The organism is Halobacillus sp. K22 (assembly GCF_052246795.1).
Lineage (GTDB): Bacteria > Bacillota > Bacilli > Bacillales > Halobacillaceae > Halobacillus.
Genome location: NZ_JBQQCN010000031.1, coordinates 1 through 52,740 on the forward strand (window position 1 = coordinate 1; position 52,740 = coordinate 52,740).

Annotated in this window: 48 protein-coding genes and 5 pseudogenes; 28 read left to right on the forward strand and 25 right to left on the reverse strand. The window is 41.6% G+C overall.

The features are described 5' to 3' along the window. Window positions 1–229: 229 nt before the first annotated feature. The gene (gene mqo / locus ACTWPM_RS17835) at window positions 230–1,753 is read right to left on the reverse strand and encodes a malate dehydrogenase (quinone) (RefSeq protein WP_443134385.1); all 1,524 of its coding nucleotides are present in this window, start codon (window positions 1,751–1,753) and stop codon (window positions 230–232) included. 520 nt (window positions 1,754–2,273) lie between these two features. Between mqo and ACTWPM_RS17840 the strand changes: the two genes are divergently transcribed. Next, on the forward strand, window positions 2,274–3,860 hold the full coding sequence (locus tag ACTWPM_RS17840; protein WP_443134343.1) for an L-lactate permease: 1,587 nt from the start codon (window positions 2,274–2,276) through the stop codon (window positions 3,858–3,860). A 200-nt stretch (window positions 3,861–4,060) separates the two neighbouring features. On the opposite strand, the gene ACTWPM_RS17845 is transcribed toward ACTWPM_RS17840, so the two are convergent. Then, window positions 4,061–4,546, reverse strand: coding sequence for a YjzC family protein (locus ACTWPM_RS17845; protein WP_443134344.1), 486 nt, complete (start codon window positions 4,544–4,546; stop codon window positions 4,061–4,063). Between the two features lie 353 nt (window positions 4,547–4,899). Here ACTWPM_RS17845 and ACTWPM_RS17850 point away from each other — a divergent pair, with 353 nt between their 5' ends. Together ACTWPM_RS17850 and ACTWPM_RS17855 are read left to right on the forward strand one after the other, a co-directional pair. Continuing rightward, entirely contained in the window at window positions 4,900–6,351 is a 1,452-nt protein-coding gene (locus ACTWPM_RS17850; protein ID WP_443134345.1) for a circularly permuted type 2 ATP-grasp protein, read from the forward strand. Beyond that, complete coding sequence (locus ACTWPM_RS17855) at window positions 6,344–7,324, forward strand: alpha-E domain-containing protein (RefSeq protein ID WP_443134346.1); 981 nt, start codon at window positions 6,344–6,346, stop codon at window positions 7,322–7,324. The genes ACTWPM_RS17850 and ACTWPM_RS17855 overlap by 8 nt, the downstream gene beginning before the upstream one ends. A 720-nt stretch (window positions 7,325–8,044) precedes the next feature. Here ACTWPM_RS17855 and ACTWPM_RS17860 read toward each other — a convergent pair. From ACTWPM_RS17860 to ACTWPM_RS17885, 6 genes are all read right to left on the reverse strand, one after another. Further along, the gene (locus tag ACTWPM_RS17860) at window positions 8,045–8,620 is read right to left on the reverse strand and encodes a cytochrome c oxidase subunit 3 (RefSeq protein ID WP_443134347.1); all 576 of its coding nucleotides are present in this window, start codon (window positions 8,618–8,620) and stop codon (window positions 8,045–8,047) included. Next, entirely contained in the window at window positions 8,610–10,535 is a 1,926-nt protein-coding gene (locus ACTWPM_RS17865; protein ID WP_443134348.1) for a cytochrome c oxidase subunit I, read from the reverse strand. The genes ACTWPM_RS17860 and ACTWPM_RS17865 overlap by 11 nt, the downstream gene beginning before the upstream one ends. A gap of 25 nt (window positions 10,536–10,560) precedes the next feature. Continuing rightward, on the reverse strand, window positions 10,561–11,244 hold the full coding sequence (coxB, locus tag ACTWPM_RS17870; RefSeq protein WP_443134349.1) for a cytochrome c oxidase subunit II: 684 nt from the start codon (window positions 11,242–11,244) through the stop codon (window positions 10,561–10,563). A 287-nt stretch (window positions 11,245–11,531) separates the two neighbouring features. Continuing rightward, complete coding sequence (locus ACTWPM_RS17875; RefSeq protein WP_443131362.1) at window positions 11,532–11,714, reverse strand: YjzC family protein; 183 nt, start codon at window positions 11,712–11,714, stop codon at window positions 11,532–11,534. Between the two features lie 268 nt (window positions 11,715–11,982). Beyond that, window positions 11,983–12,405, reverse strand: coding sequence for a CBS domain-containing protein (locus ACTWPM_RS17880; RefSeq protein WP_443134350.1), 423 nt, complete (start codon window positions 12,403–12,405; stop codon window positions 11,983–11,985). A gap of 527 nt (window positions 12,406–12,932) precedes the next feature. After that, window positions 12,933–13,175: a hypothetical protein gene (locus tag ACTWPM_RS17885; RefSeq protein WP_443134351.1), complete on the reverse strand. Its 243-nt coding sequence runs from the start codon at window positions 13,173–13,175 to the stop codon at window positions 12,933–12,935. A gap of 444 nt (window positions 13,176–13,619) precedes the next feature. Here ACTWPM_RS17885 and ACTWPM_RS17890 point away from each other — a divergent pair, with 444 nt between their 5' ends. Continuing rightward, complete coding sequence (locus ACTWPM_RS17890; RefSeq protein WP_443134352.1) at window positions 13,620–14,357, forward strand: YqjF family protein; 738 nt, start codon at window positions 13,620–13,622, stop codon at window positions 14,355–14,357. 93 nt (window positions 14,358–14,450) lie between these two features. Here ACTWPM_RS17890 and ACTWPM_RS17895 read toward each other — a convergent pair whose 3' ends face one another. Next, window positions 14,451–14,828 carry a DUF2512 family protein gene (locus ACTWPM_RS17895; protein WP_443134353.1) on the reverse strand — a complete coding sequence of 126 codons (378 nt, stop codon included), beginning with the start codon at window positions 14,826–14,828 and terminating at the stop codon, window positions 14,451–14,453. A 358-nt stretch (window positions 14,829–15,186) separates the two neighbouring features. Between ACTWPM_RS17895 and ACTWPM_RS17900 the strand changes: the two genes are divergently transcribed. The 8 genes from ACTWPM_RS17900 (at window position 15,187) to ACTWPM_RS17935 (ending at window position 21,193) form a co-directional block, all read left to right on the forward strand. Beyond that, window positions 15,187–15,369, forward strand: coding sequence for a YjzC family protein (locus ACTWPM_RS17900; protein ID WP_443134354.1), 183 nt, complete (start codon window positions 15,187–15,189; stop codon window positions 15,367–15,369). Window positions 15,370–15,429: 60 nt separating this feature from the next. Then, window positions 15,430–16,275, forward strand: a complete 846-nt coding sequence (locus ACTWPM_RS17905) for a manganese catalase family protein (RefSeq protein ID WP_443134386.1) — start codon at window positions 15,430–15,432, stop codon at window positions 16,273–16,275. 15 nt (window positions 16,276–16,290) lie between these two features. After that, a complete protein-coding gene (locus ACTWPM_RS17910; protein WP_443134355.1) occupies window positions 16,291–16,494 on the forward strand; it encodes a hypothetical protein in 204 nt (67 codons plus the stop codon). 14 nt (window positions 16,495–16,508) lie between these two features. Next, window positions 16,509–16,814 (forward strand): spore coat protein, encoded by a 306-nt coding sequence (locus tag ACTWPM_RS17915; protein WP_443134356.1) that lies wholly within the window; start codon window positions 16,509–16,511, stop codon window positions 16,812–16,814. 21 nt (window positions 16,815–16,835) lie between these two features. Then, on the forward strand, window positions 16,836–16,970 hold the full coding sequence (locus ACTWPM_RS17920) for a hypothetical protein (protein ID WP_443134357.1): 135 nt from the start codon (window positions 16,836–16,838) through the stop codon (window positions 16,968–16,970). A 162-nt stretch (window positions 16,971–17,132) separates the two neighbouring features. Then, the gene (locus ACTWPM_RS17925; RefSeq protein WP_443134358.1) at window positions 17,133–17,354 is read left to right on the forward strand and encodes a hypothetical protein; all 222 of its coding nucleotides are present in this window, start codon (window positions 17,133–17,135) and stop codon (window positions 17,352–17,354) included. Between the two features lie 301 nt (window positions 17,355–17,655). After that, complete coding sequence (locus tag ACTWPM_RS17930; protein WP_443134359.1) at window positions 17,656–18,840, forward strand: alanyl-tRNA editing protein; 1,185 nt, start codon at window positions 17,656–17,658, stop codon at window positions 18,838–18,840. A gap of 217 nt (window positions 18,841–19,057) precedes the next feature. Next, window positions 19,058–21,193, forward strand: a complete 2,136-nt coding sequence (locus ACTWPM_RS17935; protein WP_443134360.1) for a DNA topoisomerase 3 — start codon at window positions 19,058–19,060, stop codon at window positions 21,191–21,193. Window positions 21,194–21,253: 60 nt separating this feature from the next. Here ACTWPM_RS17935 and ACTWPM_RS17940 read toward each other — a convergent pair whose 3' ends face one another. The 3 genes from ACTWPM_RS17940 to ACTWPM_RS17950 form a co-directional block, all read right to left on the reverse strand. Continuing rightward, window positions 21,254–21,712 (reverse strand): hypothetical protein, encoded by a 459-nt coding sequence (locus ACTWPM_RS17940; RefSeq protein WP_443134361.1) that lies wholly within the window; start codon window positions 21,710–21,712, stop codon window positions 21,254–21,256. A 260-nt stretch (window positions 21,713–21,972) separates the two neighbouring features. Then, window positions 21,973–23,100 (reverse strand): toxic anion resistance protein, encoded by a 1,128-nt coding sequence (locus ACTWPM_RS17945; RefSeq protein WP_443134362.1) that lies wholly within the window; start codon window positions 23,098–23,100, stop codon window positions 21,973–21,975. Window positions 23,101–23,149: 49 nt separating this feature from the next. Next, a complete protein-coding gene (locus ACTWPM_RS17950; RefSeq protein WP_443134363.1) occupies window positions 23,150–24,007 on the reverse strand; it encodes a hypothetical protein in 858 nt (285 codons plus the stop codon). Between the two features lie 378 nt (window positions 24,008–24,385). Between ACTWPM_RS17950 and ACTWPM_RS17955 the strand changes: the two genes are divergently transcribed. From ACTWPM_RS17955 to ACTWPM_RS17965, 3 genes are all read left to right on the forward strand, one after another. Continuing rightward, window positions 24,386–24,592, forward strand: coding sequence for a cupin domain-containing protein (locus tag ACTWPM_RS17955; RefSeq protein ID WP_443134364.1), 207 nt, complete (start codon window positions 24,386–24,388; stop codon window positions 24,590–24,592). A 21-nt stretch (window positions 24,593–24,613) separates the two neighbouring features. After that, complete coding sequence (locus ACTWPM_RS17960; protein ID WP_443134365.1) at window positions 24,614–25,840, forward strand: DUF819 family protein; 1,227 nt, start codon at window positions 24,614–24,616, stop codon at window positions 25,838–25,840. 233 nt (window positions 25,841–26,073) lie between these two features. Further along, window positions 26,074–26,385 (forward strand): hypothetical protein, encoded by a 312-nt coding sequence (locus ACTWPM_RS17965; protein WP_443134366.1) that lies wholly within the window; start codon window positions 26,074–26,076, stop codon window positions 26,383–26,385. Between the two features lie 163 nt (window positions 26,386–26,548). On the opposite strand, the gene ACTWPM_RS17970 is transcribed toward ACTWPM_RS17965, so the two are convergent. The 4 genes and pseudogenes from ACTWPM_RS17970 to ACTWPM_RS17985 form a co-directional block, all read right to left on the reverse strand. After that, window positions 26,549–28,030, reverse strand: a complete 1,482-nt coding sequence (locus ACTWPM_RS17970) for an alpha-amylase (RefSeq protein ID WP_443134367.1) — start codon at window positions 28,028–28,030, stop codon at window positions 26,549–26,551. A gap of 34 nt (window positions 28,031–28,064) precedes the next feature. Continuing rightward, window positions 28,065–28,187, reverse strand: a pseudogene (locus ACTWPM_RS17975) (homoserine O-succinyltransferase); the annotation flags it as partial. 149 nt (window positions 28,188–28,336) lie between these two features. Further along, window positions 28,337–28,504 (reverse strand): annotated as a pseudogene (locus ACTWPM_RS17980) (homoserine O-succinyltransferase); the annotation flags it as partial. Window positions 28,505–28,839: 335 nt separating this feature from the next. Then, window positions 28,840–30,078 carry an MFS transporter gene (locus tag ACTWPM_RS17985; protein WP_443134368.1) on the reverse strand — a complete coding sequence of 413 codons (1,239 nt, stop codon included), beginning with the start codon at window positions 30,076–30,078 and terminating at the stop codon, window positions 28,840–28,842. 336 nt (window positions 30,079–30,414) lie between these two features. On the opposite strand from ACTWPM_RS17985, the gene ACTWPM_RS17990 reads away from it, so the two are divergent. Then, complete coding sequence (locus ACTWPM_RS17990; protein ID WP_443134369.1) at window positions 30,415–31,239, forward strand: STAS domain-containing protein; 825 nt, start codon at window positions 30,415–30,417, stop codon at window positions 31,237–31,239. 477 nt (window positions 31,240–31,716) lie between these two features. Here the strand turns inward: ACTWPM_RS17990 and ACTWPM_RS17995 are convergent, their stop codons facing one another. Further along, a complete protein-coding gene (locus tag ACTWPM_RS17995) occupies window positions 31,717–31,857 on the reverse strand; it encodes a Spo0E family sporulation regulatory protein-aspartic acid phosphatase (protein WP_443134387.1) in 141 nt (46 codons plus the stop codon). Window positions 31,858–32,306: 449 nt separating this feature from the next. Then, a pseudogene (locus tag ACTWPM_RS18000) lies at window positions 32,307–34,055 on the reverse strand (cation-translocating P-type ATPase); the annotation flags it as partial. 3 nt (window positions 34,056–34,058) lie between these two features. On the opposite strand from ACTWPM_RS18000, the pseudogene ACTWPM_RS18005 reads away from it, so the two are divergent. The 3 genes and pseudogenes from ACTWPM_RS18005 to ACTWPM_RS18015 form a co-directional block, all read left to right on the forward strand. Continuing rightward, window positions 34,059–34,379: pseudogene (locus tag ACTWPM_RS18005) on the forward strand (glycosyl transferase); the annotation flags it as partial. Between the two features lie 89 nt (window positions 34,380–34,468). Then, window positions 34,469–36,070: an FkbM family methyltransferase gene (locus ACTWPM_RS18010; protein WP_443134370.1), complete on the forward strand. Its 1,602-nt coding sequence runs from the start codon at window positions 34,469–34,471 to the stop codon at window positions 36,068–36,070. Window positions 36,071–36,472: 402 nt separating this feature from the next. Further along, window positions 36,473–36,637 (forward strand): hypothetical protein, encoded by a 165-nt coding sequence (locus ACTWPM_RS18015; RefSeq protein ID WP_443134371.1) that lies wholly within the window; start codon window positions 36,473–36,475, stop codon window positions 36,635–36,637. A gap of 356 nt (window positions 36,638–36,993) precedes the next feature. Here the strand turns inward: ACTWPM_RS18015 and ACTWPM_RS18020 are convergent, their stop codons facing one another. Further along, window positions 36,994–38,655, reverse strand: a complete 1,662-nt coding sequence (locus ACTWPM_RS18020) for a sodium:solute symporter family protein (RefSeq protein ID WP_443134372.1) — start codon at window positions 38,653–38,655, stop codon at window positions 36,994–36,996. A 573-nt stretch (window positions 38,656–39,228) separates the two neighbouring features. Between ACTWPM_RS18020 and betB the strand changes: the two genes are divergently transcribed. From betB to ACTWPM_RS18040, 4 genes are all read left to right on the forward strand, one after another. Continuing rightward, window positions 39,229–40,695 (forward strand): betaine-aldehyde dehydrogenase, encoded by a 1,467-nt coding sequence (betB, locus tag ACTWPM_RS18025; protein ID WP_443134373.1) that lies wholly within the window; start codon window positions 39,229–39,231, stop codon window positions 40,693–40,695. Window positions 40,696–40,739: 44 nt separating this feature from the next. Further along, entirely contained in the window at window positions 40,740–42,425 is a 1,686-nt protein-coding gene (gene betA, locus ACTWPM_RS18030; protein ID WP_443134388.1) for a choline dehydrogenase, read from the forward strand. A 152-nt stretch (window positions 42,426–42,577) separates the two neighbouring features. After that, the gene (gene cudC, locus ACTWPM_RS18035; protein WP_443134374.1) at window positions 42,578–43,144 is read left to right on the forward strand and encodes a choline uptake/conversion transcriptional regulator CudC; all 567 of its coding nucleotides are present in this window, start codon (window positions 42,578–42,580) and stop codon (window positions 43,142–43,144) included. A gap of 191 nt (window positions 43,145–43,335) precedes the next feature. Further along, window positions 43,336–43,545 carry a glutaredoxin family protein gene (locus tag ACTWPM_RS18040; RefSeq protein WP_443134375.1) on the forward strand — a complete coding sequence of 70 codons (210 nt, stop codon included), beginning with the start codon at window positions 43,336–43,338 and terminating at the stop codon, window positions 43,543–43,545. 80 nt (window positions 43,546–43,625) lie between these two features. Here ACTWPM_RS18040 and ACTWPM_RS18045 read toward each other — a convergent pair whose 3' ends face one another. Then, window positions 43,626–44,132, reverse strand: coding sequence for a peroxiredoxin family protein (locus ACTWPM_RS18045; RefSeq protein WP_443134376.1), 507 nt, complete (start codon window positions 44,130–44,132; stop codon window positions 43,626–43,628). A 178-nt stretch (window positions 44,133–44,310) separates the two neighbouring features. Here ACTWPM_RS18045 and ACTWPM_RS18050 point away from each other — a divergent pair, with 178 nt between their 5' ends. Continuing rightward, window positions 44,311–44,967 (forward strand): haloacid dehalogenase type II, encoded by a 657-nt coding sequence (locus tag ACTWPM_RS18050; RefSeq protein WP_443134377.1) that lies wholly within the window; start codon window positions 44,311–44,313, stop codon window positions 44,965–44,967. 96 nt (window positions 44,968–45,063) lie between these two features. On the opposite strand, the gene ACTWPM_RS18055 is transcribed toward ACTWPM_RS18050, so the two are convergent. Next, entirely contained in the window at window positions 45,064–45,744 is a 681-nt protein-coding gene (locus ACTWPM_RS18055) for a Crp/Fnr family transcriptional regulator (protein ID WP_443134378.1), read from the reverse strand. A gap of 535 nt (window positions 45,745–46,279) precedes the next feature. Between ACTWPM_RS18055 and ACTWPM_RS18060 the strand changes: the two genes are divergently transcribed. The 3 genes and pseudogenes from ACTWPM_RS18060 to ACTWPM_RS18070 all read left to right on the forward strand — a co-directional run bounded on the left by ACTWPM_RS18060 (window position 46,280) and on the right by ACTWPM_RS18070 (window position 49,039). Further along, entirely contained in the window at window positions 46,280–48,166 is a 1,887-nt protein-coding gene (locus tag ACTWPM_RS18060; RefSeq protein ID WP_443134379.1) for an LTA synthase family protein, read from the forward strand. Between the two features lie 149 nt (window positions 48,167–48,315). Further along, window positions 48,316–48,774 (forward strand): annotated as a pseudogene (locus ACTWPM_RS18065) (IS1595 family transposase); the annotation flags it as partial. An 88-nt stretch (window positions 48,775–48,862) separates the two neighbouring features. After that, on the forward strand, window positions 48,863–49,039 hold the full coding sequence (locus ACTWPM_RS18070) for a hypothetical protein (protein ID WP_443134380.1): 177 nt from the start codon (window positions 48,863–48,865) through the stop codon (window positions 49,037–49,039). Window positions 49,040–49,441: 402 nt separating this feature from the next. Here ACTWPM_RS18070 and ACTWPM_RS18075 read toward each other — a convergent pair whose 3' ends face one another. From ACTWPM_RS18075 to ACTWPM_RS18085, 3 genes are all read right to left on the reverse strand, one after another. Further along, window positions 49,442–49,639 carry a hypothetical protein gene (locus ACTWPM_RS18075; protein ID WP_443134381.1) on the reverse strand — a complete coding sequence of 66 codons (198 nt, stop codon included), beginning with the start codon at window positions 49,637–49,639 and terminating at the stop codon, window positions 49,442–49,444. A gap of 233 nt (window positions 49,640–49,872) precedes the next feature. Continuing rightward, entirely contained in the window at window positions 49,873–50,295 is a 423-nt protein-coding gene (locus ACTWPM_RS18080; protein ID WP_443134382.1) for a universal stress protein, read from the reverse strand. A 22-nt stretch (window positions 50,296–50,317) separates the two neighbouring features. After that, window positions 50,318–51,778 carry a SulP family inorganic anion transporter gene (locus ACTWPM_RS18085; RefSeq protein WP_443134383.1) on the reverse strand — a complete coding sequence of 487 codons (1,461 nt, stop codon included), beginning with the start codon at window positions 51,776–51,778 and terminating at the stop codon, window positions 50,318–50,320. Between the two features lie 230 nt (window positions 51,779–52,008). Between ACTWPM_RS18085 and ACTWPM_RS18090 the strand changes: the two genes are divergently transcribed. Then, entirely contained in the window at window positions 52,009–52,425 is a 417-nt protein-coding gene (locus tag ACTWPM_RS18090) for a universal stress protein (protein WP_443134384.1), read from the forward strand. A 218-nt stretch (window positions 52,426–52,643) separates the two neighbouring features. Here the strand turns inward: ACTWPM_RS18090 and ACTWPM_RS18095 are convergent. Continuing rightward, window positions 52,644–52,740, reverse strand: a 97-nt coding sequence (locus tag ACTWPM_RS18095; RefSeq protein WP_443134389.1) for an IS3 family transposase, incomplete at its 5' end; no start/stop codon positions are given.

Here is a 52,740-nt window from a genome sequence, read left to right on the forward strand (position 1 = left end):
TTCAACGACTCCTTTCAACCGTCGGTGCGACGGGGCTAGCCTAATCATTTGAACGAACCGTTAGGTTCGTGCTCTTAGGAATCCTCCAACTTCAAGGAGCGTCAGCGAGTAAGTGGGGGTAGTTCAAAAATGTGGCTCTTATATGATCAATCTAAGTCATCCAAAAAAAGAAGCATCGATGCGCCAAATGGCGAACGATGCTTCGTTGTTTAGACTGTCGCTATTTTTTTTATTTTACAGGCTCCATTAAATTAAGAGCTCGAGAGGTAGAATCATGAACCCGATCAAGCAGCTCAGGATTATCCTCCAGCGACTCGCCGTAGGAAGGGATGATTTCCTTGAGCTTCGGCTCCCACGAATTAAGATATTCTGGGAAGCACTTGTGTAAGACCTCGAGCATAATCGAAACGGAAACGGATGCTCCTGGTGATTCGCCAAGAAGGGCAGCCATGGTACGGTCCTCAGCGTGAATCAGTTTGGTACCGAACTGGAGAGCACCGCGGCCGCCTTCTTCAGTATCCTCAATCAATTGTACACGCTGTCCGGCTACGAGAAGGTCCCAGTCTTCATTGGAGGCATTGGGAACAAAATTCCGCAGCTCTTCCATCCGGTCTTTTTTGGACATCTTCAGCTGCATGGCCAAATATTTGATCAGGGAGGTATTTTTGGCTCCGGCTGCGAGCATCGTCAGCACATTTGTCGGCTTCACGGAACCTAACAGGTCCATCATCGAGCCGGTTTTCAGGAACTTAGGGGTAAATCCGGCGAACGGGCCGTATAACAGCGTGTCTTTTCCTTCAATATGGCGGCGGTCCAGATGCGGAACTGTCATCGGCGGCGTGCCTGCCGGTTCTTTTCCATAGACTTTGGAATGGTGCTTCTTCACGACTTCCGGGTTATCGCAAACGAGGAATTCGCCGCTGATCGGAAATCCTCCGATGTGCTTGCTTTCCGGAATGCCTGTTTTTTGCAGCAATGGCAGTGCGCCGCCCCCGGCACCGATAAAGGCGAAGGAAGACGTATGCTCTTCGATGGTTTCTTCTTTAAGGTTTCGTACCTTCACTTCCCACGCTCCGTCTTCCCTTTGTTGAATGTTATCGACGGAATGATTGTAACGGATTTCTATGTTGTCCTGTTTCTCTAAATGTTTCAGCATTTGGCGGGTCAGTTCTCCAAAATTAACATCTGTGCCATGGTCGAATTTCGTTGCCGCAATCGGTTCTTCAGTGGAACGGCCTTCCATCATTAAAGGAATCCATTCCTTGATGCGTTCGGGGTCTATGGAAAACTCCATCCCCTGAAACTGAGGGTGATCTTTCAGGGCTTCCACCCGCTTCGTCAAAAATTCCACATGATCTTTTCCGTAAACAAAGCTTATGTGAGGCAAGGGGCGGATAAATTCTTCGGGACTCTGTAGATCGCCTTGCTCGACCAGGTGGGCCCAGAGCTGTCTGGAAATCTGGAATTGTTCATTAATTTTCACGGCCTTGCTAATGTCCAGTGAACCGTCCGGCTGTTCAGGGGTATAGTTCAGTTCACAGAGAGCGGCGTGCCCGGTTCCGGCGTTATTCCATTCATTGGAACTCTCTTGTCCGGCGGAGTCGAGCTTTTCGAACAGGGTGATACGCCATTCCGGCTGTAATTTGTGCAGTAGTGTTGCCAGTGTCGCGCTTACGACGCCAGCTCCGATCAGGATCACGTCGGTCGTTGTGTGATTATGATTCATGTTATTCCTCCTTTTATAGTTAAACAGGCAGCAGCTGTATCGGGAGTTATCGTCAATCTGATGGGCAGGTCCCGATCGTCATCCGCTTTCACCTTACCGTTCCTGTTCGTCACGCGAGGGTGATGCCTTTTTATTTTTATAAAAAATGCCGGGGATCACTTTTCCTTTATGTACCTTGATACTAGCAGCGTACTCGTGGAGGCAAGTGATCCTGCATAAAGGAAGCGGGAATTCTTACGTTACGAACATAGATAAGGTCATCAGATGACTTTGTTTCTTTTATTCTAGCACGAGCAGAAATCGCTTTCAATAAAAAGCTGAGTCTCTAAATCATTTAAGATTTTACAAGTTTTGCTCATATGAACCAGGGCGGGGGACGAGAAGCCATTGTTTTGTAAAAATTGTGAAATCGATCATAAATTCTATTGAAAATATGTTTGTAAGCGGTTACTATGGTTAATATGGTCATCTGATGACCGTATCAACTACTGACAAGTAAAGGTTTTTTAGGAATAAGTAAAAATGAAAACTAAGAGGAGGAGATTAAATGTTGATGGTGGTGGCACTAAGTGCTGTGATTGTTCCCTTTCTTCTGCTGGTTTTATTGCGTATGCCAGCGATCAAAGGGATGTCCATAAGTGCTGTAGTGGTAATTATTTTAGCGATGACCGTGTGGGGAATGGAGGGGCAGGTGATTGCTTCTTCCATTTTGCAGGGAGTACATAAAACCCTGACGATATTATTGATTTTATTCGGAGCGCTCGTGTTATTGAACACCCTTCGTAACACCGGAGCGGTGACCCGTATCAACCAGGGATTTCAGAGTATTTCCCAGGACATGAGGGTCCAGCTTATTTTTGTCGCTTTTTTATTCGGCTCGTTAATTGAAGGAGCAGCAGGGTTCGGTGCACCGGCGATGGTGACGGCTCCGTTGATGCTTGCTCTTGGCTTCAAGCCGCTCGCAGCGGTAGCGACAGCCCTTATTGCGGATAGTACGGCGGTAGCCTTCGGGGCCGTTGGAACGCCGGTGTTGGTCGGACTCAGCACCTTGCCCGATGCGGGCACCGCGTTTTTCAAGGAGGTCGGCGTAACTGTCACTCTTATTGATTTATTCGCGGGAACGTTTATTCCATTTATCTTAGTCCTCGTGCTGACCCTATTTTTCGGTAAAGGGAAGGGAATAAAAGACGCCCTCGTGATGATACCGTGGACGCTGCTCATTGGGATCACTTATAATGTTTCAGCTCTTGTATACGCGACTTTGTTTGGTCCGGAATTTGTAGCGATTCTAGGATCCTTGACCGGGCTGGTTGTCGCAGCCATAACCGCGAGAAAGGGATGGCTTCTCCCATCCACTGTATGGACGGATGCCAGACAGGAAAATTTTGAGGATACCGAAGAAAAATCCGAGATGGGACTAATCCGAGCGTGGTTTCCTTACATTATTGTCGTGGCCTTGCTGTTACTTACACGCATTGTTCCATGGTTTAAGGAATTTACACAGTCGGCTATTGATTTATCGTGGTCAAACATTTTAGGTGTGGAAGGGATTGCATCCAGCTGGGCAGTTTTATATTCGCCCGGAACCGTGCTGACAGTTGCAGCCCTTTTAGCTCTGCTCGTCCAGCGAAAATCGTTTAACCATTTTGGACGGGCGGCAAAGCAATCGCTATCCACAATCAAAATTACCGCTGTTACATTGGCGGCCACGCTTGCTATGGTGCATGTGTTCAGTAATTCCGGGATGAATATGAATGATTTAATGAGCATGCCAAGTTATATTGCCGAAGGAATGGCGGCTGCGTTTGGGCCGATGTGGATTTTTGCCGCGCCGTTTCTTGGAGAGCTAGGATCCTTTATAACAGGAAGTGCAACCGTTTCAACCCTTACCTTCGCACCCATTCAGTACAATATAGCGGAGGCTACAGATGCGAACCTCAAGGTAGTGCTCGCAGCCCAGCTGGTAGGAGCTGGAGCAGGGAACATGATCTGTGTGCATAATGTGGTCGCTGCAAGCGCTGTCGCAGGAATGGAAGGGGAAGAAGGAAACGTGATCCGGAAAACCCTGGGACCGGCTTTACTTTACGGCGTCCTTGTCGGTATAGGTGGATTTATATTAATGGGGATCTTGTAAGTAAGAAAAAGCATCAGCTAAAATACTAGCACCATGGCATAGGGTGAAGAAATAGGATAATAAAACATATAAGCATAGACTAGATTCTACTGAATTCTATTGATAGTTAATTGAAAGTTTCATAGAACCTAATATTACACCGCAATAAAAAATACCCGGCCTTTTGGATTTAAATACAAGAGGCCGGGTATTATTGAGCTCTAGGAAGATTTCACCCAGTAAGCTGCTTCATTTTCTGAAGGGGAAGGTGGGAATTGATCGCCTTCATTCAGGCTGATTTCCGTATTATTATTGCTCTTATTTCCATTTGCAAGTTTATCTACTTTATACTTACCGGATTCTGGAGCTTTTTGACCAGTTTTAAACTGGTTGTTTGAGGTATTATTGGATGACGAATTGTTTGAAGAAGTAGTATTAGAACCGTTTCCTGAGTTTTGTCCGCCTTTTTGACCGATTTCCTCAAAATGTTCCTTGCTGTATTCCTTGCTGGTTGTTTCTCCGCCTTTTTGGCCAATGTTTTCATAAAATTCTTGATCATGGTTTTGAGACGTTTTTTCGCCACCTTTTTGACCAATATTCTCGAAGTGTTCTTGATCGTATTTACGACTTGTTTTCTCTCCGCCTTTACGACCTGCTTCTTCCGTAGTCATGGATTGATTTTGGTTTTGATTATTGTTCTTAGCCATTTTCATCGACCTCCTTAAATAGTATATAAAATAATTACCACTATATGGGTGTTTATTAAACCTGATTTTCATTTGTAATATTTTTTTAATATAATTTGTTTGTTTTTAGTCTTCTATTTTTAAGAAACTTATAGTAAGTTCCGGTGGACCGAATTGCTTGAAGTAGCATGCTTATCTTAGTGTAGATTCCAATAATGAAGGGACGATATTCATAAAAGTTACCTAGTATCCATAGGAAATATAAGCCTATATCCTCTTTCAAGATGAGAATATATAGGCATTTTTTACATTTATTGTGTGTGAACTTTGTTATATGGGTAAAGTTTCATAGAAGACGAAAAGGAGGGAGTCACATGTTAATCAATTATCAAGCAGATACATTTTTCGATGAAATGATGGATCAATCAGGAAATCCCAGGGACCATTATAAAGCTTTTAACAATGTAATTTCAAAAGCCTCTGCAGAAGATTTGCGGAAAAGACATGAACGAGCGCAGTTACATTTTTTAAAGCAGGGCATTACGTTTACCCCTGATGAGTATGGTACCGAGCGGACGCCTCCTTTTGATTTTGTTCCGATTATCATTCCGGAAAAGAAGTGGAAGGAGATCGAAAAAGGATTAAAACAAAGAGTTGAGGCGTTAAGTTACTTTCTAAATGATATTTATGGTGATAAAAAGATCATTAAGGAAGAAGTCGTGCCGAAAGAACTGCTCGAAAACAGTTCCTACTATAATGAAGAGCAGGTTTCAGGTATGAATCTGCCGCTTAGCCATCCCTTATTTTTAGCGGGAATTGATCTTATTCGTGATGAAAATGGCGAATACCGGGTATTAGAGGATAATCTGCGTAACCCTTCAGGGATTTCGTATGTTTATCAAAATCGGCAGGTAACCAGAAAAGTATATCCAGAACTGTTTGATCAATATAGTGTGCTCCCACTTGAAAACCAGTTTAAAGAGCTGCAAAAGGCTCTGTTCAGCTATGCACCACGCAATGCTTCATCTTCGCCTCAGGCGGTGTTATTAACGACAGGCGTTTATAACTCGGCTTATTACGAGCACTTATTTCTTGCAAAGCAGCTGGGGATTGAATTAGTGGAAGGACGTGACCTGATCGTCGAGAATGACATCGTTTATAAGGAAACAACGAGCGGACTGGAGCGTGTAGATATTATTTATCGAAGAGTTGATGATGAATACTTGGATCCGGAATCCTTTCGCTCAGATTCTGAAGTTGGTGTCTCTGGTCTTATGAGAGCCTACAACCAGGGCAATGTGACCATTTTGAATGGAGTAGGTGTCGGAGCAGTAGATGATAAGGCGATCTATGCTTATGTACCGGAGATGATTCGCTATTACTTGAATGAAGAGCCGGTTCTTAAGAATGTAACCACCTATTTTTTAAGAGATTCAGAGCAAAGAGATTATGTGTTAGAGAATCTTGAGAAACTCGTCATCAAGAATATTGGAGCTTCCGGCGGAGACGATATGCTGATTGGCCCAAATGCCTCGGAAAAAGAGTTAACGGCATTTCGACAAAAAATCCAGGATAATCCAAAGGAATATATTGCCCAGCCTACAGTTCAATTGTCACGGGCTCCGGCTTTTCAAGAAGGGGAATTCCGTCCCCGTCATGTAGATTTAAGAATTTTTGCGATGAAAGGTGAGGAAACCAATGTTCTGCCTGGAGGACTTTCCAGAGTGGCTTTGAAGGAAGATAACCTTGTGGTGAACTCTTCTCAGGGTGGCGGACTTAAGGATATTTGGGTAATAACGGCAGAAGGAGGAGAGGGCTATGCTTAGCAGATTGGCAGATTCATTGTATTGGTTGTCCAGATTTATTGAAAGGTCTGAAACTAACGCTCGAACCCTGAGCAGCCGGCTGATTCATATGCTAGAAGAATCAGATCAGAATACACTAAATAACGACTGGGAAGAGCTTCTTGAAATCTGTGCTTCTAAAAACGAATATTATGCACTCTATTCTCGTTTAAATAGTGAAGATGTGCTTGATTATCTTGTACGGAGCCCGGAGAATGAAAATTCTCTTCTTCAATTGCTGGAAAGGTCCAGAGAGAAAGCAAAGGAGTCCCGAACACTTATACCCGCTTCTATTTGGGAGATGATCAATCATTTATATTTAGAGAAGAAGGAACAGCTGGACGGGTCTTTACGTTCCAATACAATTCAAGAGGACTTAGGCGATATTCTTGATATGTCTTCAAATTTTCAAGGGATTATCGAATCTTCCATGTTAAGAGGGGAAGCTTATAACTTTATAAAAATAGGAAAGTGGATCGAACGGGCGGAAACCACTGCGCGAATCCTAAAGGTTATTTGTGAGAAGACGTTAGTGGAAAAGAATAATAAAGATTTTCAGGAGTTCGATTACTGGCTTCATGCCCTCCAGTTAGCCAATGGTTATGATTCTTTTATTATGGAGCACCCGTTAACGCTGAACCCTGAGGAAGTATTTACGTTTCTAATAGAGGAAGAACGGTTTCCGCGGTCCATAACGTATTGCATGAATCATACTTTACTTGCGGTAGAGCAGTTAAACCCTGGAAGGAGTCCTCAAAATACTGAAGAGTTATTTCAGTTGTTAGAGTACACACAAAGAGGAATTGAACGGACTGATATTGCCGGGATGTCGGTGGAGGAACTCTTACGTTTTCTGAAAGGGTTCCAGGACCACTGCGATAGAATCCATGAAGTTTTCTCAGCCGCTTATAATCTGGACGGATATAAAAGTAGATCTGTGGGAAACAGCCAATAACTTGGAGAATCAGCATAAAAAAACAGGTGCTCTAAAAAAGGAGCATCTGTTTTTTATGCTGTTATGCAGGGGGAGGTCACTTCTTAAACAAGCTTTGGTAAAGTTTATGGTTGTTTTTTATAATAGCCCTATTAAACAATAGGGCCGGATACTTGAAGACTCGAATGCAAGATATATTTGGTCCGTTACTAATATGGAGAGGGGCTGGCTACGGAAATAACTCGCTTTCCTACGGGGGAACTGGCAAGCCTCCTCGGTCGCTTCACTCCCTGTGGGGTCTCGCCTAGCTCCTTCTCCCGTGGGAGTCTCGTCATTTCCTTCGCCAGCCCAGTCACGTGAGAATAACGGACCTTTTTCAATAGAGGATGTTCTCCTCCAAAATAAGGCCTAAAATACTTCTATAATAAGCTTTTTTACCCTGAAAATAACCCCATCCTGCAAACAGTTTGTTAGGTGGTTTCGAGTTTATGATTCGTCCCCTGGAGGACCTCCCTCATAACCAATATCTCGAAATCAAGTCTTCAAGTAATGGGAGCTTTACTGGGAAATCAACACGGGGGTTTTACGGAGTCTTTATAAAAATAACTTCCGCAGAAAAGACGAGGATGGTCCTTTTATGCGGAAGTTTATTTATCTTTTCTAGCTTCTGAACTCTAAACACCATGATTGCGGATGTCCAGGTTAGTTTAGATCGCTTATAACCAATCCTTTTACATACACCTATAGAAGGTAAGGAGCGTAAACGACCAGCAGGATAATAACCCAGATCACATCCACGAAGTGCCAGTAGTAATTAAATATCTTATGTTTTTCTTTAAACAGATTGAAAGGTAAAATTCTTCCCTGGATAAATAGGACAATCATCCATCCCAGCCCAAACGTTACGTGGGAAGCATGCAATCCGACCAATACATAATAGGAGGACAGGAAATTATTCGTAGATATAACATGTCCCTCCATGATGAATTTACGGAATTCTTCTATTTCAAAGTACATAAACGCAGCGCCTAGTAAAAATGTAAGCCCAATCTCTGTCATAATTAATTTCATATTTCGATCGTTCAGCCCTTTTTCCGATAAAAGCAGGGTACCGCTGCTTGAAAGCAGAAAGATGGAAGCAAGGATGATTGTCTTCCATTCGAATAATTCACCAGGATGCGGGCCGGTCTGAGGAGGAGTGTATATGATATAAGTAGCAAATAATGTACTGAACATTACTGCTTCAACAAAAAGATAGATGAAAAAGCCGATCCTTTTATCACCGAATAAATCCTGCGAGATGGTTTTACTGCTCACTCTCTTTCTCCTCCTTCTTATACACAGGCTTCCGTTCATCATAGAAAGCTCTTATGATAAAGGTGCTTAAAGACATGACTCCACCTAATAGCTGCATCCAGATCCACCCATAAATAAATCCAAAACTTAGAATAAATAAACCGGCCGACAAAAACATAGGCTGAATGGTAGGTTTTGAGATTGGTGATGCCCGGTGATTCTCTGTAGTAGGGATGGGATCATTATTAATTTTGGACCACCAGAACATATCTCTTCGATTAATGATCGGCATTTTTTCAAAGGGGTGTTCCGGCGGCGGAGATGGAATGCTCCATTCCAAAGTGCGCCCATCCCATGGGTCATTCTCTGCTTTTGTATGATTTCGATGGGTTTTAATGACATTCCATAAGAAAATTAACATGGAGAATCCCATGAGATATGCCCCGATACTGCTGATAAAGTTGTAAGTCCAAATGCCATCTTCATACGTATAATCATAGACTCGTCTTGGCATGCCATTCAGCCCGGCTAAGTGCTGAAGGAAGAACGTCAAATGGAAGCCGATGAGAAACAGCCAAAAATGCCATTTTCCGAGTTTGTCATCTAACTTCTTGCCCATCATGATGGGATACCAGTAGTATATGGCAGCAAAGGAAGCAAGTATTGTTGAGCCGATGATGACGTAATGGAGGTGGGCTACCACAAAGTAAGAATCATGGAACTGCATATCCGCTGCTGCAGAACTAAGCATAACGCCAGTTACCCCGCCCATTACGAAGGTGGGAATAAACCCTAAAGCAAACAACATGGGGGCTTTCATGCTAATGACTCCGCGTCTCATCGTAAATAGCCAGTTAAACACTTTAATTCCTGTAGGAACCGCAATCAGCATGGAAGCGACCGCAAAAAATGTATCAGAAAATGGGCCAAGGCCAACGGTAAACATATGGTGAGCCCAGACCATTAAACCCAGCAGCCCGATTAAGGCAAGAGAAGCCACCATAGCGGTGTACCCGAAAACATTCTTCCTTGAGAAGTTAGAAATAATGTCTGAGAAAATACCGAAGGCCGGTAAAGCAATGATATAAACTTCAGGGTGTCCGAAGATCCAAAACAGGTGCTGCCAATAAACGGGATGGCCTAATTCTCCGAGAAAGAAAGTGGCTCCGTAAAGCCTGTCGAATTGCAGTAATAATAACGCGATAGCAAGAACTGGAAAAGCAATCAGGATTAAGAAAGATGTAACCAAAGTTGCCCACGGAAAAAGCGGCATTCTCGTAAGCTTCATTCCTGGAGCTCTTAAGCGAATGATCGTGGTCATCATATTTATAGCTGCAAATATAGTCCCAAGCCCGGAGACCTGGAGTCCGAATATGTAAAAATTATTGTTTGGACCAACCGTAAATGAATCGGTGGATAGGGGAGCGTAAGCGGTCCAGCCCATGTTTGGTGCAGCGTTGAAAAAAAAGGCGAGGAAAAATATCGTTCCTCCTGTTAAAAATAAGTAGAAACCCACCAGATTTAAATAAGGGAAAGCTAAGTCATTGGCCCCGATCTGGAGAGGTACGGCCACATTCATTAACCCGATTAAGATAGGTGTAGCTACAAAAAATATCATCATCGTGCCATGCGTGGTAAACAGCTCATTATACTTCTCTCCCTGAAAAACCCAGAATTGGTTTTCAGGTGTGATTAGCTGGGTTCTCATTAATAAAGCATCGACTCCCGCTCTAAAAAAGAAGAGCATAGAAAAAAGGATATATAGTGTCCCTACTTTTCTATGATTGGTACTAGTCGCGTAATCCCAAACCACAGGCCAGTAGTGTTTCTTTGTAATCCAGTATAGAACGATAGGTAATCCTATTATGGCTGATACCCAGCCAGCAATAACATCGGTAGGTATAATAATAAGGTTTCCGTTAAAAGTAAACTCCATCGTTTCACCCCTTTATTTCTATATTTTATTTTTCTTCAGCCAGCCACTCCTCGAACTCTTTCGCTGGTACTACTTCGGTAACAAATCTCATGTCCGCATGCAGAATCCCGCAAAACTCTGCGCATTTTCCCTGGTAGGTGCCCACTTCATTTGGAGCTACTTTTAATTTGTTTTCCTTATCAGGAATAGCATCTCTTTTTCCAACTAATCTTGGAATCCAAAAGGAATGAATGACGTCAGTGGACTTTAGATGAAATACCACTTCCTGATCCACGGGGAGCACGAGCGTATCATGTGTTTCTTTTCCATTTTCATATTGAAACGTCCATCTCCATTGTTCACCGATTACATTGACATGCATGGCCTCTTCTGAACTGGCATCTGTATTCGATACTTGGAACGTATAGATAATGGTGGGAATAGCTAAACCGATAAGTAGAATAATAGGTAAAGTCGTCCAAATAATTTCCAGCGTACGGTTCCCTTCTTCGTGCTTGGGGATGTCCTTCCTGTTTTTTTCGGTTTCTCGATATTTGACCGTAAAAAGAATGAAAAGGACACACACCACGGCAACGACAAACATCATAAGGCCAAAACTCAAATTGATCAGAAAAGCTTGATCTGCTCCTGTCTCACTTACCGGGTTAAGCGTGCGAAGGCTGCAGCCGGACAAAAAGGGAGCGAGCAGGAAAATGAACCATTTCTTCATATGTAACTCAACCTTTTCCTTAGAGATTTTTGAAAGCTATATTAATCTATGTAGCCTGTAATATAAATGCCGAAACCCTTTTGTAAAGCAGTTTAGTTCAATAATAAAATCGTTTATACGTGTCTATAAATTCTATAAATAGATGGGGCCCAGCTATTATGCTTTTTACATGAACCGGCAATAGATATGGAATAAAAATGACAGTTTATATAGGCGGGTGCATTTGCATAAAAAACACTCTACCTTTAGTAATGGGATACTAAAGGTAGAGTAACTGCAGGTATCTATTATGAGGATTTTACCCAGTAAGCTGCTTCATTCTCTGATGGGGAAGGCGGAAACTGATCTCCTTCATTCAAGCTGATCTCAGTATTGTCACTGGATTTATTGTTTCCACTTACAAGTTTGTCTACTTTATAATTACCGGATTCTGGAGCTTTTTCACCTGTTTTAAACTGTTTGTTTGCCATTATTAAGGCACCTCCGTTATAATTTTAGTTATTCATTTAATAAAGTTACCAGCTTTATTTGGTGATCGGCTGCAACTCTTAGTTATTGCTAGAACCATTACCTGAGTTGCAGCCAACTTTTTAATCAATCTTCTCTAAGTGTTCTTCTCCGTACTTACACATTAGTAATTTCTCCGCCTTTACGCCCTGCTTTGAGGTGCGGCTATTTAAACCTGCTTTTCACTTAAAATACTTATTCAATATACTTAAGTGTACGTAGCTTACGTTATTAATTGTTACCTGATCCTTTAGCTGTTTCACTTACCACATTGCCAGCAATCTCATCGGATCCCTGTACACCAATATCGCCTATGCTGACCACACCGCTGATTTTTTCATTATCGACTACAAGCAGGCGGCGAATTTGATGATCCTGCATGAGGCGAGCGGCTTCAGCTACATCCATATCAGAAGAACCAGTAATGATTTTCTCTGTCATTATATCTGAAGCTTTTACATTATCAGGGGAACCTTTTGCTAAGCCCTTCACTACGATATCACGGTCTGTTACCACTCCTGCGTAATTTCCTTGCTCCACGACAGGTACAAACCCAATATCTTCTTCTCTCATGCATTTAGCAAGCTCGGACAAATTGTCAGATGCATCACATGTGACGGTGTTCGTTTTCATATACTCTTTTAATGCAGCCATTATTCCACATCCTTTCTAAGATTATTATTATTGGCTTATAATATCTAATTTTACTTTTAATAGGAGATTTAAACCCAAAATATGGATTTGGATCAAAGTTCCTACAAACGTCATGTTTAACTAAATCCAATATTATAACTTTAGCACCTATTTTTACTGAACAAAGAAAATTGGGTTTAATTCATACTTTAAAGTGGTTAAACTAATTTCTATATTAAGATAGTTATAGCTCGCCTTTTCCAAACTATAAAGTTATATATCATTCCTCTAATTTACTTATGCTTGATTGCTAGCATTTGTGTGGTAATTTTAAAAAAGGAGTTGTGGTGAAAATGTTTTCCATATTAGGGTATAGTTTTCTAGTTAGCTTTGTAGCCGTAACTAGGTTTATCCTCAAGTAAAAGAAATTTAAGAATCCATATATATAAACAAAATGAATGCACCGCTCCTTAATTAAGGAACGGTGCATTTTTAGGGGGATTTAAAATGGGGAGAGGGCAGAAGAAACCAGGTCTCATCTTTAACCATTAACAACAAGTATTTAAGAAATCTAACCAGCAGGAATAGTCTGTAGTATCTGAAATGAATTGATCCAGTTCCTTGGTTGGTACATTTTTAAGTAAAGTATCATTAGACAAAGGCAGGAATGTGATAAACTCCTCAAAGTTCTCAAATTGAGTGGTATCCTTGATCAGATCATCCGTGATCTGACTCTTAAGTACCTGGTAGAATTTAAATAGATCCATATTGTCCTGGTTTACTGATTGCATAAGAACACCTCTTTCATCCTACAGGTAGTATAAGATTGGAAGTCCGCCCAGTAAGTGGGGGATGTTGATTAGTTGAAATGCTAGTAGCAACCTTTCTATTCGCCGTATTCCACGGAAGAAAATGAATAAAACGGTAAAATTATAAAAAAGTTATAAATGTTAACATTAAAGTAATTATTTTACATTTATTCAGGTTATTTATTCTTAATAAATTTTTATTTACCCAGAGTGGAAAAATTGAAACTTTGGAAAAGTTTAGTTTATAAAAAGACCGTGAAGTACTACAGAGGAAGTGAGCTTGAAGCTGATGGTCACGGTGGCTGCATTATTTTGAACAATACGCATTCTCGCTTACAACGGATTCTTGATAGAACCCTTCTAATCCTAAACGTTAAAACAAGTTCAAGATTTCTTATCACAATTTCTGAAAAAGGAGAAAAAACTATGTATGAAAAGATCATTATGCATACCGGTCATCGGAATTCTCCTTTGCCCAATGGAAAATGGATGCTGAGTCAGAAGTGGCAAAACCTCCTTTTTATGCATGTTCCCGTTGCGAAAGAAGCGCTGCAGGAATTGCTTCCAGAGGGATTGGAACTAGATTGTTATCAAGGAGAGGCGTGGGTTTCCATTCTGCCGTTTGAAGTGACAGATATGCATTTCCGCAACACTCCGGCCATCCCTTACTTACATTCATATTTAGAGTTAAACGTAAGAACGTATGTAAAAAGGAAAGGCATACCTGGTTTATATTTTTTCAGCCTGGACGCGAATAAGCTGCTGGCGGTGGTCGGGGCAAGTTTCACAACGCTTCCCTACCGGTATGCTCAGATGGATATGTGTGAGTACGGGGATACCATCCATTTTCAGAGTAAACGTTTGGGGAAGAATAAAGCCAGTTTGCAAGCAGCGTTTCGGCCTCATTCGTCTTTGTGGATTCCGGATGAAGACTCTCTCGATGCCTGGCTGCTTGAACGGTATTATGCGTGGAGGTCTATTGGGAATACCATGGTGGAGCTCGGCATTCATCATTTACCGTGGCAGGTACAAAAGGTGGAAGCTGATCTTCAGTCCTATCAGATAACTCCATTTCATTTCGAACATATAAAGAAAGGTAGATTAATATTTCATTTTTCCCCGGCTAAACGTGTGTTGTTCTGGCCGCTGAGAATAATAAAGTAAAGGATCTATGGTATTCAATAAAAAAGAAGCTTCCACTTTAGGAAGCTTCTTTTTTATTGAGCGAAAATCATAGTTCCTGATTTTCTCATCGTTTTAATGAACAAAGGTACGTAAGTGATTATTTTTCGGTAATACATGTGAAATTAAAAATATATGGAACCCATATTCCGCAACAGCTATGACCAAAGCTGAGAATAAGGCTGCAAGAGCTGCTGGTCCACTAAGTGATAAGAACCAGCTGCCGGCCGCCCATACGACCAGGAAGGTTAATCCAAGATCCGCTGCCGTAGCGGTTAAGTTATTTGTTTTTGGAAGGATAAACATATCTCCTGATAGATAGGAAAGAGCACCGAGGACTACAGTGACCAGTAATACTCCACCAAAAGAAGCTCCGTATGCGACTCCCAGTACGAGATAAAGACCGACCAATGTGAGAACGCCCTTAATTAATAAAGCTTTACCATACTCCATTTCAATGGACCTCCTTTTAAGTTTTAATGTGATGTATTTCTATAGCCGATATATTATTCTGGTAAACATTTATGTAATAGTAAAAAAGTGTAAAATTTATCGTTTGCGCTTATTTGTAGGGTGTAAAAATATATTAAGAATAGATACAAAGAAGCTCACATCGTAATGTTTACTATATTAAAAGAATAATTTATGGGAATAATTGGTTTATTTTCAATTCATAACGAGAATACAACCGATATAGCACTCTTAAGTGCCAGCATCTTATTATCAGAAAGAAGCAGACTCCTGATAAAAGTGAATCTGGAGTGTCCTCAGGATTGGTAATTAATAAACTCTTAAACGGAGGTGAATGATCATGGCAAAGAGGAAACAATTTAAAACAGGAGAAAAAGCTCCCGAAAAAGGAACGTACAAAGTTGACAGTCTAGTAAATGGAACTGCTAGTAAAAGCCAACAATTGATTGAGCTTAATGAAGGCGATCAATTCCCGCCGTCTCCGTCAGATAGTGATGCAGCGTACTGGGTTAAGACATCCTAAAGTCTCTACGATGGTAGTGGCGCACTTTAAATAAGAAATTCTAAAAAGGAGTGATGATTTATTTTTACACATAAGAAAGAATTACAGTTTCATGCAAAACCAGATAGACCAGATCCGATGTATGCGAAGAAACTGCAGGAAATTCTAGGTGGACAGTTTGGTGAAATTTCTGTCGCGATGCAGTATCTCTTCCAGGGCTGGAATGCCAGAGGCGATGAGAAATACAAAGATTTAATCATGGATACAGGTACGGAAGAGCTGGGTCATGTGGAGATGATATCTACCATGATCGCTCGCCTTCTGGATGATGCCCCTGTAAATGAACAGGAAAAAGCAGCGGAAGATCCAGTAATCGGCGCGATAATGGGAGGAATGAATCCACACCATGCCATTGTATCAGGACTTGGCGCTATGCCGGAAAATAGTACAGGGGTACCATGGAGCGGTGGTTATATTGTGGCAAGCGGAAATTTAATTACAGATTTACGCGCCAACTTAAATGCTGAGTCTCAAGGAAGATTGCAAGTGGCTCGTCTATATGAAATGACCGATGACCGCGGCGTTAAGGAAATGTTATCTTTCCTTCTTGCGAGAGATACGATGCACCAGAATCAATGGATTGCAGCTCTCAAGGAACTGGAAGAAGAACATGGTACGACGGTTCCGTCCAGTGTACCAAAAGAGTGGGAAGCAACGGATTTCTCTTATGATTTAATCAACTTTTCACAGGGGGAAGAAAGTAAAGAGGGAAGCTGGACTTCTGGTAAGACGCCAGATGGCCAAGGTGAATTCGGCTATGTGAAAGAACCGAAAGCGCATGGTGGAAAGCAAGAGCTGAAACCAGCTCCATCCTATATGCACGGAACACCACCAACGAAGAATAACAAGAGCGGAATTTTTAAATAAAGAGGAGGAGATTACATGGCTAAGAACAAGAATTATGCTCAACATGAGGTTTTGGAAGTACATGAAATGCTAACTGTAAAATCAGCGGCTGCGGCGAAATCATCGCTTATGCAAGGGTTAGCAACGGATAAGGAATTAAAGGAATTACTTGAAGAAGATGCTAAAGTTTCTCAGGAAGCGATTGAAGAATTAAAAGGAATTCTTGAAGAAGCTAAATAAAAGGAGGAATAATAATGTCTGGGATCTTAGATAAAATCAATAATAGAGAATTAATCAATGATGAAGTTATTGCAACAGACTTACTCGTTACGGCTAAAGCAGCGGTTCGAAGTTATTCTGTAGCAATTACTGAAACGGCAAGCCCGGAAATTCATAAAGTATTGAAAAAACAGCTAAATGATGCGATTGATCTGCATCATAAAGTTGCCACTTATATGATTGAGAATGAGCTGTATCACGCTTATGATGTGAACGAGCAAATTAATCATGACCTAGAAAAGGCGGACCTGGCACTCGAGATGCCTTCCAATAGTAAGTAAATTACGAAAAGGAGGATAAACGTGGCAGACAACAATAAAAAGCAAGATTCCCCTGAACAGAAGATGAAGCAGAAAGATCCTAATCGCGATATTGATCCACAGCGTGAAGTTGAGGATGAGAGTACCAAAGAAAGTGAAAAGAATCCTGACGATTAATAAGAAACAATGCGTAAATTAATTTAATAGTGGTTTATGAATGAAACTAGAATGCAGCTGCATTCTAGTTTCGTCCTTTAGACCACTTTACGTAAGCCATGCAAGTACGTTAGCTTGTCCGTGTCATTAATTCTTTATCCTTTATGAGGAAGGTGGGGAGCAATGTTAGTGCAAGTGGAGTGGATTAATTATCATAAAAAAACGGAATTGGACCGCCCGCAGTTATTTAGAATAACGGATAACATTCACTTAGAGCAAGACACCTTAGGAGAAGATCAATTAAGGGAAGCGGCAAAGGAAAAGATTGCCTCCCAGGAAAAATTACCAAAAGAAAATATAGAAATTGTCCAATGTTTGATAGTTAGTGAGAAGAAGAGCGGATAAAAAGATCGGTTTATAGTGTGAATATCATTGGATCTCGTGTATATCCATAACAAAAATTTCAAGTCATAAATCTCTGTTTAAACGTCAATTTTGATGCTCCTGTATAACTTTTCTTGTGGTCCCTTATCGTGGTGGCGGTTGATCGCCATCATTTTTTTGTTAAGGTGTAGTTCCTGTCAAGATGCGGCGGATTATGGTAAACTCTAAGACTAATAATAGGAAGCAGTATATCGTAATGGTCCGGCCAAATGAATAAGGAACGATTACGATGCAACTACGAATAACCCAGGGGGAATAGACGATGACGAGAAAGCTTTACTACGAGGATCCTTACCAGTTGGAATTTGACTCTACCCTAGTAAAAATAGATAAGGACGAACGGGGACCGTACGTGGTGCTTGATGCAACGGCATTTTATCCGACAGGCGGCGGGCAGCCTTACGATACAGGTACATTGAATGGGGTCGAAGTGATTGATGTGGAAGAAGTGGACGGTGAAGTCCGGCATTACATAAAAGAAGAGTTCCTGCAAAATGGGGAAGAAGTACACGGAAGCGTCGATCGAAAGCGCCGTATCGATCATATGCAGCAGCATAGCGGACAGCATATCATATCGGCTGTTTTTGATGATCAGTACAGCATTCCGACCACGAGCTTTCATTTAGGAAGCGATACGGTGACGATTGATTTAGATACGAATCATCTATCGGAAGACCTTTTACAAAACGCAGAGGAGCAGGTGAATCAGATTATTCTCAAGAATCTTCCTATTGAAGCCAGGTGGATGACGGCCGAGGAAGCGAACGACTATCCGCTGCGAAAGTCGCTGGCTGTTGAGGGGGATGTGCGTCTCGTAATCATTCCAGAGGTGGATTACAATGGATGCGGCGGGACTCACCCGGCTTCAACCGGGGAAGTGATGGGGGTGAAATTTCTGGGCTGGACGAAAAACAAGAAACAGGTTCGTCTCGAGTTTGTCTGCGGATCGCGAGTGCTTGAGAAGCTCGGTCAGAAGCACGGCATTTTGAAAGACATGAAGCAGCTGATTCCAAGACCCGACTCAAGGCTCGTCGAGGAAGTAAGCGAGATGATTCAGGCAAGCAAGGAGAAGGATAAGCGGATTTCTGAGCTTGAGGAACAGCTCCTTCATTATGAAGCGCGTCATATTATTTCTGAGACGAAAGGGGAGCCGGTGATCCAGCGCGTCTTCAAAGACCGCCCGATTAAATCACTTCAGTCGCTTGGAAAAGCTATTATTGAAAAAGCTTCCGGTACGTATCTCATCCTTGTCAGTGAACAGGAAGATCAGCTGCAATTCGTTCTGGCACACGGGGCTGAGATCGACCGGAATATGAATGATATCGCGAAACAGGCGATGCCTCTGGTTGATGGAAAAGGAGGCGGGAAACCGCATTTTGTCCAGGGCGGCGGCAAAAAGCTGCTGGACGGGACTGCTTTTTCAAATCACGTGAAAGAATTAATCTAGGGGATAGATGCTCCTTCTGCGACCGCTTGGAAGCGGCCGGGAGGAGTTTTTGCATGAAGAGCTTAAATCATTTTTCCCTGCCCTTGCCATTTGTAGTATAATAAGGTTAGAACATACGTTCCTGGATTTTCTGTGTTTATCTCCTCGAATCCATCCAGGAATCGTCCATTGACCAAACCTCATTCCTCATGTGGTTGACTGAAAGGAGTGTGTGACCATGACGAAAGTGGTCATTTTAGCTGAAAAACCGTCTCAGGCCAAAGCTTATGCAGCGGCCTTTACGACTCAGGAAAAAACGAAAACGTACATACAATTAAAGCCGGATGCCACCTTCCCGAACGGAGCGACGATCACCTGGGGCGTCGGCCATCTGGTGGAACTCAAAGAACCGCATGACTATAAGCCAGAGTGGAAGAAGTGGAAGCTGGATCAGCTGCCAATCGTACCGGACCGCTTTCTTGAAAAAGTCTCGAAAGGAAAATGGGAGCAGTTCCAGGCGGTAAAAAAATTGTTTCAACAGGCGGATGTGATTGTGAACGCGGCCGATGTTGACCGCGAAGGTTCGAACATTTTTTACAGCATCCTTCGTTTAACCGGCGTCAAAGGAAAACCGGTCCAGCGATTGTGGATCAATTCTCTGGAGAAGGATGAAGTTCGGAAAGGGTTTAAGAACCTGCAAAGCAATGACAGGGACCTGCGCATGTTTGATGAAGCAAAAGCGCGGCAGATCAGCGACTGGATGGTAGGCATCAACGCGAGCCGCCTGTTCACGCTGCTGCTGCAGAAGAAAGGATTCAACCAGCACCTGTCGATTGGCCGCGTGCAGTCGCCGACCGTTTACTTGATCTACCAGCGTCACAAAGAAATCGAAAACTTCGTCTCGGAACCCTTTTATCAAATTGAAGGGCTGTTCCAGGCGGAAAAAGGTTCGTACAAAGGTCTGGCTGAAATTAAGGAAAAGGATAAAGCCAAAGTGCAGGCGCTGATGGACAAGCATGGCCTGAAGGAAAATGAGGATCTGCAGGGCATGATTCACAGTGTCGACAAGAAGACCAAGTACCAGAAATCACCGAAGCTGCACTCCCTGTCCACCCTGCAAAGTGTGGCGAACCGGCGCTGGAAGTACACACCGTCCCACACGTTAAAGACGATGCAGAAACTGTATGAAAAAGGGCTGGTTTCCTATCCGCGAACGGACTGTAATTATATTACTAATAGTGAGTTCAATTATTTAGTGAACAAGCTGGATGCCTATCAGAAAGCGATGAATGTATCGTTTACACCTGCTTCACTAAAACCAAACAAACGATATGTGAACAACAGTAAAGTCCAGGAACACTATGCGATCATTCCGACAAAAACCGTACCTACGGAAAAGAAATTGAACGGACTGAGCCGTGATGAGTCGAACATTTACCATGAAATTCTCGCGACCACACTTGCGATGTTCCACGGAGATTACGTGTATGAAGAAACGACGATCTTCACCCATGTTCATGACCTGCCTTTTAAATCGACCGGGAGAAGAGAAGTGAAGCAGGGCTGGAAAGAGCTATTTCCGAAGCCGTCCAAAGCCAGACAAGAAAAAGACCCCATTCTGCCAGAGGTCCAAAACGGTGAACAAGTAGGTGCCCGCCTTCATATTAAAGAAAGCATGACGCAGCCGCCGAAGCCCTACACAGAAGGCCAGCTGATCAATATGATGAAAACGTGTGGAAAACTGGTGAGTGACGAGGAAGACGTGGAGATTTTAAAAGAAGTGGAAGGTCTCGGAACTGAAGCCACGCGCTCGAGCATTATTGAAACGATTAAAACGCAGAATTACATTGAAGTGAAGAAAAACAACGTGTCGATCACCAACAAAGGGATTATGCTGTGTGAAGCGATCGAAGGCACCTTGTTATCAAGCCCGTCGATGACAGCCAAATGGGAATCGTACTTGAAGAAAATCGGCAATGGTGAAGGGTCCAAGCAGATGTTTATAAAGCAGACTAGCCAGTTTATCGAAAAGCTCATTCAGGAAACGCCTGAATCGATTCAGCAGGTGAACGTGCGGAGTACCGGTGAGAAAAAACAGTGGAATACGGCTGTCGCCAAATGCCCGGCCTGCTCAGGCGGCGAGATTATGGACCGGTATAAATTCTATGCCTGCTCGAACTATAAAAATGGCTGTAAAGTAAGCTTTCCGAAGCGGCTTGCTGGGAAATCACTGTCAGCGAATATGATTAAAACGTTGTGTGAGAAGAAGAAGACGCGGGTTTTGAAGGGCTTCAAAGGAAAGAAACCGTTCAGTACCGCTTTAACGTTGGATGAGGATTATAAGATTAAGTTTGATTTTGCGAATAAGTCATGAGAAAGCAAAGGGGTGAACGGATGATATACGTTCACCCCATAGTTTAATTAAAAGTAGAAATTAAGGATAAACATGAAGTCTCCTTAATTTCTTTGAAATCAAACCAATGACTATAAAGCCCCCTGCGTACATAAGGAAGGTATAGAAGAAGTTCCAATCCTCATCGTAGGATAAGGTTTCTATTAGCAGGGCGAACCCTTCTAAACCAGCCATCCCGCCTATAAATACACTATATAACCAGATTGGTTTTATGTTTTTGTACACGTAAAAATAAGTAAACCAGGCTCCTGCGATCGTGAAAATACCTAAGTCCAGGAAAATGGAGTCTAACAGCATAACTCCTGGCATCGGGTGAACTTTCCATAAGCCTAAATGAATGCCGGCCTGGTTAAAAACGACGGCAATTAAAGCCGTAATAGGTGCAGTCGTATAAAAGATTTTGGGAGCTTTTCTATACAAATATATACCTGTGAACCAGGGAAGGACAAAGCCTATGATAATAATAAGAGTCAATTTCACCACCTCATGGTAGTATTTGGATTTGAAAGAGTTTTATTCAGTGGTGATTACTTTTTATTTTTGATTGGAAAAGATATGAAAGGGCAGCTGAAAAGCTGTTCTTTTTTCTATAGCTTAGGTTGATTTAACGGCGCAATGGGCTGGTCTGACGGCGCAATAGGCTGATCCGACAGCGCAATAGGGCGAGCTAGCAACCAAATTGTGGGGGCATGCCCAAACTCCGCTCGACTCGCACAAATCGCAGGTAAAAAATGAGCGCTTCAGTCACGAAGCGCTCGTTGTCTTTGACTCCCGGTCTGGGATAATTTTTTCCGGACATTTTCGTTTAACGCATCCATCTCTTCTATGAACTGTTCACTTGAAGCGATGATCCGTTCGGACGACTGCTCGGTCGTTTTCAGGGCTTCGAATACGTTATCGAAAGATTCCTGAAGAGCTTCCATACTGATTGCCGGATTCTCCATCATCTGTGTCGTTTCTTCGGCATTTTCCTTCAGATTCCTGGAGTTCGACAGCAGCATATTCTCGGTCGCTTTATTGACGCCATTCACCGTATCGATGACTTTTCGCTGATTGTTCAAAGCCAGCTGAATCGAAGCGGAGACAGTAATAATATTTTTTGTCAGCGTAACCGCATTACGAATCGATTCCTTCAGCTTTTCATTGTTTTTCTTGATAATATCCACAGAAGAAATGCTCTGGTGCAGGACACTCTTCATCTGGGTCATGTTCCTCGTACGCGTAATGATTTTCTCTTTTCCTTCTGTAAGTAGCGCGAGCTCGTATTCGCCCGTCGTTTCTTTTTCTTTCAAAAGCTCAAACAGCTTCTTCCCGAGATAAATTTGCTTGTCCAGCTCATAAATACGCTTCTGGGCATTTTCTTTAATCAGCTGCAATTCGACGCTGTCTTCTTCCAGGCGATCTTTCCCCGCCAGCAGACTGCGAACCAAGGTATCAATCTTCGAGTCGACTGTTTCATACTTTTTCATGTAGCGGTCGATGGGCTGCTTTTTGCTTAGTTTATAGAGAAACCTCTGGACGCCGTTCCCTTCGGTGCGCTTCGGATCTAGGTCTGACACGATCGCCTCGAGTTCACTCAGCGATTCGGGAATGTCGTTATTGCCCTTGGTCATGAGATCGTTCACCGGGCGCTTCAACGTTTCCATCGTCTCCCCGGCGACGCGCTGTTCCTTTTCTCCTAGATCCCCGAGTTCTCTCATCACTTCTGAAAGGGAGTCGTCTCTGGAAGATTTGAACCTTTCCGCGTAGGCTTCGGCCTCGTCGTTCAGGCGGTCGATATCTTCTTTTTCAATAAGCGTCATTGCTTCTCTCAGGTCCTGATCGTTCATTTCCGCTTCTTTGTCTCTGTGGATGGAATTTTCACTCATGTCCATACCCTCCTATTTGCCATTCGTAGGTTTCCGAGAAAGATCTTTTTTACTTCCGCGAGAAGAAGCTCTCGTCTTCCTTGTTGTACTTCGATGCAATAATCCCCTTGCTTCTGGCAAAATTCTGCGCATAACTTTCTTCTTCTTTTTGCTCCAGGGTTTCGATGAATTTACGCAAATCGTTCATCGTCTCCAATAGTTCACCTTTCCGGTTTTCCTTATTGTCATCCGACAATCGCTGAAACGACTCGATGAAGTCAGGAACGTCTTTGTCCATCATCGTTTCCAGGGCGTATTGATCTTCAATCTCGAGCTCTTCTATTCGTTTAAATTGCTTCACGGTCCGTTTTTTAAGAGATGCCCATTCTTTTTGCAGATCAAGGTGGTTCTCAAGAAACGGGAAGTCCCAGCCTGCAAGGATTGGTTCTCCAGGATGTTCCGAAGTTGTTTCCTCCCCGGATGGTTCCCGTTCAGCCACGTAGGAATCCAGATACGAAAATAAAACCTCCGAAAAATCACGTAATGTGTCTCCGAGTCCTTTTCTTCGTGTGAATTCTTCTTTAAAAAACGTAGGGAAAATAGCTTTATCTTCTTCATCAACTTCAAACCGGCCAAGCAGCATCGTTGGCGGTTTTCCGTATACCTCGATGGTACCTCGGAACATATTGGATTTTTTTGGAATAATTACAGTGAAAAAGACACCATTCCAAAACACATCCAAAATATATCTTTTGTCCATCTCTACCAGTTCCTTGATATCCAGATGGAAATAAACAGGGAGCTTCCCTTTACTGACCTGCTTCATTTCTCTCATGGTATTAAAATCGATATAGCGCTGGTATTCGGAGAGATACGGCATGAATGTTCTTTCCAAGTTCTCAAGCGTAGAAGAGTAGAAGTTGTCCATGCTTCGTCAGCCCCTTTTGAGTCCTTCCTTTTCCTCGACAAAATATTTCCATTATACTTCTAGAATACCACAAATCTGTGTTTAATATTAAGAAATACCTATGTGCTCTCCGCCGGAAAAAGGAGGGGGGGCATCCGCATTACCACACATATCTACTACCTCCGCTAACTCTTTATCCAAGTTGCTTTGAGAGTTTTGAATTGTTTTAGCCCAATCTTCTAATATTCATTTCCATGCTCTTTAATCTCAACAAGATCAAAGTTTGTTACTCTGGACGCACCCTATTACATTCGTGATTATGTGATTGAAGGCGTTAACAAACTATAGTATCATGAAAAAATATACATAATTTTCAATAAAATAAAAAATAGATTTTCTATGTTAGAGATCGAACAAATCTATTATAAAAATTACTTATATAAAAACATCCTGCAAGGAAAATTAACCATTGTCTTAGGCAAAGAGGAAGGGCATTTTGAAGAAGGAGACAGTATTTCTTTTAACAGCATGAGACCTCACCGCTACATCAATCCGACTAACGAAAAGGCGATTACTGTTTGGGCAATGACACCGCCAAGCTTTTAAAAAAACGAAGAGGTGAATAAATTGGATAACACGTTAATATCGTCGGACAATACGTGGGCGCTCTGGTCGTTTCTGACAGGGTGGGCTGCAATCAGTATTTATTTGGAGCAAAAGTACAAATGGGCATCGAAAATTTCCGGAGCAATCATTGCATTAATTGGCGCCATGGTATTAGCCAATTTAAATGTTATACCGCTTGAGTCTAGTGTGTATGATGCTGTATGGAATTATGTAGTACCGCTGGCGATTCCGTTACTTCTATTTCAGGCGAATATTAAGAAGGTTTGGCAGGAAAGCGGACGTATGCTGACTATTTTTCTGTTAAGCTCCATCGGTACGGTCACCGGAACCATTATCTCGTTTATGCTCTTAAAAGATGTGATTCCCCATCTGGATAAAATCGGTGCAATGATGGCAGGTTCCTATACCGGCGGTGGTGTAAACTTTGCAGCAATGGCCGCAAAATTCCAGACGCCAAGTGATCTTGTTTCGGCTACAGTGGTTGCAGACAATATGATGATGGCCACTTTCTTCTTTGTTTTGATGGCCATCCCGACATTTTCATTTTTCCGTGACAAATTCAAAACACCTCATATTGATGAGGTAGAATCGGGTGTGACTGGAGATGAGAGTGAAACGCAGGCAGCTTCTTTCTGGAAAGGAAAAGAAATATCATTAAAAGATATTGCTATCAGTGTGGCGAGTGCGTTTGCCCTTGTTACAGTATCCTTTAATCTCGCAGACTTTTTTGCTGGAGTCCTTCCTGGTGGTGAGGATGTAAACATCGTTTTTCAGGTGTTGGGTGGTATCATTGGCGATCGCTATCTGTTGCTTACGACACTTACAGTGCTGGTTGTTTCATTGTTTCCCAGACAATTCGAAAGCATTAAAGGTACACAGGAGATAGGGACGTTCTTGATTTATTTATTTTTTGTAGTCATCGGTGTACCAGCTTCTATCGCAATAGTAGTAACAACTTCACCTTTATTATTGGTATTTGTTTTAATTATTGTGCTGATGAATGTGCTATTCTCACTCGTTTTGGGTAAACTATTTAAATTTAATTTAGAAGAAACACTGCTTGCAAGTAACGCAAACATGGGAGGTCCGACAACAGCTGCAGCCATGGCCATTGCAAAAGGCTGGCATAAATTGATTGTGCCCATTCTTCTTGTGGGTACACTCGGGTATATAATTGGAAACTACATTGGTACAGGACTTGGGTTCTGGTTTCAGAGCCTAATGTAATTCAGGTGAAGTCCCGGGATTGTTAAGGTTTTCTAAGTTAGCCCATCTCCAAGAGTGGAGACATGATTGCAGCAATTCACCGATTTGAATTCTCTTACGAGGTCAGTAGTGGATGCTGACTCTCCGAAGAGCGTTATTCGCAGTGGAGGGAAGTCCACTTGTGGGAGAATGTCGATGATTTGGAGAATGGAGAATGACTGGGTACTATTGACAAAGTATTAAAAACGACCTGGTTGACCGTATTCAAAAGACAGCTTCTATCACGAAAGATTCTTTTTAATAAAATTCAGGAGATTCTGGATACTCAAGGAAAAGATATTGCAAATAAGGCACAGGATGTTAAAGAAGAATCGCAGGATATCGTTTCTACAGCTAAAGATGCAGAAGAAGAATTAAAAGATGTCGGCAATAAAATTAAGGAAGCTAAAGATGAGCTGACGGATTCTGCAGAGGATGAAATAGCAGCTGCCACAAGCGCGTCCGAACAAAAAGATGACGATGATAATACTGCTTCTACTGGTGCCACCAAAGGTCCAGTAAACTAACAATATAAGCAGCCAGGGGTGTCCCTTCTGGCTGCTTTTTTACGTGCAATATTCTCACATGGCTTTTAAAGTGGAAATGATGAGTCTTTTTTGTGAATCACGATGGACATAGCGAAAGACGCCTCAAGAGAATAATCGATGCTTGGGACATGGAGAAGGCGCGTTAGTGCTTTTGTTCTTGTTCTTCTAATGCATTCTCTTTAACGTATATAGAGACGGTACCGCTTTTCACACGGAACTGCCCGAAGCCGTCCTTTGTAATTTTTACGCGTGAGGGATGGTTACCTGTTATGTCTATCCAGATTTGTCCAGCGAGTTTTTTTCCGACATACATGCGTTTTTTTCCATCATCACCATTAGTCATGACTACGGCACACCCTGATCCTGGAAAGTCCGAGACGCCTTTTCTTACCCAACCAATCGTATTTCCATGATCAAAATAGTCTTTTTGGGCACCGTAAGCGTAATGGTATCTTGCATCTAAGATTGGATCAATCATATCTTTTTTACCTTGGATCGGATTTTCACCATTTATACCAATATAGTCTCCGTAAAATACGCATGGATAACCATCTTTACGAAGGAGGATGAGGGCATATGCCAAAGGTTTGAACCAGTCTTCCACCCAGGACTCCAAGGCTTCTTGAGGCTGCGAATCATGATTATCAACAAATGTCACTGCGTTCGTTGGATGAGTACCAACAAGGGTGTCTTCAAAAATTTGACTTAAATCATAATTACGACCAGCCAGTGAAGCCTCGTGAAAGTGATAATGAAGACTTACATCAAATATATCAATATCGTAATCTACATAGTTTAAGAAGTTTTGACATGCTTCTAGGTCTGGCTTCCAAAACTCCCCTACAAAATAAAAATTTTTTCCAAATTTCAAACGCATGGCATGAACAAAAACAGAGATGAAATTATGATTAATATGTTTAATCGCATCCAGCCGAAGTCCGTCGCATCTGGTTGTGTTAATAAACCATTCACCCCAGTAAAGCATTTCTGCTTGTACGGCTGGATGGTGGTAATCAATGTTAGCGAACATGAGATAATCATAGTTTCCAAATTCTTTATCAACATGTCTATTCCAGCGTTTGTTGTCTCCTAATATTTGAAAAACACCAATTCTATCTTCGTTGGCATCATAGTCCGTGCCGTTAAAATGGTAATGGGACCATTTAAAGGAGGAATGTTTCCCATTTCGTGCAGGGAATGAAAACTTTGTCCATCCATCAATTTCAAAGGGCTCAGAGACAACTCTATATCGATCATTAGGATCTACTTCGATCACTTCAAAGCGCTCCGTATCATCGGCACCGGCTTTATGATTCATGACAACATCTGAGTAAACTTGAATTCCTACATTTTTACAAGCGGCTATGCCATCTAAGAGTTCTTGCTTCGTTCCGTATTTCGTACGAACTGTACCCTTTTGCTCAAACTCGCCTAAGTCGTAACCATCATAAATTCCGTAGCCATTATCTTCCTGGCTTATACCCTTTGTTGCGGGTGGGATCCATAAAGCATCGATGCCACACTCTTTTATTTCACCTGCTAGCAGTGCTAGACGATTCCAGTGGTCACCGTCGTTAGCCAGGTGCCATTCAAAAAACTGCATCATGGTGTGATTACGCTCCATATTATCTTCCTCATTTCACTAATTTCTGTCTCTCTCATTTCCACTTATATGGCGCTTCCTTATATTCATAATAATTGGGACAATTTAAAAATAATAAACGAGCATGAGAATGCCACCAATTCGATGAGAATTCTTGAGGGGTGTTATTTGGAAAATAATGCGCGGGTAAATTCTACACTTAACCCTCTGTCTAAATCTCGCTCATATATTTCCTTAAGGGATCTCCGTATCGTATTCCAAATGTCCAGTACCTTATAATGGGTGTATCAACCTTGGACATCCTAACTCTTCAACTGCTGCATTTATTTAATCTGCTGATCCATTTGTATGTAGTGAGGGAGAAGCGATAAACTCATCGTCAAATCCTTGCAAGAGCTTAATGTCTCCATGACTATTAAAGGTTCTATGGTGAAAAGCACTTGAATATTTTTCCTGAAGGGCAAATCTATCGGTACCATAATGATGAAAAAGTGCCGTTTTAGCGCCCTAACGTATATGAAGGACAGAGGTTATATTTACCTCTTCCCAATATTGGATTTTTTCAAACGGGAAGCGCTCAAAAGGAACCCTTTTTAATAATCATTCCGTTAAATTTGCGGTGCTTTAATCGATCAATTAAGAGTATAAGTCTTACATATGAGATTTACTTGAACTTATTGATTGAAAGTTGTGGTTTTTACAAACGTAATGTCCACTAGCAAGAGCGAGTACCAGATTCTCTGTAATGCAAAAGTTTTTCCTCCAAACTTTAAATTACATATTCTCTATTCTCACTATATTCATCATGGGAGGAATGTTTAGAGATATCTTTATGCCTCCACTTGAAGCGTTTCTTTCAATTTTGTCCATGCTATGATTCCGGAAATAAACGGGAGGATAGCAACAAGTCCGATAGCCCAATTCACATTGATCATGTCTGCCAAAATTCCTGCAATTAACGCACCAAATGCGTATCCACTGTCTCTCCAAAATCGATAAATTCCCATGGATGTAGCACGCCATTCGGGATGAGCTACATCGCTTATGGAAGCTAGTATCGTAGGGTAAACCATGGCTGTTCCTATTCCTAGAAGGATAGCTCCTATGAGCCATAAAGGATAAGTGTCCACGATTAATATAAGCCATAAGGATAAAGCTTGAACAAACATCCCGGTTACGATCAGTTTTTTTCGTCCTATTTTATCGCTCCACACGCCGGTAAAGAGCTGGAATACTCCCCAGGCTGCAGGGTACACGGCGACCACTGTGCCGATCTGACCTACACTTAACCCGCCAGAAGCAAGAAATATCGGGAAAAGCCCCCACGCCATTCCATCTTTTAAGTTGGTTGCTAATCCAGCAAAGCTGTTGCTCGATAAATTAGGATTTTTCCATGAGGTACGTTTGAAGACTTCCCACGTCGAAACAGGATCGGATTCCTTCTTTTGCTGTTTTGCTTGTGCTTTCATATGCTGATCGGTATTTTGCACAATAAGGGATAGTATAAAGCCGATAATGACGAGTACAATTCCAATATAAAATGGTTCCGGGCTTAAAGAAAAAGTGGAGGCAACATAACCAGATACAGCTGCCATGATCGCTACACCTATATATCCAGCAAATTCGTTAAATCCAACGGCTAATCCTCTTTGGGTTGATTTGGCCAGATCCACTTTCATATTAACCGTCATGGACCAAGTAAGTGCCTGGTTAACACCCAAAAAGATGTTGGCGATAATAACGACCCACCAGGCGTGAGCGAAAATGACCATGATCGGAACAAATAATCCGATTCCCCAGCCAATAAGAAGAACTTGTTTTCTACCCATTCGATCGGCCAGATCACCTGCAAAGAAATTCATAACCGCTTTTGAAAAACCGAAGCTCACAATAAAAGATAGGGCAGCACTCATGGATGCTAATCCAAAACGTTCTTCTCCTAAAATAGGTAGAATGGTTCTCTCCAAACCTACCATTGAACCGACAAATAAATTAATGACCACTAATAGAATAAATTGAACCTGATTTTCTTTGACGCCCACTTGGGTTTGAGTCGTTTGATTGTGCATGATTAATCACCTCGTAAAAGAACCTGGCTTCAAGTTGTTAGTTGAATGGATGATAGCATGATTTATTTTCTTTTGTTAAGACTAATGCATTAATCTAAATGGATACTAAGTTCAGATATGAAGTAAAAGCTATCTTTGAGTTTATTTGGATTTGAAGAAATCTTGTTAACTCCATTTCCATAATCATCTAGTAGGGAAATTTATCCTTTTGTAGAATGTAATATAAAGGGAGGTTTCGGTATTATTCCAAGTATAAGAGTGAATGAACTATGAGGTTCAATTTTTTGTGGTGCGCAATATTAAATTATATAAAAAGTATAGGAAGGGGCGAGTCCTATGGAGCAGTCTTTTGAATACTCCAAGCATTTTAAAGAATACTTTATGGCAAATAGTAAAGCCTTCGAACAAACTCTATTATCGGAAGCAGAAAATGTTCAAGAGAAGATTGATGAAATCATGCGAGTGGGGAACATCGACCTCGTTAACAATGCGCATACCATAGTTGTATATATTATTAATGAAGAAGATGAATCTTTGAAGAAATTCGCTGAACAAGAGGGTGTAGCCTGGGCTACGCATTCTATTGATTTATCTTTCAAACTAGAATGGGTCCATTCTATTCGTAGAACGTTGTGGTTATTTATAGAAAAGTATTGTAAGGAAAACGAAAATCACCAATTGGAGGATTTCTTCCAGTTGGAAACCGAAATTAACAATCGTGTAGATGACTTTTTGAATACCTTCTTCATTCGTTATTCCACTTATAAGGATTCACTAATTAAGTCCCAGCAACAATTGGTCAAAAATCTATCTGTACCCATTATCCCTATTAACCATTCAATCTTTGTACTTCCTCTCATCGGTACAATGGATACTAAGCGTATAGAGATTATTCAGGAAAAAGTGTTAACAAAAGTTTCTGAATTGAATATATCCACGTTAATACTGGATTTATCCGGAGTCGCAGTAATGGATCAAGAAGCGATCATCGACTTAAAGAAGAGTATTGATGGGATAAATATGATGGGCTGTAAGACGGTCATTACTGGTTTAAGGAAAGAAATCGTGCAAGAGGTATTGAATACTGGACTTGCTTTCAATCGTGAGACAGAAACCTTAGCTACCTTGCAGCAAGCTTTAAGTAAGTATTTCATTACTTAATTGAATCGATAAATGAGAATCACTCATTTTTTGATATTGGTCAGAAATATAATAGATATCACGGATCCGGTTGTTACATGGGGGACTGGTCTATAAGAAAATGATTAACGTCATCTCATTATTTATTTTTGCAATGATTACGTGGAGGTATTCAAGGGACCTTTGTAGAAGAGGCAGCTCAGACCTCCAGTCACATAATTGATGTAATGGTAAAGTGTATAAAGGTATGGGAAGGAAAAGTCAGATGTGGCCCTAGCTTCGACTTGTTTTTCCTATTTTACAAAGCAAGAGCCTAACCTTATGTCTAAGGTCAAGCTCTTTTTTTGAAGTAAAATAAACAGTAACATGAATGTTGGTGAAAAAAGTTCTGATTTTATGTAGATGTTTGTCATTAAATGTTCTACAATGGAAAAACAGGTTTGGTTTTCCAATACTTAGTAAGCCGTCACGGCCTGTACCCCACTCTATGAGTGGGGGTTAATCTTGGTTTCCCTCACTTTCCCAGAGTGAGGGTTTTTCTTTGCGCAGTTTTTCCAACTTATTTAATAAGCAATCTAGTTGTTGAGAAATAATCAAAATATCTCGAAAGTCGGCTTCATTCATATAAGCTGAGTACATCTTTTCTCTTGTTTCTTCAATTTTATTTTCCAAATATTTTTTACTGACATTATCCTCCTCCAATTAACTGATAGAACTTAGCCACCAGCAAGATAAGATAAATTATACCATGTAGAATTTCGATGGAAATGGTTATTACTCCTCAATTGTCTGGTTAATAAATTGCTGATTGTGGAATCGAAAATTTGTAGCACCTATGGATTTAGTAACTGTTTCTCCAAATCTACTTTCAATTGGTTAATAAGTTACTTAGCTAGATAGAAGCGTGCAGCGAATGTGGGCAGGCTGCAAAAAGACCTATCGAGATTAGCTGTGGATGGGTGGCATGATGTCATTAACCTTCCTAACCCCTTGGATGCATATACTTTTCATTTATATACCAATAAACGCTAATAGAAGAGCTTCTTAAGAGTGACTATGGCCCGATAAGAAGCCCTTTTGCATATAAATTATTCTTTTCGATACCTCAAAAACTTCACAATCTCCATCATAATCACAGCTCCAAGAGCGAGAGAAGTCGCAATAAGCCATTCTGTTATACCAAATTCGGGTGGGATGTGAAATACATCGCGAGCGAACGGTAAGACGGTAATGCCGTATAAGACAAATCCAAGGGCAACCGCCCCGACCACGTATTTGTTACTAAACAACCCAATGCTGATGGCTGATTTCGTATTGGATCGTGTGGCGAATGTCTGGAGCGTTCTGGATAGGATTAAGGTGGTAAAGGCCATCGCCACGCCCATTTCATTGGAATGGCTTAAGCCGATATAGAAGGAACTTGTTACAGCAATCGCAATTAATATGCCTCTTGTTAAGACGGCTTGGATCGTTTTTCTATCAAAAATTCCTTCATCAATAGGGCGTGGTTTTCGTTTCATGACGTTTGGTTCAGATTTCTCTACTCCTAACGCAATGGCAGGAAGCGAGTCGTTGACTAGGTTAATGAATAACAGCTGCAAGGCAGTGAATGGGTTTGGCAGGTTAAAGATTACGGCATATAAAATTGTAAGGATGGCTCCTAAATTCCCTGCAAATAAGTAGCTGATTGACTTCTTGATGTTATCGAATACAGTACGTCCAACTTGTACGGCATTGACGATGGAGACGAAATTATCATCGGTTAAAATCATGGCGGAGGCATCTTTGGCAACATCGGTACCACTTCCCATGGCAATCCCTATGTCTGCTTGCTTGAGAGCGGGGGCATCGTTAACACCGTCACCAGTCATCGCTGTAACAGCGTTGCGATTTTGCAAGGATCGGACAATGCGTATTTTGTTTTCTGGTGATACCCGGGCATATACTGCAATCTTGTCTAACTTCTGTTCTAATTCCTCCGCTGACATGTGATCCAGTTCTTTTCCAGTAACAGCAAGATCCTCTTCCTTCATTAAGCCGATTTCTCGTCCAATCGCTTGAGCCGTTGTTTTGTGATCGCCGGTAATCATAATGGGTCGAATACCCGCTTGTTTGGCTTGGGCAATAGAATGAAAGACCTCTTCCCGTGGAGGGTCCATCATTGCCGTTAAACCGACCAATACAAAGTCCTGCTCATCGTCATGAATGATGTCCTCTGTTCCGTCTGGTAACGGTTTGTAACCGAGTGCTAATACACGGAGGGCCTGATTTGAAAAATCCTCATTTGCTTTTTTGAAACGATCGAGCATATCCTCTGTTAAAGCCTGTTCTTCTCCATTTACTAACGCGTAGCTTGCGCGGTCGAACATCACATCAGGGCCACCCTTGGTCAGCATCAGAGTATGATTATCCATCTGATGGACTGTGGACATCAACTTGCGATCAGAATCAAATGGTAATTCTGCTATACGTGGATAAAGGTTTTGTATTTGTTCATATCCAGCTGTATGCTTGTTAGCGAAATGAATGAGGGCAATCTCTGTCGGATCTCCTACTTCTTGCTTATCCTGATTGATATACGAGTCATTACAAAGGGTGCCGATTTGCACAAACAATTGCTCTGCTTTATCCCAATTCACATCGTCTTCAGGTAAGCTCTCCCTTGGATGTAAAGGTAAGAAGTAATCAGTGACCGTCATTTTATTTTGCGTTAAGGTTCCCGTCTTGTCTGTACATATAATACTTGTCGAACCTAATGTCTCTACAGCAGGAAGTTTACGGATGATGGCATGTTGCTTTGCCATTTTATTTGTTCCAACAGAGAGGACGATCGTGACTGAGTGGGCTACAATTTTCAAAGAAAAAAAGAATATAAGTTTGCAATTTATTGGTACGAATTAGCGACGACTATAGAAGACGACCCTGATAAATGGAGCTTTACTTATCCTGCTTATTCCACATGGTATCCTCATTTACAGTTATGCGTTTGTTATTATAACCTTTCTAATTTCCCAAAATCATACGAACATAATGAATTAGCTAGAACCTATCGCCCTCAAGATGAAAGGGTGCTCTTCAATAAAGATCTACTCGAGAAGAAATTAGGGTTAAATCAAACAAGTCAAACAGTGGAGCAGCCACAGGATGAATCTCCATCATAATAGAGGTACATCTCTTATTTTTGGCTTGAAATATTCCCATAGAATAGTTGTTTTATTATTATATTACTGAATGGGTGTGAATAGAGCGGATGGGTAATAAACCTAAAGTGTTTATCTTCGTTAAGCCTGGGCTTGATACTTTTGTGAGAGATGTGGCAACCTCTTTATCGAGTAGCTTTAATGTAAAAATAATTTATGTCACTACAAACCTGAAAGATATCGATCATTATATGAAGGCAGCTGACTTGTGCTGGTTTGAATGGTGTGATGATCTGATGATTTACGGAAGTAAGACAGCTATAGCTAAACACAAAAAGATAATTTGTCGAATCCATAGTTATGAAGTCTTTACGAGTTATTTGAAAAAAGTGAATTGGAAATCAGTCGATAAGGTAGTATTTGTATCGGATCACATAAGAGAATATGCATTAGCAGAAACACCCAGCCTTGTTAAAGATCAAACTACGGTAATTCCAAATGGTATCAAAGTAAATGAGCTAAGTTTTAAAGAAAGAACTAAAGGCTTTAATATTGCCTATGTAGGTTATTTGAACTTTAAAAAAGGTCCCATGCTTTTACTTCACGCCTTCCATGCTATTTATGAAAAGGATAGTAACTATAAACTATTTATTGCAGGTAACTTTCAAGAACCAAGATATAAACTTTATTTTAACCAAATGATAGAAAAATTTGGGCTTCAAGACAATGTTATCGTTGAAGGTTGGCAGTCAGATATCAATCACTGGTTAGAAGACAAACAATACATTCTTAGTTCAAGTTTACTGGAGAGTCAGCATTTATCTGTAATGGAAGCCATGGCTAAAGGAATTAAGCCTTTAGTTCATAATTTTGTGGGCGCAGGCACCATCTATCCTGAAGAGTTTATTTGGAGTACATTTGATGATTTAACAAGTATGATTGAAAAAGGAAGTTATAACTCTTTAAATTACAGGCGATTTGTGGAAAGGAATTACGAGTTCTCCTCTCAAATTACCAAAGTCCATGACTTGTTAGAAGAGAAAATTGCTCAAAAGAACATCTACTCCATTTATTTTAACGGAAAACAAACCCAGTTTTTACTTCCCAACTCTACAGATCATATTCAAAGAATTATCGCTAACCATCAAGTTTTTTATGAAGAATCCATGTTAATGGATATAAAAAACAGAGTTCCGGAAGATAGTGTTATCATTGATGTAGGAGCCTATATAGGAAATCATTCTACGTTTTTTGCACAGCATTGTCAGGCCAGCGTTTTCTCTATCGAACCCAATCGTGAAGCATTTGATTTATTAGAAAAAAATGTTCAGTTAAACGGTTTAGAGAATAAAACAACTTTACTCAACATTGGGGTAGGGAAAAAGCTGGGTAAAGGATCGATAGTAGGCGGTTCAGAAGACAACATGGGGATGAGTCAATTAAAAGGTGACTTTGAAGGTGATGTAGTGATTGAGACGATCGATCATTTGTTTAGTGAGTTAAAAAGAGTGGATGTAATAAAAATTGATGTGGAAGGAATGGAGATGGACGTGTTGCAAGGGGCGGAGCATACATTAAAAAAACACAAACCTCTACTCTATATTGAAACAACAACCGATGATAAACTGCATCTTATATATAGTTTTTTAGAAAAATTTAACTATAAATCACTAAAACAATTCAACGCTACCCCAACAACTTTATTTGTGTAATTATTTTTAAAGTGTGTATTTGTCCTCTATGAGCTTAATTTGTTTAGATACTCCTTATGTAGGAAAACGTGGATGTTTTCAAATATTATGATCATTATACTTGAAACTATGTAAGCCCAGGGCCGGTCGGTATTATACGAGAATGCTTGAACCCTTTTCTTATCAGGGGAGGATGAGGGAAGAAGACAGCTTTCAAAAAGAGAATACTTTAGCGTGGATGATTAAGCCATTTATTAAGCACTTTTTAATTTTACACCGTTATTTTCGAGCAATTCCTACAAGGGGTTCGAAAAACTTACTTCTTCATTAATACAATCTATCGGGGCAGGAGCTTTAATTACTAGTATTTCTCAAGAAAATAATAAAATATATAACAGTTCTTTTTTAGGGTGGTGTTTCGGCATGAGTGAAAGCAAAAACGGAAAGATTATTTCTCTTTTCCCTGTTCACAAGGTGAGAAAGGTAAACACAACTTCCGCGAAACAAGTAATGAAAGAGGCAGACGATTTCCTTGCTGAACTGGATGGGTTTTTAGCAGAACGAAAGAAAAAGAAACAAGAGGAATAGCAAATACTTTAGGCTTAATTCCTTTCATTTTAATTATTCTGTTTCTTCCTAACATCGCTTCAGATGTGATACACCCCAAGCCCTGTCCAAGCAAAGTTTTATAGCATTGAAAGCCTAATATGGCTAGAATTTAACATTAAAATTAGTAAGCTCTTCAAAAGTTTAGAGAACTTTTGAAGAGCTTATTTTCATCTGCAGGAGGTACTTTTTTTGGATTTCTAAACAATCTTTTTTTCTCAGCTAAATAAGAATGATTAGAATTGAAGTTCACTATTAGGTAAACTGTAAAACTGCAGCCCCGAGCTAAAACAAAAAACGAGCAGCTCCTTTTATAAAGGAACTGCCCGATTTAGAATTTAGTTTTCGTTTATTTCCGTTTTCAGCTTGCTGAGAGGCTGCGGTGGGCAAGCCTTCTGCGTGAGTCGGGAAACTATGATGATGGTGAGTAGTCCACATACCATCGCGAGCGTACGGAATGGGAAAAGTACGACGCCGTCTTCGATCATTGGATACGGAAGAAATGCGGGTAATCCGAGAGCTGGTTCGCCTCCTCCTAAACGAAGGAAGAAGGAAACGGAAAGTCCTGCAATCGCTCCGTATGTGTTTGCTTTTTTATCAAACAACGCTGTCGTCAGCTGAGGGAATAACATACAGTAGACGAGGTCGGCACAGAGATACCAGAGTGTATATACGCTATCGATATTCAATGCGACAATGGTTGCTGAGAGTCCAATAATGATAATAGAAACACGGATCGTACGCGTAATGTCCCTTCCAGTCGCTTTTGGTTTCACAAGCGGACGGTAAATGTTCCATGCTGCCATGGAGGATGCGGAAAGGATGGAAGAGTCCATCGATGACATGACCGCTGCTGCTACAGCACCGAGCGCGACAATAGAAATGACATAAGGTGACATATAGTTGATGACGTAAGCGAGAATCTCGGAAGAGGCGCCAGGGCCTTCGATTCCGTAGCTCGCCCAGTCAGCAGAGAAACCTGCGACACCGATCATAACAGCTGGTACGGCGAGAACAATACATAGGACACCGGCTGCAATCGAGAGCCACATCGCTGTATTTTCATTTTTCGAGGAAAGAACCCTTTGGAAGTAAACCTGCCAAGGAATACCCCCGAAGATGAGCAGCAATGCATAGTCCCACCAGTTCCAATAATGATTTCCCCAGTCCGGATGATTCCAGCCATCAAGTGGCGGGAGCATATTTGTAAACCCGGCCATGCCTTCTGTGTAAGCTCCCCATGCTTGACTGAGGCCCCCGACTTCAGAGAGTGCAAAAGGAACGACAAGGAATAGACCAATGATAATCATGATGATTTGAGCTACGTCGGTGAGAGCGACGGACCACATACCGCCGACAAATGTGTATGCGATGGCAATAATGGCAGAAATGATGATGGATGTGTTGAAGTCCAGTCCTAGAATCAGGCCGAACGTGGTTCCGAGAGCCACAAGAATTGCAGCACTCCAGAATAGTTCACCTAAGAGTGCGGGAAGGTAAAGAACCCCTGCCACTTTTTTTCCGAAACGGACTTCCAGTGGGTCGAGCATGGTCGTGAACTCGTACCTTCTCATTTTACGGGCGTAAAAAATACCGCCGATGATCAGGCTGCATCCGTATCCCCATGGTGCCTGTGCCCAGACAATGCCTGAGGCGAACGTTGTCTCCGCTGTCCCAGCAATATATCCTCCGCCGACCCATGTTGCGGTCATCGTGAACATCGCGACCCATAGCGGCATGGACCTGCCGGCGACCATCATATCTTCCGCGCTGTCCGATTTCTTATTAGCGGAAACGGAGCCAATGTAGAAGATGATCGCATAGGAGATGAACATGAAAATTAATGCTCCCCAATTGACATCGTTACCTGTAAGTGCAACGTACAGGGAAACGATGGCGAGTAACCCTAAAAATCCTAATAATCCTGCCTTTTCAACGTTCGTATTCTGCTTTTTTTCAGTCTGCTTCTTTTCTTGCTCTTCAGATGACTGCGGTTGCACGCTATCACTCCTTATTAATTTATAGGTTTAGTTATAGATCTGCTTGAAAGACAAACAGATCATATTTTTAAAAAGTAACGCTTGTAACAGAACCGGTTCATGTTAAATGGTTTAAAACGTTTAATAATTATTAAACACTGCCATCTATTACCTTAACGTAGAATGATAGTTTGTCAACTCGCTTCACAGGGGAAATTATGGTTCAGACAAATAGCGCCAAGACGTGAGCCGATATATAAAAAGTGCGTAAGGAACGGTTCTGAATGCATCTTTTAATTTGGGAGTAAGGAGAAACAGTCCTATTTATGGTTTAGGGTCGAGTTTTAAGGTTATAGAATCTAGGTAAGTTATGCTTCGTCAGGTTCAGTCCCCTTCTATTAAAAAACGCGGGAACCAGAGATTATTTTCTCTCTATGAAACTTGTTTTTCCCGCTAAAGGTACTCCCCCTTATCTGAAAAGAGAACGAAGTACAGCTGTTTACAACTTCAAAACCTTTTGCTAACATATGAATTGTTCAAATCGTTTAAAAAAAATTAAATAAAATAAACAAAACGAATGAGGAGGTACGATTTATGAAACAAATGTACATCAATGGCCAATGGGTAGATGCTCAATCAGGTAACACAAAAGACATCATTAATCCGTACAACCAGAAAGTCGTTGAGACAGTAGCTGATGGAAACGCTGATGATGCGGAGCTCGCCATCGCTGCAGCAAGAGAAGCTTTTGACCATGGAGAGTGGAAAGAGACTCCTGGAGCGGAGCGCGGACAAAAAGTTCTCCGCATTGCAGAGTTGATCGAACGGGATAAGGAAGAACTGGCTAAACTCGAAACGCTCGATACCGGGAAAACAGTGGAAGAGAGCCGTGCGGACATGGACGATATCGCAGGCGTGTTCCGTTACTTTGCAGGTCTGGCAGACAAAGAAGGTGGCGAAGTGATCGAATCGCCGATCCCGGACAGTCAGAGTAAAGTCGTCCGCGAACCGGTCGGAGTGTGCGGTCAAATTACCCCTTGGAACTATCCGTTGCTTCAAGCCGCATGGAAAATCGCGCCGGCTTTGGCCGCAGGAAACACGATCGTGATCAAGCCCAGCGAAATCACTCCGCTTACGACGGTGAAAGTGACGGAGCTGATGGAAGAAGCAAGCTTCCCTAAAGGAGTGGTCAATCTCGTACTAGGCGATGGTGCAACCGTAGGGAACGAACTGGCAGAAAGTAACCATGTCGACTTGATTTCTTTCACTGGCGGTATTGAAACAGGAAAGAAAATCATGCAGACCGCGAGCAGCAATGTGAAGAATATAGCGCTTGAGCTTGGCGGGAAGAACCCGAACGTCGTATTCGCGGATGCGGATTTTGAAACGGCTGTCGATCAGGCACTAAACGCAGCCTTTTTCCATGCTGGACAGGTTTGTTCTGCAGGAGCAAGATTGATCCTAGAAGATTCCATTCACGACCGTTTTGTGGAGGAACTTAAGAAGCGAGCGAAACGAATTAAGTTAGGAGACGGTTTCAAAGAGGACACACAATCCGGACCGCTCATCTCTGCTGAGCATCGTGATAAAGTCGAAAGTTATGTAGAGATCGGGAAGCAGGAAGGTGCAAATCTGCTTGTCGGAGGCGCACGCCCGGACGATCCAGAGCTGCAAGACGGATTTTTCTACCTGCCGACGATTTTCACCGAGTGTACTTCTAATATGAGAATTGTCCAGGAGGAAGTGTTCGGCCCAGTTCTGAGCATCGAGCGTTTCCAAACCGAAGAAGAAGCGGTGAACTTGGCGAATGATTCGATTTACGGACTTGCTGGTGCAGTGTTTACGACAGATATCGATAAAGCAGAACGTGCGGCAAGTAAGATGCGCATGGGTACCGTTTGGATCAATGATTTCCACCCATACTTTGCTCAGGCACCGTGGGGCGGATACAAACAATCCGGTATCGGCCGTGAGCTCGGTAAACCAGGTCTGGAAGAATATACAGAAACGAAACACATTTTCCGTAACGTGAAGCCTGAACCGATCCACTGGTTCAAGTAACTCGTCGGGATGAAATTTTGGCAAACACGAAGGAGGTTCTACCAATGAGTGAAGCATACGATATTGTTGTGATTGGAGCCGGTAGTGCGGGGTCAATCCTCGGAGACCGGCTGAGTGAAGACGGAAAGAAAAGTGTACTGGTGCTGGAAGCAGGGCGCAAAGACTATGCGTGGGACTTGCTGATTCAGATGCCTGCAGCCCTGCCATTCCCTGCAGGTAAATCGCTGTACGACTGGAAATATGAATCCGATCCGGAACCTTATATGAAAGGTCGCCGCATCAAGCATGCCCGTGGAAAGTTACTTGGCGGTTCAAGTTCCATCAACGGCATGATTTATCAACGGGGAAATCCGAAAGACTACGAGCGCTGGGGTGCTGACGAAGGGATGGACACGTGGGATTTTGCCCACTGCCTCCCATACTTCAAACGACTGGAGAACGCAATCGGTTCTGATAAAGATGACCCATATCGCGGCCATGACGGTCCGATCAAACTGGAAAAAGGGCCAGCGAAGAATCCGCTCTTCCAAGCCTTTTTCGATGCAGCTGTCGAAGCTGGCCAGTCCCGTACGCCTGATGTAAACGGATTTCGCCAGGAAGGTTTCGGGCCGTTCGATAAGCATGTGTACAAAGGTCGCCGCATGTCCGCATCTCGTGCGTATTTGCACCCGGCAATGAAGCGCAAGAATCTTACGGTAAAAACACGTGCATTCGTACAGCACATTGATATCGAGGGCGAGAAAGCTCGTGGTTTGACGTACAAACGAAATGGAAAAGAACATTTCGTAAAAGCAGGAGAAGTCATCCTTTCCGGAGGTGCGATCAATACGCCTCAGTTGCTTCAGCTTTCCGGGGTTGGTGATCCGGAACATCTTCGTTCTGTAGGCGTACAGCCGAAAGTGAACCTTCCCGGTGTAGGTGAGAACCTTCAGGATCACCTGGAAGTTTACATTCAGCACTCCTGCCCACAGCCGGTTTCTGAGCAGCCGAATTTGAATAAAGCACGGATGCCATGGATCGGATTGCAGTGGTTACTAGCCCGCAAAGGACCTGCGGCAACGAGCCACTTTGAAGGTGGCGGATTCGCTCGTTCCAACGACGACGTCGATTATCCGAATCTGATGTATCACTTCCTGCCGGTCGCCGTACGCTACGACGGACAGAAAGCACCTGTCGAGCACGGATTCCAGGTTCATATCGGACCTATGTACTCCGATGCTCGCGGTTCATTAAAAATTCAATCGAATGATCCAAAAGCCCATCCAAGCATGGTGTATAACTACCTTTCTACGGAACAGGATAGACGGGAATGGGTCGAAGCCGTACGTGTGACTCGTGAAATTATGTCCCAGCCGGCGATGAAGCCGTATAATGGTGGAGAAATTTCACCAGGATCAGACGTGCAGACTGAAGAGGAGATCCTCGATTGGGTTGCAGAAGATGCAGAAACCGCCCTACACCCAAGCTGTACAGCAAAAATGGGGCCGGCGTCCGATCCTATGGCCGTCGTTGATCCGAAGACGATGAAAGTCCATGGTATGGACAACCTGCGGGTCGTGGATGCATCGGCTATGCCTTACGTGACCAATGGTAATATCCATGCCCCGGTTTTGATGCTGGCTGAAAAAGCAGCGGACATCATTAATGGTAAACAACCACTTGAACCTGAGGATCTGGATTACTACCAGCACGGTGTTCACCCTGCTGATGCAGGAACACTAAAAGGTTGATTTGCAATTAAATTAGGAAACAATACGAAATCAGGGGTCTTGTGAAGGCTCCTGATTTCAATTTATGTTATAGTGAGAGCGTAAAGTTTTGAATTCATATTGAATAAATTAAATGTTTAAAAACAAAAAACCAAAGGAGAGTAGGCGATTCTTTGAATAACAAGTCAGAAGAACTGATTGAAAAGGCGGAAGGAGCCGTTGTCAATTCTATTGCTGAAACAATGGACTTGTATGGAATCACTCCGTCAACCGGGCGGTTATTCGCAAGGATGTACTTCAAGCATAAGCCGATGACGCTCGATGACATGAAGGATGATCTCGGAATGAGCAAGCCGAGCATGAGTATTGCTGTCCGGAACCTGCAAGAGATCAGTATTGTCCAGAAAGTGTGGCAGAAGGGCTCGCGCAAGGATGCCTTCATAGCGGAGAAGAACTTTTTTAAATATTTTTCTCATTTTTTTGGAAACAAGTGGGAGCGTGAAGCCAAGCTAAACCTCTCTGCGATTGATTATGCAGAAGGGATGCTTCAGCAGGTGATTGACGACGAGAATACAGACGACGAGATGATTGAAAGAGCAAAGGTTGATTATAAACAGCTTGAAGACTACCGGAAATATTGTAAGTGGCTCGAACGCCTGGCCGATTCCATCGAGTCCGGCACAATTTTCGACTTTTTGCCTGTGGAAGAAGAGGCTTATGAAAAAAAGAATAAGGATTGAACGCCCTTCTTGAGTGAAAAACTCAAGAGGGGTTTTTCATGTTACGGATGTAAGGCGTCTTACAGTATTGTTTTCATAAAACCTATATAATGAAAGGAATAAGTCGAAGTTGAAGCTTGAGAGAGGGAAATTTGCTTTCCCAGCCCCTGTTTTTCTAAAAATGTCTACTAACTAAACTAAGGAGCTTGATTATGAATGTGCTCTATATTATGGATGGATGCAGCGTTTGTGCGCAGGCAATGCATCATTTAAATCAAAAAGAAATTGAATATAAATTAGTCAATATCTTAGAAGAAAACAGCGCCAGGAAAGATTTAAAGGATTTAATTGGTGAAGTGCACACCCCTGTATTGGTTAATGACAAGGGAATATGGAAGGGAGGGGAGATTTTAGAAGTATAAAATTATATGCTCCTCCCGAATAAAAAAACTTCTTGCCGCCTTAGGAGCGGACAAGAAGTTTTTACATTGGCTTGGAAAGCTTATTTTAAGTTTTTCTTAATGTATTGAATGATTTTACGCAACTCTTTCGGGTGAGGACGGCCAAATGGGCTGGTTTGTCTTTGCTGATAAAGGACGTTTCCGGCTTCATCCGTTAAGAAGTAGGCAGGGTCCCCGTGTGTACCGTGATCTTCGTAAGGGGCTTCTTCATCATGATAATGAACACCATAGGCTTTCAAGAAAGCTAAATTCTCATCGATTAAGACAGGGAAAGTGAATCCGTGTTCCTCTACCATTTTCTCTAAGTCTTCTTTATTATCATGAGTAATCGTGGTTAAGTGGATGTTCTGTTTTTCGAAATACCCTTTGCTTTCTTCAAGCTCCTGCAGTTCACTCATGCAGGCAGGGCACCAGGAACCGCGAAAGTAAATGATGAGATGCCATTGATCATTCTTTTCTTTTAAGACCTCGGAAAAGTTGTAGTCTTCTCCTGAAACAGCTGGCAGGGTAAAGTCTGGAGCTGGTTGATTTAATTTGAAAGTCGTCATGGAAACACTCCTTCTTAAAGATTTCTTCTTTATTGTACACGAGTTTCTAGGAGTTATATGTAATGCAGCCTACAGACACAATTAAAAGCACACCTGTAAATTGGAGTAGACCTTTTAACGTTTTTATTTCCTCCTGCAGGGAAATCTCTAAAGGGAAAATAGTTTAGGAGGGTTATATATGATTAAAGCATTGGTATTTGATGCTTATGGAACGTTATTTGATGTTCATTCCGTAGGTAAAGAGTGTAATGAAATTTTTCCGAATAAAGGAGACGAAATCAGCCAGTCATGGAGAAAAAAACAGCTGGAGTATTTCTTTCTAAGACAATTGGTGGAACGTTATAAGCCTTTTGACGAGATTACGAAAGATGCTTTGAATTACGCCTGTAAAGAAAACGGGGTTGAGTTATCTGAAGAAAATGAAGAGCGCCTAATGAACGCCTATTTAGATTTGGATCTCTTTGAAGAGGTGGAAAGTGTGCTGAAAGAGCTATCTGAGAAAAAACTGGTGGTGTTCTCGAATGGCTCGGTCAATATGATTGAGCCTCTGGTCGAGCAATCCTCAATCAATGAGTATATTGATGAAGTGATCAGTGCGGATGAAATTAAGCAATATAAACCTACGCCGGCTGCCTATAACCATGCTTTAGAGAGACTGGATGTAAAAAGGGAAGAAGTCCTGTTCATGTCTTCCAATCCATGGGATATTACAGGCGCCAAAAGCTTTGGGTTTAATACGGCTTGGATTAATCGCAAGGAGCTTGTACCGGAAGAGCTGAATATCCAGCCTGACAGTGAATATTATGATTTAAGCGGAATTCGCGAATGGAATTAGAGAAGAGGAAAAAGGGCCCGAGTAGGGGCCCTTTTTTTGTGGGATGAGTAATAGATCATTTATGAACTGAATCGTCAGCCGGACTGGAAATAAGGATTAGGAAAGATTTAAGAACTCTTTCGTCTTATCCGCGTCGATGGCCAGAAAGCGTACTTTTCGAATGAAGCCGTCTTTTTTTAATTCGCTCATCATGGCACTCGTCGTCTCCCTTGTCGTCCCAATCATGTTAGCGAGATCCTGATGTGTCAGTTTCATTTCAATGGTCTGCCAGTTTTGTTTGCGGCGGCCGGTTTTTTGACTGAGCATCAATAACAGGTACAACAATCGATGCTTCACGTCGCTTAAGGCAATTTTTTCGCTTAGACTGTAAAAGTCTTTCAATCGTGAAGAGAGAATATCGATCAGTTTTAGAGCGACATGCGGGTTCTTTTTGATAAATTCCTCATAGTCCCTGTGGCTGAGTGTACATATATAAGTATCGGTCATCGCTTCCGCATACGTTTGGTCGTCGGTCAAACTGACGGTGGACGTTTCACCGAATATATTTCCATCCACCAGAATATCGAGTGTAAACTGCTTCCCTTCTTCGTTCATACGGTACAGGCGGACCTGTCCTTTTTTTAGTAAAAATAAGGCATCCATTTTGTTTTCAGGAGAAACAATCGTCGACCCTTTTTTTACGGGACTCATCTCACTCATCTGATCGATACTCATGAGCTCTTCCTGGGAGAGTTCTTCAAATAAACTGATTTGTGAGAGTAAGGTAAGCTTATCCATTTCTTCACCTCGTTCGGTTGATAAGTTGCTATAAAAAATTTTTGATAAAAAGTGTGGGTATAAAACCAATCTTTCATGGTGGGAAGAAAGCTGACTACTTTACTTCAATATAGGAGCGGTCCGCCAATTTGACAATAGAATAGGTTTAGGTAAACATGCAAGAAAAAATAGTTATCCGATTCAAAATTATTTAGAGATTTTGAAACAAAATATCTGGTCCAAACGTATAGAGGTATGAATGGTCTTAAACCTCTATGTTCCAAATTTTTCATGAGTTGCTGTGAATAGGATAGGGTACATAAAAGAGGACTATTGCGTTTTGTTTATTTATAAATTAATCTATATAGATAATTATAATTGATTAGGTGTAAATTGTAACAAGGAGCTCCTGATGAATTAGGATATTAAGAAATACGCGAAAAGCCATAGCCTATGGGTGCAAAACCATAGGAATCTTTAATCGATCAATTTACATGCACCAAGGAAGTACTGCAAATGATGACAATCACAAGAATCAATTGATGGAGGCTTATAAATGTTTCAAAAATGGAAAAGAAATGATGCTTCTTCTAAAAAGAAGCTGATTTATGCTGTTGTTTTCGCTATGTTTTGGCTGAAGATGACGTTTATTCAAGGCGGGGTTTTCACTTTAGGTTTAGAAAATATAAATCAAGCAGCTATCCTGGCCTTTAATCCCTTGAGCAGTATTTTTCTTCTCTTTGGATTAGGAATCTTACTCGCCGGGCGTAAAGGGTTGCTTGGGGCCTATATTCTTGGCTCCGTCTTACTTTATCTCAATGTTCTGTTTTATCGTGAGTACAATGATTTCATTACGATTCCAATGTTAGGTCAATTAGCAAACCTGGCAGGTCTTGGAGGAAGTATTACAAATATACTCTCAGCCACAGATATTTTCCTGTTTGTGGACGTGGTTGCAGCGATCTTTCTATTAATTTATCTGAACCCTTCCCGAATTCAAAGTTTTCTACCGAAACGCAAGGAAGGTCTTGTGCTGGCCGCTATTGCCGTTCCGTTATTTTTAATTAACCTGGGTTGGGCGCAGACAGAGCGTCCAGAGCTTTTAAAACGGGCCTTTGACCGTAATTTGTTAGTGAAAAATATTGGCGTGCTTGATTTTCACATCTACGATAGTGTGCTGCAGGGACAAACAGAGATGAAAAAAACATTCGCGGATAGTAACGAATTAGTACCTGCATTAAACTATATTAATGAAAAAGACGTAGATCCGAATAGTGAATTGAACGGAGTTGCCGAAGGGAAAAATGTGATTCTTTTATCCCTGGAGAGCACCCAGACATTTGTTGTCGACCGTGAATTAAACGGTAAAGAGCTCACCCCTTATTTTAACGATCTCAAAGAAGAAGGTGCTTACTTTAGTAACTTCTATCATCAGGTTAAACAGGGGCGCACGTCAGATTCCGAGTTTATCCTGGATAATTCATTGTATGGCCTGAACCGTGGAGCGGCCTTCTTTACTCATGCGGGTAACGAATACGAAGCTACTCCTGAAGTGTTAGGGGAAGAGGGCTATACGTCTGTGAATATGCATGCCAATGATCAAACATTCTGGAATCGAAACGTCATGTATGACTCTCTTGGCTATGATAAGTATTTCTCAAAAAAGGATTATGACGTGACAGAAGATAAATCCTATGGGTGGGGTTATCTTGATGAATACTTCTTTAGCGACTCCTTAGATAAAATGGAAGAGTTAGAGCAGCCGTTCTATAGCAAGATGATTACTCTGACCAACCACTACCCATTTACCCTTCCGGAAGATAAGAAATTGATTGAAGAAGGGGATACTTCAAGTGGTACGCTGAACCGTTATTTCCAAACGATTCGCTATCAGGACGAAGCTTTAAAGCAGTTTGTCGAGGAATTCAAGCGTTCAGAGCTTTATGATGATACCGTGCTTGTCATTTATGGTGACCATTTTGGAATTTCCGAGAATCACCAGAAGGCTATGGGAGAATATCTGGGCAAAGATATTAATGACTATGAACAATTTCAGCTACAGCGTGTGCCTCTTCTCATTCTTGGAGAAGGAATAGAACCAAAAGAGCATGACACTGTTGGGGGACAGATTGATTTACGTCCGACGATCATGAATCTTTTAGGGGTGGACGATGACAACCCGGTCCAATTCGGTCATGATTTGTTTAGTAAAGATCGGAACGAGATGACCATTACACGAGATGGTAATTTTGCTAACGAGGATTATGTAGGTGTGAATGAAACCTGTTTTGATAGAGAAACTGGAGAGAAAGTAGAAGGCGAGGCTTGTGCTGAAGGCTTTAAACAAGCGCAGGAAGAACTGGAGCTCTCAGACTCTATCGTTTACGGAGATTTGCTCCGATATCTTGATGAAACAGAAATGATTGATCAAGAGCGGAATTAATTGCTTGATAAAAAGCTTGCGGATAACCTTAGGGTTTTCTGCAAGCTTTTTTTTATTAATAGACTATGTTTAAGTTTGTTGTTGATATTCGCTAAAATCGAACAAAGGTTCTATAACGGAAGCATCAAATGTAAGTTGGTGATGACTGCAACGAACAGGTATGTGTCCTGGTCGCAAGAGACCGTGACGAGGTGACCTTTTCTTAGATGTTATGAATGGGCAGGTTAACCAAACTTTCGAAAGAAAATGTCTTATGTACTGATGCTTGGCGTGCCTTTAAAACCTATGATGCTGATAAAAGGGATGAACATTTATCAGTTCAGATCTGACGGTAAAATTCGTACCAAGTGACTTAACCACATCCAGAACGTCAACAACTACCACACCGAAGACTGAAAGGTTGGATACAGACCTTTAACGGTGTGGCGACCAAGTATCTGAACAACTATCTTGCGTGGTTTCAAGTGTTAGAGAGCATTCCTCATCAGCGAAATGAAGTCACGATGAACGATTGGATCATAAAAGGGAATATAATTCCAAATATAGAAACATATGATACACTAAACTTAGATTATCTAAGTTTAGTGTATAAAGGGTGTAGTTGGTAAAGCTATTAAAGAGTCACTTAAAAGTAAAAAATAATAGTGCTACTGGTGCTAGGTTGTACGGAACTTTATTCTATTAAGGGGTGAGGTTATGGGTTTTTGGTATTTCTTAATATTATTTGCAGGCATATTTCTAGTTGTTAAAGGGCTGAGTAGGAATAAAGAGATTAGCTTAGTATTTATAGGATTCTTATGTATTGCGTTTTCAATTTTTATGTTTACTCCAGGAAGTGATGAAATGATTGCGGAATTATTTAATTTGGGTTAGCGTGTGGAATGAATATATGACTGATTACCTAGTAGGTATTTTCATTAACGGTGCTAAAGTAAAAAAAACATTTCTTCAACTAAAGGCGAGCGTTAGTTCAATAAGAAAATAATGCTAAAGAGGACTCCCAATTATTTGGAAGTCCTCTTTTTTTTGTATATATCAACATTGAACTTTAACTGAGCCTATTAAGAAAAAACAGTTAGAGACGGGATGTAAAAATAGAAGAAGTACTGTTCATACCAATCCAAAGAAGTGGAACTAAAAAAAGGTCCGGTTAGGGTCCGTTTTTGTGAATGGATGTCAGTAAGCGGCTTGGAGCGTCAGTTTGCTTAGGGAGTAGGGGGAGAAAAGGTTTAAGAACTCTTGAGACCTACCAGAGCTTAGTAGTTGAAAATTTTTTTAAAAAAGATTACCTTCTTGTTTAGCTTTAATAATCTTGAAAGTCATAACCACTATCCCAATGGGACAGCCAATTGTTAAAGCAATCGATACGATAAATGGAAAGTGATTTAGTGTTTCATTATTCAGTCGATAGATCCCGACGATCGTAAAAAGAGCGCAAAAGAAAATGCCCACTAACGTTTTAATTAAACTCATTAAATCTCACCGCTTTTTGTTTTAATTAATTATAACAGGTTGTTTTGCATTATATTAAATTGTAAATGAATCTACTCAATTTTCCTTAATTATTTGTGATTCATAGTTCGAATTGTTACAATTATGTCGCAGAGTTCCTGAAAATGGTTTTCTGCTCAATCCCTGTTAAGCCATTCGGCGTATTTTCGTCGTTTGCAAAAGCGTGCAGCTCATTAATGAACTGCACGCTTTTTTTACTTAACGACGATTACTGGAGACTGTACATATTTCACTAGTTTGTGACTGACACTGCCTAAGATCAAGGTCTGCCACTTATTACGCCCCCGACTGCCAATGACCACGCAATCATAGTCTTCCTGGTTGGCATATTCAATCATCTCTTCCGCAGGATCTCCGTGTAACATAATAAACTTAGTAGAAATACCTTCAGACTCCACGTATTGAATGATGTCGAGGAATTTTTCTTTACGTTTTTTTGTAGCTGTATGGGAATCTCCGTATTTTAATACATCTTTCTTAGATGTTTCACCATCTACTACGTAAATAAGGTCAATGTGCACTTGGTCCTTATGTGGTGAAACCATTTTTATTGTCTGATCTATAGCGCGACGGGAATGGTCAGATCCATCCGTCGCGAGTAAAATATTTTTATACATAAATCATGCTCCTATCAATAATTTAGTGACCGGCGCCTTTGGATACTCCTCCAAGTCGAGCGAGGAGTCGGGAACTCTCCCCATTCAAGCCTATGAATTTAACTTGAATGCCATTTTGTTCAAACTTCGATTCGATACTGTCGAGAGCTCCAATGGCTGAGTCATCCCATAAATGGGAGTCGTTTAAATCGATGACCACTTCTTCGACATGATCTTTGAAATCAATTGAATTAAGAAAGTCTGTAACCGACGCAAAGAATAACTGACCTTGCACATAATAGATTCGTTTTTTCCCTTCATTTGCGTACAAGGTTAATACATTTACTTTGGAAATCTTAACCGCAAAGAAAATCATGCTGAGCACAACGCCGGCAAGTACGCCGTAGGCTAAATTGTGTGTGAAGACTACGGTTAATACTGTCACAATCATGACGGCCGCATCAGAACGCGGTACTCTGTGAATATTCCGGACGGAGCTCCAGTCAAACGTACCAACGGAAACCATGATCATGACACCCGCGAGTGCTGCCATTGGGATCTGGACGACGACGCCACCTAAGACGATAATCATAAACATGAGCACGACACCTGCAACGAGGGAAGATAACCGTCCATTCCCGCCGGATTTCACATTAATGACGGACTGACCAATCATCGCACAGCCTGCCATGCCGCCAAAGCACCCCGTGACGATGTTTGCGAATCCTTGACCACGGCTTTCTTTGTTTTTATCACTCTCGGTATCGGTCATATCATCGACGATGGAAGCCGTAAGAAGTGACTCGAGTAATCCGACAATTGTTAAGGCCAAAGCATAAGGCAGGATAATCATGAGTGTTTCAAAGTTCAACGGCATATCAGGTAAAGCGAACATAGGAAGCGTTTGTGTTAATTCTCCCATATCCCCAACCGTTCTAACGCCAATGTTCATCCAAATCGCAATGGCGGATACGACCACAATGGCGACCAATGTGGAAGGAATGGTTTTTGTAACGAGTGGAAATAGATAAATGATAGCTAAAGTTAAACCAACTAATGCATAAATAACCCAGGGTTCATTCTCAAAGTGCTGCAACTGGGAAGTGAAAATTAAAATCCCTAAAGCATTAACGAACCCTACCATAACGGAGCGGGGAATAAACCGCATGAATCTAGCTAACTTAAAGACTCCGAACAATACTTGTAAAATACCCGTAAGAATGGTTGTGGCGAGCAAATATTCAATTCCGTGCTGCGCCACTAAGGTAATCATTACTAAAGCCATAGCACCTGTGGCCCCTGAGATCATCCCCGGGCGCCCTCCCATAAAAGCGATCACGACGGAAATACAAAAGGATGCGTACAATCCGACCATTGGATCTACACCTGCAATAATCGAGAAAGCGATGGCTTCAGGAATTAAGGCTAAGGCTACAACGATCCCTGATAATACATCACCCTTTATGTTTCCGAGCCAATTTTCTTTGATTGATAAAGTTGACATACATACCCTCTTTCTATTTTTTTATTGTTTAGACCGCTGAGTCTCACAGCGGCCAAATATATTTAAAATTTATTAAATTCATGTTGTTTTGACTAAGTTTCAATGCCGTTCTTTTATAACTGACTATAATAGACTATAATAAAGAAAAATGTTTTGCAATAGGTTTCCTTTAGTTAAGCGGTATCATTAACATAGATTTAATATTAGATAGCAGAAGAGGAGCGGTTCAAATGTTTTCCCATATACTTCTAGCTTCAGATGGATCGGATCATGCGGTGAGAGCAGCTGAACATGCGCTGCAGTTAGCTCGGCTATCAGAAGATTCACAGATTACCATTTTATATGCCATTAGTGGCTCAACTTCTAAAAGCGATGTCCTGAGTGAAAATGCTGAAAACCTGTCTACAGTAAGAAAAGGGCGTCTTTTTTCTACCAAAGGGGTTTTTAAAAAAGCGGGAATGAATTATGAAGTAAAGATATTGAAAGGTGATCCTGGGCCGGCCATTGTCCAACATGTTAATGAAAATCATTATGATGTGGTGGTCATCGGAAGCAGGGGACTGAATACATTCCAGGAGATGGTTCTCGGAAGTGTGAGTCATAAAGTGGCGAAGAGGGTCCAATGTCCGGTGTTGATTATTAAATAGGTTTTGTTAAATTTTAATGATGCTTTTTCATAAGAGGCTTATTACGCAATAGGGCCGGTTATTTGAAGGTTCGAATTCAAGATAAATCTTGGTCCGTTACTTAAAAGGTATAGGGTTGGTGGGGAAATAACTCGCTTTCCTATGGTGGAACAGTGAGCTTCCTCGCTCGTTTCACTCCTGAACTGACTCCCTAAAATTGGACACGTTCCTTAAACTTATCACGCCGATTCTTGAAACTGGGTTCGATAAGAAACGGGGCTCATTCTGAGCTTTGATTTGATACGTTTATGGTTATAGTAATGGATGTATTCCTCT

Bases quoted from the DNA above. Each gene is read 5' to 3' on its own strand.
- ACTWPM_RS18055 (WP_443134378.1), bottom strand. From the start codon at position 45,744: ATGGATAAGCTTACCTTACTCTCACAAATCAGTTTATTTGAAGAACTC.
- ACTWPM_RS18085 (WP_443134383.1), bottom strand. From the start codon at position 51,778: ATGTCAACTTTATCAATCAAAGAAAATTGGCTCGGAAACATAAAGGGT.
- ACTWPM_RS18060 (WP_443134379.1), top strand. From the start codon at position 46,280: ATGTTTCAAAAATGGAAAAGAAATGATGCTTCTTCTAAAAAGAAGCTG.
- ACTWPM_RS18045 (WP_443134376.1), bottom strand. From the start codon at position 44,132: ATGACGACTTTCAAATTAAATCAACCAGCTCCAGACTTTACCCTGCCA.
- ACTWPM_RS17995 (WP_443134387.1), bottom strand. From the start codon at position 31,857: ATGTACTCAGCTTATATGAATGAAGCCGACTTTCGAGATATTTTGATT.
- ACTWPM_RS17925 (WP_443134358.1), top strand. From the start codon at position 17,133: ATGTTAGTGCAAGTGGAGTGGATTAATTATCATAAAAAAACGGAATTG.
- coxB (WP_443134349.1), bottom strand. From the start codon at position 11,244: ATGAAGAAATGGTTCATTTTCCTGCTCGCTCCCTTTTTGTCCGGCTGC.
- ACTWPM_RS17910 (WP_443134355.1), top strand. From the start codon at position 16,291: ATGGCTAAGAACAAGAATTATGCTCAACATGAGGTTTTGGAAGTACAT.
- ACTWPM_RS18015 (WP_443134371.1), top strand. From the start codon at position 36,473: ATGAGTGAAAGCAAAAACGGAAAGATTATTTCTCTTTTCCCTGTTCAC.
- ACTWPM_RS17880 (WP_443134350.1), bottom strand. From the start codon at position 12,405: ATGGCTGCATTAAAAGAGTATATGAAAACGAACACCGTCACATGTGAT.
- ACTWPM_RS18040 (WP_443134375.1), top strand. From the start codon at position 43,336: ATGAATGTGCTCTATATTATGGATGGATGCAGCGTTTGTGCGCAGGCA.
- ACTWPM_RS17945 (WP_443134362.1), bottom strand. From the start codon at position 23,100: ATGAGTGAAAATTCCATCCACAGAGACAAAGAAGCGGAAATGAACGAT.
- ACTWPM_RS17865 (WP_443134348.1), bottom strand. From the start codon at position 10,535: ATGGAGTTTACTTTTAACGGAAACCTTATTATTATACCTACCGATGTT.
- ACTWPM_RS18090 (WP_443134384.1), top strand. From the start codon at position 52,009: ATGTTTTCCCATATACTTCTAGCTTCAGATGGATCGGATCATGCGGTG.
- ACTWPM_RS17950 (WP_443134363.1), bottom strand. From the start codon at position 24,007: ATGGACAACTTCTACTCTTCTACGCTTGAGAACTTGGAAAGAACATTC.
- ACTWPM_RS18050 (WP_443134377.1), top strand. From the start codon at position 44,311: ATGATTAAAGCATTGGTATTTGATGCTTATGGAACGTTATTTGATGTT.
- ACTWPM_RS17875 (WP_443131362.1), bottom strand. From the start codon at position 11,714: ATGGCAAACAAACAGTTTAAAACAGGTGAAAAAGCTCCAGAATCCGGT.
- ACTWPM_RS18070 (WP_443134380.1), top strand. From the start codon at position 48,863: ATGGGTTTTTGGTATTTCTTAATATTATTTGCAGGCATATTTCTAGTT.
- ACTWPM_RS17990 (WP_443134369.1), top strand. From the start codon at position 30,415: ATGGAGCAGTCTTTTGAATACTCCAAGCATTTTAAAGAATACTTTATG.
- ACTWPM_RS17855 (WP_443134346.1), top strand. From the start codon at position 6,344: ATGCTTAGCAGATTGGCAGATTCATTGTATTGGTTGTCCAGATTTATT.
- betB (WP_443134373.1), top strand. From the start codon at position 39,229: ATGAAACAAATGTACATCAATGGCCAATGGGTAGATGCTCAATCAGGT.
- ACTWPM_RS17890 (WP_443134352.1), top strand. From the start codon at position 13,620: ATGTATGAAAAGATCATTATGCATACCGGTCATCGGAATTCTCCTTTG.
- ACTWPM_RS18010 (WP_443134370.1), top strand. From the start codon at position 34,469: ATGGGTAATAAACCTAAAGTGTTTATCTTCGTTAAGCCTGGGCTTGAT.
- ACTWPM_RS17935 (WP_443134360.1), top strand. From the start codon at position 19,058: ATGACGAAAGTGGTCATTTTAGCTGAAAAACCGTCTCAGGCCAAAGCT.
- ACTWPM_RS17915 (WP_443134356.1), top strand. From the start codon at position 16,509: ATGTCTGGGATCTTAGATAAAATCAATAATAGAGAATTAATCAATGAT.
- ACTWPM_RS18075 (WP_443134381.1), bottom strand. From the start codon at position 49,639: ATGAGTTTAATTAAAACGTTAGTGGGCATTTTCTTTTGCGCTCTTTTT.
- ACTWPM_RS17850 (WP_443134345.1), top strand. From the start codon at position 4,900: ATGTTAATCAATTATCAAGCAGATACATTTTTCGATGAAATGATGGAT.
- ACTWPM_RS17930 (WP_443134359.1), top strand. From the start codon at position 17,656: ATGACGAGAAAGCTTTACTACGAGGATCCTTACCAGTTGGAATTTGAC.
- ACTWPM_RS17955 (WP_443134364.1), top strand. From the start codon at position 24,386: ATGTTAGAGATCGAACAAATCTATTATAAAAATTACTTATATAAAAAC.
- ACTWPM_RS17985 (WP_443134368.1), bottom strand. From the start codon at position 30,078: ATGCACAATCAAACGACTCAAACCCAAGTGGGCGTCAAAGAAAATCAG.
- ACTWPM_RS17885 (WP_443134351.1), bottom strand. From the start codon at position 13,175: ATGCAATCAGTAAACCAGGACAATATGGATCTATTTAAATTCTACCAG.
- ACTWPM_RS17845 (WP_443134344.1), bottom strand. From the start codon at position 4,546: ATGGCTAAGAACAATAATCAAAACCAAAATCAATCCATGACTACGGAA.
- ACTWPM_RS17895 (WP_443134353.1), bottom strand. From the start codon at position 14,828: ATGGAGTATGGTAAAGCTTTATTAATTAAGGGCGTTCTCACATTGGTC.
- ACTWPM_RS18080 (WP_443134382.1), bottom strand. From the start codon at position 50,295: ATGTATAAAAATATTTTACTCGCGACGGATGGATCTGACCATTCCCGT.
- ACTWPM_RS17900 (WP_443134354.1), top strand. From the start codon at position 15,187: ATGGCAAAGAGGAAACAATTTAAAACAGGAGAAAAAGCTCCCGAAAAA.
- ACTWPM_RS17840 (WP_443134343.1), top strand. From the start codon at position 2,274: ATGTTGATGGTGGTGGCACTAAGTGCTGTGATTGTTCCCTTTCTTCTG.
- ACTWPM_RS17970 (WP_443134367.1), bottom strand. From the start codon at position 28,030: ATGGAGCGTAATCACACCATGATGCAGTTTTTTGAATGGCACCTGGCT.
- betA (WP_443134388.1), top strand. From the start codon at position 40,740: ATGAGTGAAGCATACGATATTGTTGTGATTGGAGCCGGTAGTGCGGGG.